Origin of the sequence: Cupriavidus sp. UME77 (assembly GCF_014170355.1) — a bacterium.
In the GTDB taxonomy this organism is placed as follows: Bacteria; Pseudomonadota; Gammaproteobacteria; order Burkholderiales; family Burkholderiaceae; genus Cupriavidus; species Cupriavidus basilensis.
Genome location: NZ_LZZU01000006.1, coordinates 173,014 through 229,992 on the forward strand (window position 1 = coordinate 173,014; position 56,979 = coordinate 229,992).

Sequence of the window (56,979 nt, forward strand, 5' to 3'; positions counted from 1 at the left end):
TGACGCGAAAGCTGTTCGACGAGATCGGCATCATGCTCATCGGGGGCGCTTCAGAAAACGGAAAATATTGCACGCTAAGCTGTCATGGCCTGCCAGATGCGGCCGATGGTTGGTGGCCATGCATTATCCACGTCACCAAATCAAGGCGTAGTACCCCAGATAGAACAGGGCAGTGCCTGCCAACAGCGAGAGCATTGTCCAAGCGAACCTCGCAGCAGTTGGCTGACGCGAGTACTTCCACCCCGCCGATGCCCAAGCCACAGCAGGGCCGGCCAAAAAAAGGACGATCGCGGCTTGGCCCCACCATGACACCGAACAATGCTCGATGTCCCAACAGCCGTGCCACTGCTCGATGAGCGGCCATGAGTATTTCTCTGCCAATTTCGCGGCTAGTAGAGCCGACTGCCTCATCGCTACCAGCGCCATGGCGATAAAAGCCACACACCAAGCGAGACGCGTCATGCGACTTCCCACAGCAGGATCTTTTTCGATTTGCCTAAATCCGAGTACCACGCCGACCCAAGCCCCACGGTAAAGCGCAGGAAGTTATTGAACCGGCCCTGTAGCGACGCGGCCATGAGTGTTTCGCCGTTCCACAGGTCGATGTGGTCGCCTGTCGGGGAAACTTCGTTGTCACGCTGCCAATAGTCCTTTTCCCCGCGCAGCGTTGCCAACCTGGTTTTGGCCGCCATCATCAGGGGAAAGTGAACGTGAATTCGGCGGAGCCTCCCGCGTAACCGGCCTTGACCTCGGCGTCGCCTCCGGTGCGGATGTACTGCGCCGACAGCGGGATCTTTGCTGTCCTGCCCGGTTTGTCGAGCGTCATCTCGTACTTCTTGGCCGCGCCCGGATCGCCATAGGAGATGCGCTCCCGGCTGCCATCCTCGCGCGTCATGATGATGCCGAACCCCTGGGCCAGGCTCTGCCCGCCCGGCGCGCTGAGCCGCAATACCGTCTTGTCCGCATTGGGCGGCGTGGCCTTGTCCCTGAAGCTGATCGTGGGCTTGGCGTTGGCCGCGCAATTGCTCAGGGCGATCTCGAAGTGCTTTGGCGGGGATGTGTCGTTGATCCTCTTGAACCGATCGATGGGAATACTCCCCAGATCGACCGGAATGATCTGATTGGCCACCACGTCGCATTTGTTCGGAATCGGGGGCGGAGGGCCGCCGCCAATGCCGACCATGCCCGTGCTGTCGTAGGTAACAGATTGATGGCATCCCGGGCCCAAGGTGGGCACCTGGAACGTGCTGCCCAGGCTTACCCCCAACGACTTCAGAAAATCCGCCGCATGGATCGTCACCTGGAGACCACCCGCAACATTGGTCACCTTGATCTCGCCCGGGGGGAGCGCATTCGGGTCCTTGGTCAGCACCAGGTACTGTTTGTAGCTGGCGATGGTGGACCCGGTCTTTATCCCCGTATTGGGCTGAAGCAACACGTTGATCTTCTCGACGGCAAGCGGGTCGGTCTCCTTGCGCAGGGTTCTGGCGACACCGTCCGACGATAGGGCTTCCCACTTGAAGCCGATGCCGTCAATATTCGTTGGCACAATGCCATCCGCACCGATGGGCGGCCCGAACCCCATTGCCCAGTGGGCGCCCGTGACCAGCTCGTGAGCGTCCACTGCCGGCGTCGAACCAAAGGTGAAGGATGTCGACAATGCGAACCGCCGTTCCATCAGGATCGTGCCGATGGCCGTACTGCTGGTCAGGGGATTGGTGACCGTCCACGGCTGGATCTCTTGCGGATTGGGGTTCGCGCAGTTGGTGGCCACGCGGTTCTCAAATTGTGCCTGGGCGCTGCCGCTCGCCAGCCCCAGCATCAGCACGGCAAAGAACAGGCGTGCCGATCGGCGCGCCCCCGTGCAATTCCCGGCTATCCGGCTGCCCGGCTGCCCGGCAATAGGCAATACACTCGTATTCATGCAGCTCTCCATCTCCCCACCCCTGTCTCCCCAGCCTTTCGAGGCGGCGTCAAAATCCACGGTGTGCGCCGCCAGCAACGCATATCCGTCCTTGTGTTCCATGGCGCGGTATTGAAATGCCCTTGCATGCCATGCCGAAACACAGCATGCAAGGGGCCTGCTAGGCAGGCAGGTCAGTGGACTGCTTCAGCACCTTATTGAGCGATGGTGCCGTAGTTGATGCCGGCCTGCGGCAGCAGGGCAGCATTGCCGGAAACCCGGTTGCCGTGCATGCTGCTGAAGTTCACACCGACCAGGCCACCATAGGTCTGGGAGTAGTTCGGCACGAAGCTGACCTTGCCGCTCGCCGTCGAGTAATTGACTTCGCCCTGATTCAGGCCAATCAGGCCGCCCATCGTCACATAGCTGCCACCGCTCACCGTGCCGGAAGCCGACGAGGCAGCGACCGCACCGTGGTTCTGGCCAACCAGGCCACCCACCACGCTGCGGCTTTCACCCTTGACGTTGCCGCTGGCCACGCCCGACACGATCGCGGTTCCATTGGTGGCGACGTTGGTGCCGACCAGGCCGCCGACAAAGCTGTTCGCACCGGCATAGACTTCGCCGCTCGCTTCCACCGCCAGCAGGTCGCCGCCGTTGTAGCCGACCAGGCCGCCGGTGTGGCTGTTGCTGCCGCCCGTGGTCTTGCCTCGCGCCACCGAACTCTGGATGGTGCCGCTGTAGTTGCTGCCGACCAGGCCGCCCACGCGGTTGTTGGTGCCGCCGATCACGGCGCCGGTGGCTTCCGCGCCGAAGATGGTGCCACCCTCGTTGCTGCCGGCCAGGCCGCCCACATCGATGCCGGAATAATCCGTGACGGTGCCACTGGTCTTGACATTGGTCAGGCTACCGTTCCTGTTCTGCCCGACCAGGCCGCCGATGGCCGCGGCACCGCTGCCGTTTACGCGGCCGCTGGTGTCGGCATCGGAAATCCGGCCGCCGCTGTCGTTGAGGCCAACCAGGCCACCGATCACGGCGTTGCCGGAAGCGCCTGTGTTACCGGCGGAGAAGACGCGCTCGATGACGCCACCGTTGTTGTAGCCCACCAGGCCGCCCACGTTCAGGCCGCCATAGGAAGTGCCGACGGTGCCCCGGCTGGACGAATCGGCGATATAGGCGTTAGGCCCGGCGTTCAGCCCGACCAGGCCGCCCACGCCGCCCATGGCCGTGCGCTGCATGTACCCCCCGATGGTGGCATTCGACGTGCTGCGTGTCACCTTGCCCGCGTTTTCACCGACCAGGCCGCCAATCGACTGGGTCAGGGCGCTGCCAGACAGGCAGGAAGCGTCCACCGAAGCGCGGTCGATGGAGCCGTCGATCAGGTTCTTCCCTACCAGGCCACCCATTGAATAGCCCCGCCCGGTGTTGTTAGTGAGGCGCACGCCGGTGGCGTTGACGTTGGAGATGGTGCCGGAGTTCTGACCGACCAGCGCGCCCATCGCAGCGGCGCCGGCATTGGACGACGTCGCGTTGACCGTCAACGCCGCCAGGCCGAGGTTGCTGATGCTGCCGGACGATGCCGAGAACAGGCCGGACAAAGGCCCGGTGCTGGTCACCGAGAGATTGTTCAGGGTGTTGCCCAGGCCGTCGAAGGTGCCGTAGAACGTGCCGTAGTCGCCGCCGATCGACTTCAAGCTGCCGCCGCTGATCTTGTTGCCCAGCACGTAGTAGCCGCCCAGATTGTCGTTGATGCCCTGCAACTGCGCGAGGTTCTGGATCACGTTATAGGAAAAGCCGTTCGACCTGAACGACGCTCCCGTCCCGGACAAGGTGACCACCGCGCCGCTGTTCAGGTTCAGCGAACGGCCATAGTTCAACTCCAGGCCGTTGCCGGCCCCGCTGAGCGTGACCTTGTTGTTCAGGTTGATATCCTTGGCGCTGCCCGCGGTCATGGCCACGCCGGCGTTGACCCCGGTGGCGCTCAGCGCTCCATTCACATTGACATCGCCAGCCGAGGCCATCGTCAGCTTGTTGCCGCTGTTCCAGCTGATCGGCGCGTTGACCGAAACACTGCCGACGGTGCTGGCCAGCTCGATATTGGTGGTGCCGAGGTTGCGCGAGAGCGTATCGCTGAACGCGGTATTTTCGCCACTGGCAGCGGTCTGGCCGACGTTGATATCCATCGCGCTGAGCTTCCAGGTGCCTGTCTGCCCGTTATTGGCCTGGGTGTTGACCTGGGTGGCCAACTGCACCTGCACATCCGCACCGCGGGTCTCGATGGTGCCGCCGTTGCCCGGGCCGGCCATCGCGCTGGCGTTCAGGCTGCCGGCCACGCGCACGACGCCGGCGCTGCCGCCGTCCAGCGTGATCTTGCCGGAATTGCCCTGCAAGGTCTTGGCCTCGATCATGCCGGTATTGTTCACCACCGCCTGCTGCAAGCTGCCCGCGGCACGGGCCGTCATCAGCACCTGGCCGCCGTCGGCCTTGAGCAGGCCGCCGTTTTGCACCAGCGAGCCCACCAGGCCGTCATTCACCTTCAGGCTGAGCAGGTTGCTGGCGTCGAAGCTCACGGTGAAGTCATTGCCGGCGCCTAGCGCCACCCGGCCCATCTGCGCCTGGATAAGGCCAGTGTTGTTCACCGTCCTGCCCAGCAGCGCCACGCTGCCGCCCGGGGCGGCGGTAATCCGGCCGGAATTGATGATCGATGCACCCGCGCCGCCGGCAAAGCGGTAGGTCCCGCTATTGAAATCCGCATTGCTGATGTCCTGCGTCGAGGCCACCAGGCCGCCCACGTTGACCTGGGCGGTCTGCCCGAACACCATCCCGTTGGGGTTGACCAGGAAGACGCGGCCATTGGCATCGATCTGGCCCTGGATGTTGCTGGCGTTCGCAGAGACCACGCGGTTGAGCGCGATCGAGTTGCTGTCGGGCTGGTTGAAGGAGACCTTCTCCCCCGCGTTAATGCTGAACCCATTCCAGTTGATGATCAGCTTGTCGCTCGACTGGTTGATCGACATGTCCCGGCCATTGTTGTAGGACGCGACATTGCCAGTGCCCGATACGATCACGTTGCCGGTCGGCAAGGCATGCGCCGGCGCAAGCGCCCCCAGCCCCAACAGTGCCACGGCGGCGGCAATCACGCGCCTGGCACCGCCAGACTTGCCGCGGCGGCGAGCCCCCTCGCTGGCGACGTTCCAGCATCCCTGGGCCTGATTCCAGACCAGTGCATAGCTTTTATTCATATTGACCTCTTTCCTTGTTATTGAGAAAGCTGCATTCATCCCGGCAGCACGGGTACTGCACCGACACGGTCCACGGCACGCTCAGAAGTACTGCGCGCCCTGAACCCAAAACCTGGGGCTGCGCACCGGCCCCCCGCTTGCATCGCGCTGGCCCACCGGCCAGGCCAGCGCCAGGCTGATCTGATGTCCCTGCCCGGCCCAGGCGCCACCGATGCCCGCCCCCGTCAACCGGCGCGTATTGCGCTCCCTGGTCCAGGGCTGCTTGTTGATGTCCACCACGCTCTTGTCCACGAAGGCGCTCAACTGCCAGCCAGGGGCCACCGCGTAGCGCAACTCCAGGCTGGCCTGCCAGCCCTGGTCGCCGCTGCCGGCGCCGAGCGCGTAGGCGCGCACGCCATAGGGCCCGCCCATGCCGAACTTCTCCGAGCCGTCCAGGTTGCCGGACGCCCATTGCGCATTGGCCTGGGCATAGAGCTGGAAGCGATTGCTCAGGCGCTGCAGGCGCGCCGCGCTCAGGTTCATCTTGCTGAAGCTGCCGCCGGTTCTCGCGCTGATCTGGTCGATGAACTCGGTGAGCGGATCGTCGATGCGAAGCCGTCCCGTGCTGTAACTCGCCGAGAACATGGTCTGGCCGCCGCCGAATACGTTGTCCTGGCCGTTGCCGTTCACGCCAGCGGTCCACAGCCCCACGCGCTTGCCGACGTTGGTTTCGAAGAGATCCATCTCGTCGCGCAGCCGCTTGTCGTCGTACTGCAGCTGGGCGCTCAGGTTGAAGGCGCGGCCGCGCAGCAGCGGCTGCGAGACGAAGACGCTGCGGATGCTGGCGCGGCCGTGCGCTTCCAGCACCGCGAAATCCTTGCCGAGGTGATAGCCCATATCCGAATACGACACGCCCACGCGCGTGGACCAGGGGCCGGCCGGCAACTGGTAGCCGGCGCGGTAGTAGCGCTGGCGCTTGTCGCTGCCAAGCACGCGCAGGCTCAGCTGGTCCCCAAGCCGCAACGGGTTGTTGAGGTAGAAACTGCCGCCCAGGCGGTACTCGCCGGTGTAGTAGCCGCCATAGTTGTCCGCCTCCAGACTGCCGCCGGCCAGCGGCCCGGGCTCCGCCTCGACCAGCAGGTCGGTGGTACCGGGCTCGGTGCCGGACTGCAAGGTGGCCTTGGCCTCGGCGCCGGGGATATCGTTGAGCAGCAGCAGGCTGCTTTCCAGTTCCGCGCTATGCACCGCCTCGCCGCTCCTGAGCCTCGACAGCGGCTGGCGCAGCACGCCGTCAAACGCGCGCGACTTGTTCTGCAGCACGATCCGCCCGTAACTGCCTTCCATCACTTCGAGCCGGACCATGCCGTCTTCGATATCCTGCGGCGGCAGGAAGGCGCGCGCCAGCAGGTAGCCATGCGCGTGGTAATACGCGGTGATGCGGTCCGCCGCCGCGCGCAGGCCTGCGAGGTCCTGCTCGCTGCCGTTCAGGTCGCCCAGCAAGGGCAGCAGTTGCGCCGAGTCGAACACCTTGTTCCCGTCGATGCGAAAGCCCTGCACCTTCAGGCGCACCCCCGGATCGGCGGAGGCGGCGGGCGCGGTGCGCTCACCCGCCTTGGGCAGGTCCAGCTCCAGACTGGACGGCGCAGGCAGTTCCGGGCGCACGGTCTCGAGATCGCGCATGGTCTGCCCGGCCCTGGGTATGCTGGGCACATTCGCCACGTTTGGCGCATTGGATACATTGGGCGCACCGGGCACCTGCGCATGCCCCGCGACCGGCAGCAGCAACATCAGGCCAACGCCGCAGGCTCGCAGCCCGAAGGCGCGGCGCGCGGCCCGGTCACCGACCGCCCGGCGGGCATGCGCATCGACATCGACATCGACATCGACAAAATTTTCACGACCAGCAGTCACTTGATTTCTTCCCATGGCAATCCATTCATTTCACGAGCGGCCCAATCGATGTGCATGCGCCGCTCTCAGCCCGATGGCGTTGGACTTCCTCATCGAGCCACCCATCGACCCGCGTCGAAACTACCTTTTGACGTTTGCATTGCCGACGATCAGCTCGCCGCTATCCCTGACGGCTTCGTAATGCACCACCGCCTCGTCCGAGGCGGCGCCCTTCAAGCCGGGCAGCGTGAACCGCGTGACGCCAAGCGGCGCAATGGTCTGGCCGTCCAGCTCCACCGAGGCGCCCCCGCGCCCGACTTCCATCCGCGCTAGCGACACGTGGTAAGGCGTAGGGTTGGTGGCTTCCAGGACGGCGCCGCCCGCCATGCCTTGCCTGCCGAACGCCCATGTCACCTGCCCGATGGCCTCGTCCGCAGTGCCAGGCAATCCCGCCGGCCGGAACAGCAGCTTCATGCGCGTGCGGTAAGACAGGCGCAGCAGACTGGCGCTGTCCCCGGCCAGCGGCGGCACCTCCAGAAAATTGATCCAGAACACCGACTCGCGATCCCCCGGCAGCGGCTCGCCGGTGTAGCGCAGCCGGAGCACCGTCTTGCGCCCCGGGTCCAGCCTGAGCAACGGCGGCGACAAGATGAAGGGCACGCTCAGCCGGGCCGGATCGGCATTGACCTCTCCCTGGTCCAGCCAGGCCTGGACCAGGATCGGGCTGTCGCCCGCATTGCGCAGCCTCACGCTCAGCTCCGACAGATCGGCGGGGTAGACGAAGCGGGTGCCGATGATCGACAACGCCGCCAGCGCCCCGGCCGGCGCCAGGCACAGCAGCAACGCCAGCATGGCTCCAGCGCCGCGCCACGGCCGCTCGCAACGCGGCCTGCGATCGCTTCTGCCCGGGATGATCGGATGGGTCATGCGGCTCAGCCTCCCCTCGTTCAGCATGCCGGCCGGATTGCCTGGCGCCGCCGTCTTGGCACCGCACAGTGGCCCGGCTCCGGGTTGCTTCGGCTTCACGGACGCGCGGCCAGCTCTTTGCTGCCCACGCCACCGGCCTGCAATGGAAGGCACGGCAGGTCCAGCATTTCGTAGCCGCTGCGTTTCCCCTGCACGCGCGCGGGGAGCGTGTAGTCGATCACGCAGCGCTCTTCCGGCTTCTTGCCCCATTCGACGCGGATCGAGCCGCGGTCTTTCTCGGCGCGCACCACCAGGCGGCTCCCCTGGCCCACGGCGCCGATCGCCATGCCGCCTTCGGCATCGATGGCGGTGGCAGCGAAGGGCAGCAGTTCGCCATTGGGCATGCGGCTATTGATGAGCACGGCGCGCGCCCTGCGGGTTTCGTAGGTGAGCATCACCACCGAGCCAGCGCGCGGCGCAACACTGCGCGAGGTCACCTTCAGTTCGACGTCGTCGGGGATGCCCTTGGGATCGACATCGATGCTGTTCAACTGATAAGGGATCAGGCTGGGCACGACCGCGTAGCCGCGCCGGTCCACGCTGGCGCCGCCGTAGCCGACCCGGGCGCCCTGGGCATCCGCCGCATGGACCACGCCGATGGTCTCGCCAAGGGTCTGTGCCATGGAAATGCCGCCCGGGTGAACGACCAGGCCGCCCTGCGCGCTGGCCGATGCCTGCCGATAGCCTTGACCCTGGCCAATGCTGGCACCCAGCGTGACGTCGGGCAGGCGCCAGTTGATGCTGGCGTTGCCCGAGGCGGCATTGCGCCGGTCGTCATAAGTGCCGGAGAGCGAGTACGAGCCCTTGCCCTGCTGGTCGATGATCCCCGAAACGCCGGAAGAAACCTGCGTGCCGGCACTGTCGTCGTGCGTGACGAAGCTGTTCAGGACGGGAGCGCCGCGGGCGGACTTTCCTAGTGGAATCGACAGGTTGAGGCTGACCAGCGTGCTGTTGCCGCTGCTCGCTCCCCCATACAAGGCCCCACCGCCCCCCGCGTTCTGCACGCGCTGCACGGACACGGAATAGGTGTTGCCGCGCCACTGGTTGCTATAGCCCAGCGTGAAACTGAGCGCCTGGCCACGTTGGTTCCAGTACTGGAGCGAAGAGCCGTTGAGGTAGACATTGCCGCCGCTCGCGCCGAGCTGCTGGCTGATATTGGCATCCACTCTGCTGCGCGTGCGCGCGAACGAATCGGCCGCCGCGCCGCGCTCGACGGCATCGTGCAGCATCAGCGCATCGCGCAGGCCAAGATAGCCGCGCGTGGAATAGCGGTACGCCAGCAGCGAGAAGCTGGTACCGCTGTTCGGCAAATTCTTGCTGTAAGAAATACGGAAGCTGGAGCCACGCAGGCTATCGCCGTTTGGCACGGTGGCCCTGGCCCACGTGACGTCGGCGCCAAAGCCACCGAAGCGCGTGTTGAGCGCCCCGCCCAGCAGCCCGGACACATAGTTGCTGGCGAAGGCCACACCACCGTAGCCGGTGACCATATTGTTGATGCCGTGTTGCAGTGTGCCCTGCAGGACGTACTGTCCACTGCCTTGCAGAGAGGGGTCGCTAGCCCTGCCCGCGGTCACGCTGTAGCGCGTGACGCCGGGCCGCAACAATTGCACGGTGGTGGCAAAGGGCACCAGGAAGGTACGCGCCTGCCCGTTGGCCTCTGTCACGGTCACCTGCAGGTCGCCGCCGTAGCTGGCAACCTGCAGGTCATTGATCTCGAACGGCCCCGGTGCCACGGTGGTCTCGTAGACCAGGAAGCCGCGCTGGTGGACCGAGACGCGGGCGTTCGAGGCGGCGGTACCGCGCACCACAGGTGCGTAGTAGCGCTGCGTCTCAGGCAGCATGCGGTCGTCGCTGAAGATCTGCGCGCCGCGGAAAGACACCGAATCGAACAGCTCGCCACTGGTCGAGCTCTCGCCGACCAGTACTTGCGAGCGCAGCTCGGGCAGATCGGTCTGGCCATAGATATAGCCACGCTGATAGCGCGCGCCAGTCGGCGCCGACCAGGTCACCGAGCCGTTGTGGCGCAATCGCAGCGGCCCGAGGTTTGCCCCGAGGTTCAGGCCCGCGTAGGCCTGGGTGGTGTTGCGTCCCTGGCTCTGCGTGGTGAAGATATTGGTGTTGTAGTTGAGCAGCAGCGCCGGAACGCCACTGTCCCAACGCTGCGGATCGACATAGTTCTTCGATGTGGTCAGCCGCAGATAGTATTGCGGCACGGAAACATAGATCGCCTGCTCCGCCTGGTCGAACTTGAGTTCGGCGCCGGGAACATAGTTGCCGATGTCGGCACAGACCAGGCCTTCCGGCATCGGGTTGGGGGGCCGTGCGGGATCCTGGCCGCGCGCGCTCTTGTTCAGATCGACACCTGCGCGAATGAGCAGATCGCGGTCGTAGCATGCCTGCGCGCTTTCCCGGCCCGCAACCTGCCGGAACTCGATATCCTCGGTGCCGCGCCATTGGCCATTGACATGCAGTTCGACGCGGTACTTGCCCGGTGCGACGATATCCAGCCGCTCGAAACGGCTGGTATCGATCGTCATGCCCTCGGCGCCCTGTGCCAGCATGTAGGAGTCGAATATCACCCGTTTTTCGTCCAGGGCGGACAGCAGCCGCGGCTCGGGCGCGGAACCGTTTTCATCGCTGCCGGCATTTCGCGTGCGCTCCGGGTCGCCGTCCTGCGCCTCATTGCCTTTCTGCGCCAGGGTTTCGCCAATCTGGGCCCCGAGATCCATGGGCTGGCGCGTCCCCGTGCCCTGCCCGCCCACAACGGTCGCCGCCGCCCAGGCGGTAGGCGACATCGCGATCGCCGCCACGGCGCCGATCAGGCGAGGCGCAAGGCGCCCCGGCCTGGAGATCGGCGACGCAGCCACACTGCCGGCACGAGTCGGGCCAGCGGGTTGAGCAAGGCGAACTGAAGATTGCATAGACCGACGAATTTGTCCTATCTGCGGATAGCTGGAGGCCGCCGCACAACAGACACAGTGAAAGGAATCGGGACAGGAGTGCTTAGCGGCTAATTTGCCAATGCCTTCTCTTCCGTGTACCGGCCACCGTAGTCATTGATGACTTCGTATCGGACCAGGGCACCGGGGTGATTTCCGGGCTTTGCTTCGGGCAGGACAAAGGTCTCCTTGCTGAGCGGGGCCACCATGCCACCACCCGCGGAGACAAACTTGCCCTCCAGCCTGGCGTCGACCCGGCCGAAGGAAACGTGGTAGGGCGTAGGGTTGCTGACCTCAACGGCAAGCTGCTTCGCCGTCTTTCCACCCGGCTCCTGGCGATCCACGGTGACCAGCCTCCAGGCAAGCTTGCCGGGAGCGGCATCGACGTCCGTCAGTTGCACAGGCCGGAAGAAGACCTTGATACGGCTGCGGAAGGCGAACAGGAGCGCATTCTCGGCGTCCTCCTTCTTCGAGGGCACCTCCAGCACATTGAGCCAGAACACCGTCTCGCGGTCGGCCGGCAGTGGTTCCTGCGTATAGACGATGCGCAGCACCGCGCCCTTGCTCGGCTCCACCCGGCCAACCGCCGGCGAGAGCATGAAGGGAACCCGGACTTTCTCGGGCGGCATGTCCGCCTGGCCATCGTCCAGCCAGTTCTGCACGAGAACAGGCTCGCTGCCGATGTTGTTCAGCCTGACGGTAACCTCGCGGGCATCGGACGGGAATACCAGTCGCGTACCCTGTATGACGATGGAAGCCTGCGCCACGCTGGCGCAGGCGGCGAGCGCCACGACACCGGCGGCAAGAAGTGAAGAGATGCGAGCGACCGACGTCATGGCATTCCTGGCAATTAAACCTGGCTCGATTTAGTAGTAGGCCATCGTGTAGCGGATGAACGAGTTACCCGCACCCGCCGTGACGGCGGCGGCGGTCTGGACATAGGCTGCGCTGTAGGTCAGCGTTGCGGTGTTGTCCGTGATCGTGGCCACCTGCGGGCTTGTCTGAGCCAGGTGCAGCGGGATCTTGCCGGTGGCCTTGTTGCCGTTGTCGCTGATCTCGATCTGCACGCCCTTCGCCGCTGCGGTGCCCTGCAGGATCAGGTTGCCGGTGGTGGGATCGATGTTGGCGGAGCCCGTATCAAAGGAGATGGAGGCCTTCGTTTTATCCTTGCAGGCCGTGCCGCCGCCCAGTACCAGGCTGAACGGTACTGCGGGGGATTTAACGCCAATGCCCGTGAAGATGATGGGATCCACGCGGCCCAGATCCACGGTGGTGCGATTGTTGGGCCCGGGCGGCTTGCCGTTGATGGTACAGGTGACGTCCGTGATGGAGCCGGTGAAGTCCAGCTGGCCGTCGAACGCATGCGACAACGAGGGAGCCATGGCGGCCATGACCACACAGCCGGCTGCGAGAGAACCGAGAATGGTACGTTTCCCGAGAATAGTACGCTTCATGTGATTTCCTTCTTCCGTTGGTAATTGGGGCAATGAATCAAACGAATAGATTCACCCCGGTTTAAATGCAGGTCCACAGGGGACCAATGCACCGGCTTCCGAATCGAACCGCACACTGCCTGACGCACTACACGCCAGATGCAGTCACGGAAAGAAACGCAATGGCACTGAGGCCACTCGACGGTGACCAAATCATAGATCGCATTAAAAAAAATAAACCCAAGAAAATTCTTGTTTTTCAGAGAAACAATTGGATAGCGCCGTCCAACGACGAGGGAGCCTGGAGAGCGGATATCCGTCGCGTTTCCATCGGAAGATGCGCCTCGGTGAAACAAGGCAAGTTCGGAGTCGACAGCTGATGGGCGGCTGGATAGCGGGGATGGGCGATCATGACCGGATGGTCATCGACTTGAACGAAACAAGAATCCGCACCATTGCGCAGATGCACGCCATACTCGAGGGCACCGAGACGCTGGCATGATCGGGGCAACCTTCGCGGCCGCCGCGGCGGCGTATCACTTCAACGCCGTGGACTGCGTAAGCCAGTGGGCACGAACCGGGATGCGGCTACGGTGGTCGTCAGCCTTGGAAGATGCCGAATCGGCTGTACCAGCCGAGACTCGATCTGACTGAGAGTCGGGCTGTTGAATTGTGAGGCGCGACTCAATGCGGGATCCGCTTCTCCCTGGCGAGTTCCAGCGAGTCGACCGTCGCACCCGTGGCACCCGTGGCATCCGTGGCATCCGTGGCATCAACCGATGCTAGCGCGGTAATCCGACCGATGTGGGACGGTCTCTGGAATGCCCGGGGCGCATCTCCCCAACCCTCCTGATCGGGGTACCCATGCGTTCAGTCTCCGAACGGGCCGGCATTGACGAAGGCGCCGCCCTGGTACCAGCCTGCTGGATCGTCGACAGGCAATGGCGGGGCCGATTCCACTTTGCTGCGAAACGGCTCGGAGCACTCCACCGGCGCAAAGCCCAGCCCCGCAGCGTGCCGATTGTCCCACCATGTTTCGCGATTGGCGGACGCGCCATAGACAATGGCGTAACCGATTTTCGGCACGAATATCGCACGGCAAATCAATTGCTCAAGGTCGTCATAGCCGAGCCAGGTCACCAGCATGCGGCGGTCCGCGGGCTCTGGATACGACGAACCGATACGCAAGCATACGGTCTCGATGCCGTAACGGTCGAAGTAAAAACGCGACAACTGCTCGCCGAACGCCTTGCTGACACCGTAGTAGCCATCCGGTCGCAACGGAACATTCGCGTCGAGCACTTCGCCCTGGCGGTAGTATCCAATCACATGGTTTGAGCTGGCAAACACTACCCGTCGCACGCCGTGACGGCGCGCCGCTTCGTAGATGTTGTAGGTGCCCTGGATATTGGCAGGGAGGATTTCTTCGAACGGACGCTCCACGGAAACCCCGCCCATGTGGACAATAGCGTCCACGCCTTCGACCAGCGCATGCACGGCGGCGCCATCCGCCAGATCGCATCGCATGACCTCCTCCTGCGCGAGGGCGGATCCGAGTTCGGCGATGTCGGATAGACGCACGATGTCGGCATAGCGCTTGAGTCGGCTGCGCAGGATTCTGCCAAGCTTGCCCCCAGCACCGGTCAGTAGAATACGGTGGCAATGCGTGGTGACACCCGCGAGTGGGTCGTCAGAGGAATGAGACATCATGGATCTCGATCAATGCGTTTTGAACATCGGACGGGTGTTCGTAAAGTCTAAATGCTCTGCGGTGACTCGCTCAACATTCGGATTCACGGATGCGTTCACCATACCCACTCTCATGAGGGATCTTAGAAAACGTGGCGAATGCCGATCATGCCGACAAACTGCCTGGACCCCGACGAAGGCGTTGCGTTCTGTGAATCGCCAACCGAGGCGACTGCGTCTGCGATGGACGTCTGCGCGGTGGCGCCGGAACCCACAGTACGCAGTGTCTTGCCATTGGCCTTCTGATACGCCTGAATCATGTAGAACACGGTACGCTTTGACAGCGCGTACGTCTGCTCCATCGAGAACTGGCTGTAACGCGCCGGGTCGCTCACGCCGTTTCGCGCCTTCTCGGCTGTGTAGCTAAAACCGGCCGCCACGGTGATCGCCGGCGTCAAGGCATAAGTGGAGATGATGCCGTAGTTGTTGAACACCGCTGCCTGCGTGAAAAAGGACGCCGCACCCGGCTTGTACTGAACGTTCGAATAGTTCAGGCCAACCATCAGCTTGCCGAAGGTATAGCGTGCAGCGGTGGCAATCAACTGTGCGCTCTGTGCTGACGCGTAACCGCTGTTGACCGGCGAGTTGTTGGCGAACGTCCCGATCGACTTGCTGGTCGGGATGTCCTTGAGGTGGATGTAGCCCGCGGACCAGGCGAACGCCTGATAGTCATAGCGTATCGCGGCGCTCAGGCTGCTGCCGCCGGAAATGTTGCCGGGCTGCTCGCCCATCCCGTACTGCACGCTTGCCTGCACGCCGCCGAACGTGGGCAGCGTGTAGGTCAGCGAGTTATTGAAGCGCAGCGTGGTGTCGAGCGCATCAACATCGCCGGGGTGCGCGCCGGTGGCACCGGTCAGCACGTTGGTCGGGCCCAGGGCCGCCACATACTGGAAGTAAGGCGTGTATTGGCGGCCGACGCTCAGCGTGCCGTAGCCCTTGTTGCCCAAGCCTACAAACGCCAACCGGTTGAACATATAGCCGGCCGCGCTCTGGGCGCCCGTGGCGGAGTTGAACCCGCTCTCCAGCCGGAACAGGGCTTGCGTACCGCCCCCCAGGTCTTCAGTGCCATACAGCCCGAACTTGCTGGCCAGCAGATTTCCCTGACTCATATATACGTTCGAATGACCGCCCTGATTGCTCGAATAGGCGAAGGCCGTATCGACAACGCCATACAGAGTGACAGAACTTTGCGCCGAAGCATGCGAGGAAACCCCGGCAGACAGCAGCGCAACGCATGCGCAGAGGGGCTTCACGGAAAAGGAGGGTCGAGTGGTTCTCATCTTTCTTGTCTCTTTGTCGGTTGTCTCCAACAGCAGGTATCCGCGCGTCGAACCGGATTTACCGTGGCTCGGCTTCGACGCGCCTGCAGCCGTGCGCAAGGGCTAGGCTTGCACTTGCAGGGTCAGTTGACGCCAGCCGCCTGCAACGGCCTCTTCAAGAATGCGAGCTTGCGGGGTCTGTACCTGTCGCGCTTCGCCCTCCGGCAGGAAAATCTCGACGGTATCCGGTTGTTGCGCGGGCATGCGCCCCGCACGCGTGATGAAGAGCGTGACGGTGTGTGCATCCGACGCCGTGCGGATGTTCCAACGGCCCTGCTCGCCATGGCGCCACGCTTCGGATTCGCCGTCGTCTTCAATGCAGCCACCACTCGCTTCGCCGCTGCCGCCAACGGGCACAACCAGGAAACCGCGCCGATCGGCACGCCGGTCGAAGCGTTGCTCGGCCACGTTGAGCGCGATCACCCCGCCCTCGCGGATCAGCATGACCGGCTGCTCCCAAGGAGCGGGTAGCGTGACGGCCTGCCCGCCGTCGAAAGCTTCACCGCTCCAGTAGGACACCCAGCGCGCGCCGGCCGGCAGGTAAACGTCACGCGATGTCCGGCCCTCGTCGACAACCGGCGCAACCAGTAGCGATGTGCCCAGCATCATGTCGTCGTTGTCGGCATAACACTGGCGATCAGCCGGGAACTCGGCGAACGTTGGACGCAATACCGGTTCGTAGGCATGCGTCGATTGCCACAGCAGCTCATAGAGGTACGGAATCAAGCGGTAACGCAGCTTGATCAGCGCCGAGATTTTCGCAGTCGCGTGCGGGTACATCCAGGGCTCGTTCACCGTGGCGTCGTCGTTCCACGAGTGGATGCTGAAGCGCGGCATGAAGACGCCGAACTGCACCCAGCGCACCAGCAACTCCGGGGATGGCGCCGGTCCGGCAAATCCGCCGATGTCGTGGCCGATATTCGAAACGCCCGACAGCGCAAGACCAAGCCCCATCTTGATGTTGTAGCGAAGGGTCTCCCACGACGTGTAGTTGTCTCCGGACCAGGTCTGCACGTAGCGATGCATGCCGACGCCACCAGCCCGGGACACCAGGAACGGCCGAACCGATGGCGCGTGCTCGCGCTGTGCATCGCGCGACGCCCGCATCATCAGCAAGGTTTGCAGGACCTTTTCCTCGCGCACCGGATAAGGCTTGCCGAACCCGTTCGCCATCGCATCCGGCGTCCAGATCTCGAATTCGTTGTTATCGTTCCAGGTGGCCGCGACACCATAGTCAAGCAGCGCATTCTTGACGCGCGATTTCCACCACGCAACCGTGTCCGTATTCGTAAAATCAAGATAGGCGCCGACTTCGTCCCAGAACTGCACCCAAGCCGGCTCACCGCTGGCGGCACGGACCAGCAGGCCGGCCTTCTCCACCTCGGCAAACTCGGGATGATCCCGCAGCAGGCAGGGCTTGATGTTCGCGCACAGCCGGATGCCATTCTTAAGATAGCCGTCGACAAATCCGCGTACATCCGGGAATTTGCTTTGGTTCCAGTTGAAGACATAGCGCTTGTCGCCGATCGATGTGTATCCGGACGACAGGTGAAACGAGTCGCACAAGATATCGTGTTCGCGGCAGCGCTCGACAAATTCCCCCATGCGCTCCTGCGCATCCGGTGCATCGGTATAGGTCATCGTCGAACCCGAATAGCCCAGTCCCCACTTTGGCATCCAGGCGGGCCGTCCGGTCAGCCATGTGAAACGGCGAACGGCGTCGAGCGGCGTGTCGGGCGATGCAATGAAGTAATAGTCGAGATCGCCGTGGTGCGCGACGAAATAGCGGTACGGGCCGTGGTAGTTGTCGAGTTCACGCCCGAGATCGAAGCTGCAGTCCGAATGCGTGTCGTAGAACAGGCCGAAACCTGTCGCACTGTCGGGTTGCCACGTCAGGTAGAACGGAATGTGCTTGTATAGCGGATCGGTTGTGCGTGCACTGTAGCCCATGGCGTCGATGTTGCGCATCTCGTAGCGCTGGCTCCCCCGGTTCAACGCACCCGCGCGCTCACCCAGGCCGAAGTACATCTCGCCCGGCTCGCGCCGCACGTAGTGATAGACCTGATCGTCCCAGAATCCGAAGTTGTACGCCTGGGTCGCACGGTCCGCCAGCGCGGGTTGCCAATGCCCGCCCCGCAGTATCTCCCACGTGCATCGGCCGCCGGCCAGCGCGACGGTCAAGCGAATCTTTTCGGTCTGCAGGCGCAGTGTGTCCGTATCAGCCTGCAGTTCGAACGACGGCAGCGTGAAGCCGCTCAGGTCACGCCGGTCGCGCCCTTCAAAGGGCGTATCGTCGCCGCCCGGCGCAATCGCCCAGGTGGCCGCACCACGCAGCTTTCCGTGCGGCAGCACCAGCACGCGGACGATGTCCTGTTCCAGCACGAAGAGTTCAATCGCAGCACCCGTCGTGCTGGTGAGGCAAAGGTGGTTGCCTTCGCGCGCCTGGAGTTCGAAGCGGGGAGGATGCAGCATAGACATCGGTTTCACCTCAATTGGATAAGGAGAGTTCTTGCTTGATCTGGCGCGCGGCACGTTCTTCCTGCGACTGGCCGCGGATCAGGAAAATCAGCAACGCAGCCCCGATCAGGTCGAAGGTGCCTAGCAAGGCGAACAGCGGGCCGTATCCGACCGTATCGGCCAGCGCGCCCACCATCAGCGAGAAGCTGAGTCCGCCGATCCACGCGGCCATACCGGCAAAGCCACTCGCGGTGCCCACCTCATCCGGGTCGAAGACATCGGCGCTGAGCGTATTGACCAAGGTCGAGATCATCTGGTGCGCGAAGCCGCCCACGCAGAACAGCGCAATCGCCTGATACGGAGACGCCACCAAGCCGATACAGGCCGGGCCGATCATCATGACCGCGCCCAGTACGACGCCGCACACGCGCGACCATACCAATGGCACACGGAAATACTTCATCAGGAACGGCGACAGGTAACCTCCCACCAGCCCGCCCAGGTCTGCCGCCAGGAACGGCAGCCAGGCATACAGTGCAATCTCCTTGAGCTCCATGTGCCGTGCGCTCGACAGATAGAGCGGAATCCAGAAGCTGAAGGTCTGCCAGGCTGGCTCGGCAAAGAAGCGCGGCAGCGCGATGGCCCAGAAGCGCCGCGACTTGAGCACCTCCTTGACCGGCCGCTTGCCACGCGTTGCCCCGGCCGAACTGTGCTGCCCGCCGATGATCTTGTTGCGCTCGGTTTCCGACAGCCGCGCATGATCGCGTGGCGACCGATAGAACGCATACCACAGCGCGGCCCAGAAAAAACCCATGGCTCCCGTCACCACAAAAGCGGCCTGCCATCCGTAGTGCAACGACAGGAAGATGACCAGCGGAGGCGCAAGCAATGCCCCCAGGGAGGTGCCAGCGTTGAAATAACCGACCGCGACGGATTTCTCTTTATCCGGAAACCACTCGGCGACCGCTTTCATGCCGGATGGAATGGCTGCCGCCTCGGTAAGCCCCATCAGGCCGCGAAAGGCCGCCAGTGAGAGCCAGCCCGTCGCCCAGCCGTGCAGGCAACCGGCAATCGACCAGAGCACAGCAAAAAGCGCGAAGCCGATGCGCAAGCCAATCAAGTCAACGATGAACCCGCAAACCGGCTGCATGAGCGTGTAGCCAATCTGAAAAGCGCCGACCACATATGAATACTGCTGCGTGCTCATGCTGAACTCGGCCTTCAACTGCGGCGCGAGTACACCAAGTGAGTTGCGCGCCAGGTAGTTCATGATTGTGCCAAGGCACACAAGCGCAATGATCCACCAGCGTAAGCCCTTAATCGTCTTCAATGTCGCCTCCTGATTTCTTCTTTCGAATCACTGCCAAACAGATTTCGGCCACTTCAAGGAATGCCGATTCGGCAATTGCCGGGACCAGAGACCAATCCCCTGCAACGCGCGAACCGTGGCCGCGGGCGCGCGCGAGGTTGAACAGCTACTGTCACGCCCCGCCACAGGAATGGCCTGGAGAGGGGCAATTCGGGATAGGTGGCGAATGGACTCAGAATAAATTCGCCGCATTGCATACACATCAGATCACAAGTCATCGTATAAGATGAAGCGAAGACATAGCTCACACGCCAATCAAGAACATCTCTCGCAACCCCTGTTGCCACTGGCAGCACGCCAATGATCGACGCCACATCTTGATCGCCCGCGATGCGCGCAGGAGAACGACTCCATACAGAACGCGGCACATGCGCTCCGACAGGAAGCCTCATTGATCTTGCTATCGTTATCTGTCGTCATACGACAAATGACGCAATACACTTAACTTCTTTAGCCCCGGTCGAGCACCTTGCCCCTTACAGCGCGATCTGGAGATGGTGACGCTGGAGTCCAGTGACACTGAGGCCTCTCGGCGATGACCAAATCATAATTCGCACGAAACAAAATAAACCTAAGAAAATTCTTGTTTTCCTGAAAAACAGTTGAACCAACGCTTGGATACTTCAAGCCATATCGACATACGGAGGTCGAAGCACCGCCTCGACGACATGCGGCCGGCGACTGATGAAATTTGGGCACAGCGGGCTGCAAGCATGTGCGGACTATTTCCCGCCAACGAGGCGATCGAGTGAGTGCGCCCTGCCGGGCGCACCATAAAAAAAACCGCAGCACCAGGCTGCGGTTTTTTTGCACCGGGGCCAAAGCCCCGGCCAGGCGAGTGCTGTCGCCCGATCAGATCTCTTCGTACAGCGGCAGCGTCAGGAACTCGGCAAAGTCCTCCGACGTGGACATCTGCTCGAAGATCTCGCCGGCGCGGTCATACGTCGTGGTGTCGCCACCGACGAAAGCCTTGACCTTGGCCAGCTCTTCCGGGATCAGCGCGCGCACCATCTCGGCGGTCACCTTGCGGCCGTCTTCCAGCTTGCCCTTCGGCGAGCGGATCCACTGCCACACTTGGGAGCGCGAGATTTCGGCGGTGGCGGCGTCTTCCATCAGGTTGTGGATGGGCACGCAGCCGTTGCCGGCCAGCCAGGAGCCGAGGTAGTGAATGCCAACGTTGATGTTCATGCGCAGGCCGGCCTCGGTGATCGGGGTTTCCGGCTGGAAGTCCAGCAGGTCCTTGGCCGCCACGTTGACGTCGTCGCGCTGCTTGTCGAACTGGTTGGGCTTGTCGCCCAGCACTGCCACGAATTCCTTCATGGCCGGCTCGACCAGGCCCGGGTGAGCCACCCAGCCGCCGTCGTAGCCGTCGGTGGCGTCGCGCTTCTTGTCGTTGATGATGCCTTGCATGGCAACGGCGTTCTTCTCCGGATCGTTCTTGATCGGGATCAGTGCGCTCATGCCGCCGATGGCGGGCGCGCCGCGCTTGTGGCAGGTCTTGAGCAGCAGCAGCGCGTACGAGCGCATGAACGGCGCGGTCATGGTGACCTTGGCGCGGTCGGCCAGGCAGAAGTTCTTGTCGACCTTGAACTTCTTGATGCACGAGAAGATGTAGTCCCAGCGGCCAGCGTTCAGGCCGGCGCTGTGCTCGCGCAGCTCGTACAGGATTTCTTCCATCTCGAAGGCGGCCAGGATCGTTTCGATCAGCACGGTTGCCTTGACGGTGCCTTGCGGCAGGCCGATTTCGTTCTGGGCCATGACGAAGACGTCGTTCCACAGGCGCGCTTCGAGGTGGCTTTCCATCTTCGGCAGGTAGAAGAAGGGGCCGGCGCCGCGTGCGATCTGTTCCTTGGCGTTATGGAACAGGAACAGCGCGAAGTCGAAGATGCCGCCGGAGACGCGCTGGCCGTCGATGGTGACGTGCTTCTCGTCCAGGTGCCAGCCGCGCGGGCGCACTTGCAGCGTGGCGATCTTGTCGTTCAGCTTGTAGTGCTTGCCGTTGGAATCCAGCGTGAGGGTGCGGCGCACGGCGGCCTTGAGGTTGACCTGGCCCTGCAACTGGTTGTGCCAGTTGGGGGTGTTGGAGTCCTCGAAGTCGGTCATGTAGCTGTCCGCGCCGGAGTTGAACGCGTTGATGACCATCTTGGCTTCGACCGGGCCGGTGATTTCCACGCGGCGGCAATGCAGTGCCGGCGGCACCGGCGCGACCTTCCAGTCGCCTTCGCGCACGCTCTTGGTCTGCGCAAGGAAGTCGGGCAGCTCGCCGGCGTCCAGGCGCTTGGTGCGCTCGACGCGGGCTGCCAGCAGTTCCTGGCGGCGCGGCTCGAAGGCGCGGTGCAGTTTGTCCACCAGGGCCAGGGCCGCCGGCGTGAGGATGTCTTCGTAGGCCGGCAGGATTTCGCCGGTAATCTTCATGCCCGCAGGCAGCGTGATGGCCATCAGTGTTCTCCTGTGATCGATGGTTGATTAAAAGTGCCCGCCGTCAAACCGCCGCACCTTGGGTGCGGACGAATTCGAGCAGGTCATTCATGTCGTGCCCGGTGCCGGAAGGGCTCACATCGAGCCGCTCCGCCGGATGACCGGCACGATTGATCCAGAACGTGGTGTAGCCATACCAGGTGGCGCCGCAAGCGTCCCAGCCATTGGACGAGACGAAGAGGATCTCCCCCGCCGGCACGCCAAACGCCTTGGGGCCCAGCGCGTAGGCCTCGGGCGCGGTCTTGTACATGCGCACCGCGTCGACCGACAGCACGTGGTCGAACAGCCCGTGCATGCCGGCACTCTTGACCGAGATATCCAGCATCTGCGGATTGCCGTTGGAAAGAATGCCCAGCGGCAGCCCGGCTGCCCGCAGGCGCTTGAGCGCGCCGAGGTTTTCCGGGAAGGCCGACAAGCACGCGTACTCCTTGAGCAGTTGCGCCTCCAGGGCCGGGTCCAGCACCAGTTGCAGGCGCTCGGCCGCATAGCGCAGCGCATCCACCGTCAGCGCCCAGAACGGCTTGTAGTAGGCGCCGTCGGGCGCGGCCATCGAGCGGATGCGGGTGTAGTCGATCTGACGCTCGCGCCACAGCAGCGCCAGCGCCTCGCCCTTGCCCGGAAACAATTGCTCCGCGCGCGCGGTGACGGAATACACGTCGAACAGCGTGCCATAGGCATCGAAGACGACGGCGCGGATCTTTTGCATGAGCTGGAGCGGTTCCTTTGGACAAACCCGGCAGGCCAGCGCCACTGCGTGGGCCTGTACACCAATGAATGCATAGCATTGTAGGGAGACGTTGCAGTGCGGCAAAGTCGGTCGGGGTCACTTGATCTTTTACTTTTACACCACTAATCTTCGCTAACGCTGTAAAGATAAGGCACCAAATCCACCCCATTGCCTCACCCGCCCCTTGTTTTGGGCGGCATGAGGCACAAAACTGGCGAGCTTCGTGGATCATTTCAAACAATTGGAGACGTTCGTCTCGGTAGCCGCGCGGGGCAGCCTTTCGGCGGCCGCGGCGGCTGAAGGCGTGGCGCCGGCCATCATCGGCCGGCGCATCGATGCGCTGGAAGAGCGGCTGGGCGTCAAGCTGCTGCTGCGCACCACGCGCAAGATCAGCCTGACCTTCGAAGGCTCGGCCTTCCTGGAAGACTGCCAGCGCATCCTCAACGACCTGCACAACGCCGAGGCCAGCGTCTCGGCGGGCGGCGTCAAGGCCAGCGGCCATCTGCGCGTGACCGCGCCGGCGGGATACGGGCGCAAGCACGTGGCGCCGCTGGTGCCGTTGTTCATCGAATCGCACCCGGATGTGACCATCACGCTGGACCTGTCGGACCGCGTGGTGGATCTCGTCAACGAGGGCTTCGACTGCGCCATCCGCCTGGGCGACCTGCCCGACTCCAGCCTGGTGTCGATCCGCCTGGCGGAGAACCGGCGCGTGGTGGTGGCGTCCCCCGACTACCTGGCGCGCCATGGCGTACCCGCCCTGCCCGAGGATCTCACCCGTCACAACTGTTTGGCGTTCGGCGCCAGCGCCAACGTGCAGCGCGGCTGGGCCTTCCAGCAGGAAGGCCGCGCGGTCACGGTCAAGGTGGGCGGCACCATGGAATGCACCGATGGCGCGGTGCTGCACGCGTGGTGCCTGCATGGCCACGGGTTGGCATGGCGCTCCTGGTGGGAAGTCGGGCAGGAAATCGCTAGCGGCCGGCTGGTCACGGTGCTCGACGAGTTCCAGGCGCCACCAATCGGCATCCACGCTGTCTTTCCGCAGCGCAAACACCTGCCGCTGCGGGTACGGCTGTTCATCGACCACCTGAAGAACACCTATGGGAACCCGGCCTACTGGCGCCGCGCGGAACAGGCATCCGCCGCCGGCAAGCCGCAACTGGCGGTCAATTCCTAGTTCGATTTGATTTAGGGCAATGCCGCATGCGCCACCCCTGCCTACAATAAAAGCTGACAGGTGCCGTGCGGCCTGCCTCCGTCCGAAGGTAAATCCGGTCCATTCGCCCCAAAGGAGTCCAGCATGTTCAAGCACATCCTGCTACCCACCGACGGTTCGGAACTGTCCAAGAAGGCCATCGACGGCGCGCTGGAGCTGGCCAAGACAATCAACGCGCGGGTCACCGCCTATGTCTGCCTGGAGGAGTATCCCTACACGCCGTTCAGCGAGATCGTGGTGGAGGCGCCACAAGCCTTCAGGGACCGCATCGAAAGCCAGGCCAAGCTGTACCTGAAGGAAGTGGAAACCGCCGCCCGGGCCGACGGCATCAGCTTTGACGCCGACATGTCCACCTTTGCGGTGCCCTACCTGGGCATCATCGACGCGGCCGAGCGCCATGGCTGCGACGTGATCTTCATGGCCTCGCACGGCAGGCGCGGCTTGTCGGGCCTGCTGCTGGGCAGCGAAACCCAGAAGGTGCTGACGCACACCGACATCCCGGTGATCGTGTATCGGTGAGCGCGCCCTGGCGACGAACGACGAACGATAAACGACAAAAAGGCTGGCCGCCCCGAACAGGGCAGCCAGCCTTCTTGCTTGCCCGGCCCGCCTATGCGGCAAGGCCGGCCCGGATCAGCTGCTCTTCTTGATACGGTCTTCGATGTGCTTGGCGCGGTCGTCCGAGCCCGGGTGCGACGAGAACATGCTGGACTTGCCGCCATCGAGCTTGGCCAGCTTCTGGAACGCCGTGACCAGGCCACGGGTATTGGCCTTGTTCTTGGTCAGCACGTCGAACGAGTAGTCGTCGGCGGCGCTTTCCTGCGTTTGCGAGAATTGCGCGTTGATCAGCTGCTCGCCCATTTCGCCCAGCTGCGAGGCCGACAGCGCGGCCACGGTGCCGCCGGCGGCGGCCAGCGCGCCGCGCGCCGCCATGGCGGTGTACGCCACCTGCATCTTGTTCTTGGTGTGCCCCAGCGCCACGTGGCCCAGCTCATGCCCCACCACGCCGCGCACTTCGTCGTCGGTCATCATGTCCATCAGGCCGCTGTACACGCGCACGCAGCCGTTGGCCATGGCCCAGGCGTTGACGTCCTTGGTCAGGTAGACCTTGGCGTTGACGTTGGGCAGGCCGCTTGACTGCAGGCCCGCCATGATCTTGGTCAGGCGCTTGTTGTAAGTGCTGCCAGGGGCTGCAATCTTGTTGGCCTTGTCGAGCTCGGCGCAAGACTGGTCGGACATGGCCTTGACGTCGCCGTCACTCAGCGAGGCCGCCTTGAGCAGCGAGGTGCCGGCGCCCATCATGCCGTCGACATTGGTGCCGGCGCAGCCGGCCAAGGCAGCGCAGAGCGCGACGATAGCGGCCAGGGAAAGTTTGTGCTTCATGTTTGTTGCCTTCTTGGGATCGACACCGGCCGGGTTGCTCGCCAGTGACTTGAATGGAGATGTGCCGGCGGCTGGCCAGCGACCTGCGGTGTGGCTCTACTTACACACGGGCAGCATCATATCGCCAAAAACGTCCCAATCCACCAATAAATGACTTATTTGCCACAGACACAATTTTTAACATTTTTTTGCAGGCCGGCCCCAAAAAGCAAAAAACCGCGCCGTCCCTGAGAGGGAGACGGCGCGGCGCCTAATTGAGGGGCGTGATGGTCGCACGCCCTTCAAGATGACCGGCTATCAGGCCAGTCAGCCATTCCGCTTTTCGATCTCGCGATCTGAAGCCTCAGGCTACTTTTTTGTCGAAGAATTGTTCGTCTTCGGTCGAACCCTTGAGGGCGGTCGTGGACGACTGGCCGCCTTCGATGGTCTGGGTCACGGCGTCGAAATAACCGGTGCCGACTTCGCGCTGGTGCTTGACGGCGGTGAAGCCCTTCTCGGCGGCCTTGAACTCGTTTTCCTGCAGTTCGACGAATGCGCTCATATGGTTGCGGGCATAGCCGTAGGCCAGGTTGAACATCGAGTAGTTCAGCGAGTGGAAGCCGGCCAGCGTGATGAACTGGAACTTGTAGCCCATGGCGCCCAGTTCCTTCTGGAACTTGGCGATGGTAGCGTCGTCGAGGTTCTTCTTCCAGTTGAACGACGGCGAGCAGTTGTAGGCCAGCAGCTTGCCCGGGAACTTGGCGTGAACCGCTTCGGCAAACTTCTTGGCGAATTCCAGGTCAGGCTTGCCGGTTTCGCACCACACCAGGTCGGCCACTTCGGCGTAGGCCAGGGCACGGGAGATCGATTGCTCGATGCCCGGCTTGACGCGGTAGAAGCCTTCCACCGTGCGCTCACCGGTGCAGAACGGGCGATCGCGCTCGTCCACGTCGGAGGTCAGCAGGTCGGCGGCTTCGGCATCGGTACGGGCGATCACCAGGGTCGGCACGCCGGACACGTCAGCGGCCAGGCGTGCGGCGGTCAGCTTGGCAACGGCTTCACGCGTCGGCACCAGCACCTTGCCACCCATGTGGCCGCACTTCTTGACCGAAGCCAGCTGGTCTTCGAAGTGAACGCCGGCAGCGCCTGCGTCGATCATCGACTTCATCAGTTCGAAGGCATTGAGCACGCCGCCGAAACCGGCTTCGGCATCAGCCACGATCGGCGCGAAGAAATCGGTATCGCCCTTGCCTTCGCTCCACTGGATCTGGTCGGCGCGCTGGAAGGTGTTGTTGATGCGGCGCACCACTTGCGGCACCGAATTGGCCGGGTACAGCGACTGGTCGGGGTACATTTCGCCGGCCAGGTTGGCGTCGCCTGCGACTTGCCAGCCCGACAGGTAGATGGCCTTGAGACCAGCCTTGACCTGTTGCATGGCCTGGTTGCCGGTCAGCGCGCCCAGCGTGTTGACGAACGGCTCGGTGTTCAGCAGGTGCCACAGCTTCTCGGCGCCGCGGCGGGCCAAGGTGTGCTCGATCTGCACGGAGCCGCGCAGGCGCACGACGTCGTCGGCGGTGTAATGACGCGCGACGCCCTTCCAGCGGGGATTGGTATCCCACTCTTTTTGCAGGTTCTTTGCTTCGGTTTCGCGGGACATTTCACTCTCCTAGAGTTTAGAGCGGGGATGGCATTGGAAACTGGCGACAGGCTGGGCGGCCCGTGGTGCCGACTTGCCGACCGGGGCACTTTCGGGGGCGGCTGCGGCGCTGATCCGCTGGCCTCGCCACCCCTGTTTTTTGCCGTGCGGGTCATGTGTCTTATATAAGAGTGTAGGGAAATACCCCGCGTCGCAACAGCTCAGAATGCAGTCCCTGCTTAGTTTTTTTCCTTTTTATAATCAATTACTTATATGTTATTTTTCATGATGTGGCAAGCAATCCTTCATCATGAGAAATGCCCGTTGTGCTACGCATCACCATTTTTTGCCGCGCAAAACAACTTTCCGCATTATGAAATTCCGGGATTTGGCGGCATCCGTGCCTGGCGCAATGCCAGCGGCTCCGGGCCACCATCGATATGCCTGGCCAGGTCGCGCACCATCGCCGCCATGCCGGCGGGGTCCGCCAGCGGCAGCCAGTGCCGCGCGCTGACCTCCCGGCGCCACCAGCGCTCGACCCAGCGCGACAGATCCTCGGACAGCGCCGGCCTGACGTAGCGATCCAGCAGCGGCACGATCACCTGCACCGGCGCGTGCGCATGGCGCTCGCCCGGTGAAAGCAGGCGCGGCAGCATATTGGCGCGGTACAGCGCCAGCCCGTGACGGCCGTCCGCCGCCTGGGTGGGATTGGGATCGGCCTCGATGCGCTCGGTCCGTTTCAGGTAAAGCGGCCAGGCGCGGCCCATCCAGAGCCGCCAGCTTAGCTCGGGCAGCCACGGCAGGTGGAAGATATAGATGTACCAGGACGAGGCCATCTGCCGCAGCGAGCGCGAAAGCGCCGTGAACGACAGACACCGGCTTCCCCGCATCCAGTGGCCGACATGGTCCAGGCAAGGCCCGGAGCACGACGTGAATGAAGCGATGCGGCCGCGCAGGCGTGGCTCGGTGACAAACTCCCAGCACTGGATCGAGCCCCAGTCATGGCCGACCAGGTGGACGGGCGCATCGGGAGAAACGGCGTCGATGACCGCGCTGAAGTCTTCCGCCAGGCGCTCCAGGCGATAGGCCGCCACGCCTTTGGGCGCCGAAGAGCCACCGGCGCCGCGCACATCGTAGGCAACTACGTAATAGTCATTGGCCAGCAGAGGCGCCACGCCATGCCAGACCGCGCTGTTGTCCGGATAGCCGTGCACCAGCACCATGGCCGGGTGCGAGGGATCGCCCCAGGTCTTGACGGCAAGCCGCACGCCGCCGGACTGGACGAATCGCTGGTTGGGAAGAGAGTGAGGAGCGTGCATGCTTAACCATGACATCGGACGATGGAATGGTTGCCGATGCTACGCCAAGACCGGCCGCGCGGCGAGCGCGCGGCATGCCGTTTCAAACGCAAGCGGGTTAGCGGGTTAGCGGGCGCGCCGGTAGGCCACCCAGTCGCCGGATGCAATACGCGGCAGGCCCGCGACCGCGTCCTCGCCCACCGGGTAAAGCAGGCAGCTGATGGCTTGATCGCCAACCGCCACCACGCGCTCCTCGCGCACGAACAACGAGGCCTGGCCCGGATAGACCTCCTCGATCTCGTCGAGCACCGGCACCAGCGCGGCATCGACCTCGTACAAGTCGCCGACCACGCCGGGCGCGGCGGTGTCCAGCACCAGCCCGGGATACGTGCCGAAATCATAGAGCCGCCCCGCCACGGTCGCGCTGCCGATCAGGCGCGGCGCGGCAATGCCGTGCTTGCGCGCGGCCGCGTTGAGGTCGTTGACTTCGCCCGCGCGCAGCGTGCCATAGACAAAGACCACCGGCATGCTCAGCCCTCCAGCCTGGTGTCCGCCACCAGCACACCATCGGCGTCGGCATAGATCCAGTTGCCGGGCCGCACCACGGCGCCGGGCATTTGCACCGTGACCTCGCGCTCGCCCACATTGCGCTTCTGGCTCTTTTGCGGATGCAGGGCCAGAGCGCGCACGCCGATGTCGCACACCGCAAGCTCCCCGCTGTCACGCACGCAGCCATTGACGAGGATGCCGACCCAGCCGTTCTTCTCGGCCAGCACGCCAAGGTTGCCGCCCACCAGCGCGCAGCGCAGCGAGCCGCCGCCATCGACCACCAGCACGCGGCCGTTGCCCGGCGATTCAACCGCCTCGCGCACCAGCGAATTGTCCTCGAACACCTTGAGCGTGGCCGCCGGGCCAGAGAACGCGGCGCGCTTGCCAAAATGCTGGAATACCGGCGACAGCACGCGCAGCGAGCCGTCGGCCAGGCGCGCCTCATTGGCGTCGCACAGGTCAGTGGTAGCAAAGCTCATGAAGGACTCCCGAATCGGAAAGTGGAAATTGGATGAGGCGCGCTTACGTGCGTCAGTCCGTGTCAGCCGGCGGCCGCCCGCTTGCCCGCCACCTCGCGGCGGGAGCGGTTGCCGTTGCCAACCGTGACGGCGGTGAAGATCGCCAGCATCTGGAAGGCGCCGATCATGAAGAACACCCAGCTCGGCCAGTGCGCATCCATCAGCATGCCGAAGAACAGCGGCCCGCTGGCCAGGCCGATATCCAGGCCAGAGTAGACCACGCCATAAACCCGGCCCGTGGCGCCGGCAGGCGCCGCAGCGCGCACCAGCAGGTCGCGCGAAGGCCCGGCCGTGCCCGCGCCAAAGCCGATCACGCCCATCAGCACCGGCACCATCACGGCCGGCAGCACGCCCAGCCCCACCAAGATCGCGACCAAGCCCGACAGCGTGAAGCTCATTGCGATCAGGCGGTCGTGGTTGCTGGTGCGTCCCGCGGCAAAGCCGCCCACGATCATGCCGCCCGCGCTGCACAACATATAGACGGTGTACGACGCCGTGGCGAGCGTCAGCGGCATGCCGTAGAGCTGGGTCAGCGCGGTCGGCGCGAAGCTCTGGATGCCGGAGAATGAAAAGGTGGTAACGAGGAAGAAGGCCCAGCAGATCCACACTTGGGGCAGCTTCAGGAACGCCAGCATGCTGCCGCCCGCCTTGGCCGCCGCGGTGGCCGCCCTGGGCGCCGCGCCGGCGCCAGCGCGGGGATCCAGCACATGCCGAAAGGCCAGCAGCACGGCCAGCACGCCAAAGGCCACCGCCGAGGCGCTGGCGAGCGCGGTGCGCCAGCTGCCGAGCTCGGCAATGGTCACCAGGAAGATCGGCGCCGCGGCCCAGCCGAGGTTGCCCGAAATGCCATGCACCGAGAACGCATGCCCCAGCCGCGGCTGGGAAACATGCTTGTTGAGCAAGGTGAAATCGGCGGGATGGAACACGCCGTTGCCCATCCCGGCCACGCCCGCGCCCAGCAGCAGCATCGCGTAGCTCGGGCTGACGGACAGCAGCAAGGCCGCCGCGCCCAGCAGCCCGAGGCCGCCAAACAGCACCGGGGTCGCGCCAAAGCGGTCCACCACGAAACCCGACGCGGTCTGCACCACGGCCGACACGGCAAAGAACACCGTCATCAGCAAGCCCAGCTCCGCATAGCTCAGGCCGAACTCGGCCTTGATCCACGGGAACAGGGGCGCCAGCAGCAGGTGAAAGAAATGGGAAACGCCGTGGGCCAGGCCGACCAGGCCGATGACCTGGGCGTCGTGGCGCAGCGGATTGCGAACGGGATCGAGGGTGGCGGCAGTCATCGGGCGGCTATCTGGCTGGGCTTGGCATGGCGCGCCGGCCATGCTGCCAGGCTCAAGAGGCGCGCTGCGAATACCGCATCATAGAGTAAAACAACCCGTGGCAGGGGTGCCCTGCGCGTTACATCTGTTTAAACAGATAGGCATACTGACGCGCCACCGGCAAGGTTTCAGAACGATTGCGCAGCTTGAGCGCGAGCCGCCCCAGCGACTGGTTCACGGCACTGGCCACGCAGTCGATATTGACCACCGTGCCGCGATGGATCTGCCAGAAGCGCTCGGGGTCGAGCTGCTGCGACAGCTCGCGCAGGCTGGTGCGGATCAACGCCTCGCCGCTGGCGGACACCACGTTGACGTACTTGTCCGTCGCCTCCAGGTAGATCACCTCATCCACCGGAATGATGCGGATCTCCTGGCCGACCAGCGCCTTGATAAAGCGCAGGTAGCCATGTTGCGGCGCGCCCGCCGGCGCGTGCTGCCCGGGCCCGCCGCCTGGCTCCATGGTCTCCAGGCGCGCCAGCAACTGCGCCAGGCGATCGGTATCGAGGGCGGCGCCGCCCTCCTCGCTCGCCTGCGCCTGGGCCGCCAGCCTCGCCTTGAGGCGGTGCACCGTGGCCTCCAGCCGCTCGGGTTGCACTGGCTTGAGCACGTAATCGACTGCCTCGCGCTCGAAGGCTTCCAGCGCGAACTGGTCGTACGCCGTGACGAACACCACCAGCGGCGGCGGATCGAACTCCATCAGCTCGCGCGCCACGTCCATGCCGCTCATGCCTGGCATGCGGATATCGAGAAACGCGACCTGGGGCTGGTGCTGGCGGGCCGCCTCCAGCGCGGACACGCCGTCATGGACCACGCTGACGATCTGCGCCTCGGGCCAGAGGCTGGACAATTCGGCATGCAAGGCGCGCGCGAGCAGCGGCTCGTCGTCGGCGATCAACAGGGTCGGGGCCATGGAAACGGAGGTAATGGAAACGGAGGTAATGGGTCGATGCAGTCTAAGCAGTCGAAGTAGTCGAAGCGGCTAAGCAGCGAGGTGCATCAAGAATGGGAAATGCCTTGCGTCGCAGTGCTCACAGGGGGGATGGCGCGCGCGCCGGCAGCCTTGCCCGCAGGCACCGGCATCGGTGCGAGGGCGGCGGCAGGCGCCGCCGTGCGCACAACGGGCAACGTCAGCCGGACGATCACGCCCCGTGGCGTGTTCTCCTCCATCTGCATGCTGGCCGCCGCCCCGAAAATCCGCGCCAGCCGCTCGCGCACATGGGTCAGCCCGAGGCCCGAGCCCTTGGTCACGGCATGTCCGAAACCTACCCCGGTATCGGTGATGACAACCTGCACGGCGTTGTCGCCCTGCGCCCGGGCCGACAGCACGATCCTGCCGCCATGCATGCAGGGCTCGATGCCGTGGCTGACCGCGTTCTCCACCAGCGGCTGGATCAGCATGGGCGGGATCTCGACCTCCGCCAGCTCGGGCGGAAGCTCGATCTCATAGGCCAGGCGCGTGCCGAAACGCAGCGCCTGGATGTCCAGGTAGCTGCGCAGCAACTCGAACTCCTGGCGCAGCGTGCATTGCTCGGCGCGCGTGTGGGACAGCGACATGCGCAGGAAGCCGATCAGCCGCTGCAGCAGGCGTCTTGCGGCCTGCTGGTCGGTGGCAATCAGGCAATCCAGGTTAGCCAGGGAGTTGAACAGGAAATGCGGCTCGATCTGCGCCTGCAGGGCCATCAGCTGCGCGCGCACCAGCTGCTTTTCGGCCTCTTCGCGCTGCAGCGCGTCGAGCGCGGCCTGCCGCTCGAGATGGGCGAGCTTCTCGCGCGACCAGTAGAAGTAGATCATGCTGGCCGACGCAAGCATGCCCACTACCAGGCACATGCGCAGCATATCGGTAGCTTCCTCGAAGGACTTCGCCGGCTCGTTCAGTACCACGCGCGTGGTCCAGCTGCCCATGATCACGCCCAGCGGCACGGCAACGGCGGTCAGGCACAGGAAGGGCCAGCGCCTGGGTCGATCATTCCACCAGATCAATACGCGGGCGATGTCGATCAGCAGCCAGATCGACAGGCCGATAAGCTGACTGTAGACGAAGTTGTGCCACAGCGAGCCGCCCGTGCGGAAACCGTAGTTCAGGCTGACGGCGATGATGGTGTTCGCGCACAGCACGAACACCAGGTCGCGCGCGAGGATCGAGATCCTGGAGGGAATGGCGGCGGGGCAGCGATCCAGCGCTTTCATAGGGGCAAAGGTCGAGGATGACTGATCGATGACTGATCGTTATTGTAAAGGCCGATCACCGGCGCTGACAGCTGTCGCCCGGCTCGCATGTACGCTGCGGCACGTTGGCGTCATCATCCCCGGGATTGGCACCGTGGCCGTGCAACGCGGCCCACCACTGCCCCGACAGGACATAGCGCGGAAATGTGATCCATTGCTCGGCCAGGATGCGCCGGGCGATATCGAGCGGGCCAGCAAACGGCTCGGGCCTGAGCGCCTCGAGCCGGTGCCCCCGCCCTTGCAGCATCATCGACAAGGCCATGCACAGCACGCCGAGCCCTACCGCAGGCACCGATAGCGACAGCACGCCATAGACGAACAGCACATTGCCGGCCATGAACATCGGCACCGCGACAATGTGCAGCAGCAGGCTGCGAGGGTGATTGTGATTGCGGGCGTAGCCGCGCCATTGCCAGCTCAGCAGCCCTTGCGGGCGCGCGCTCATGGCTTCGGGCCGCGCTGGTCGACGCGCCGCCAGGCCAGGCGGCGCACAAGCACGATGGCGCCCAGGGCGATCAGCAGCACAGGCCAGCCATCCCGCACCAGGTAGGCCGGCAGCAGGCCGCCGTTTTGCGCGAGAAACACCGCGCCCAATGCAATCAGGATGATCGGGGCGATCAGCCCCTTGCCGCCACGGCCTTGTTTCATCTCGCTCTCCTCTCGTGCGGACCCGCGCACCGTCGATATTGCGGCGCATCAAGCCATGTGACGGTATCAGCGTATTCCGCCACGGACAGTTGTGACTTTACGCGGACACCTGCCGGGACGAAAGTGGCGTGCGACGAATGGAGAACGGATGGCGCGAAACGCGAGGATGCGGCGCGATCGGCACCGGGGCACTCAGGCCCCGCAAGCCCGGGCCGTCAAGCCTCGACCACCTGCCCACCCGCTGGCTCGGACAGCGCGCTGCTGACCGTGTCGCGCGAGAGGTGCGGCGCGAACATGTTGATGAAGGCGTGCGCGTAGCCGCGCAGGTAGGCGCCGCGGCGCACGGCCACGCTGGTGGTGTTGGGCTCGAACAGATGGTCGGCAGCAATCCGCACCAGCCCGGCGTCCTTGCGTTCGTCGTAGGCCATCGAGGCGATGATGCCCACGCCCAGCTCCAGCTCCGCGTAGGTCTTGATGACGTCCGCGTCCATCGCGGTCAGCACGATCTCCGGCTGCAGGCCGGCGGCGGCAAAGGCGCCATCGATCTTGCGGCGCCCGGTGAAGCCGGCATCGTAGGTAATGATCGGGAAGCCGGCGATGTCTTCCAGCGTCGGCTCCGGCAGCTGCGTCAGCGGGTGATCCGGCGAAACCACCAGCACGTGGCGCCAGGTATAGGCCTCGAACGAGGTCAGCCCGGCCTCGCTGGCCACCGCCTCGGTGGCGATGCCGATATCGGCCTGGCCACTCAGCACCAGCTCCACGATGTGCGCGGGCGAGGCTTCCTGCAGCGCCAGCGTCACATGGGGGTAGGCGCGGCGGAAACTCTGCACCACCTTGGGCAAGGCATAGCGCGCCTGGGTGTGGGTGGTGGCCACCGTCAGGCGGCCGGTATGGCGCCCGGCGAATTCATCGCCCGCCTGGCGCAGGTTCTCGGCCTCGAGCAGCAGGCGCTCGACGATCCGCACGATTTCGCGCCCGGGCTCGGTCAGCCCGGTCAGGCGCTTGCCGTAGCGCTCGAAGATCTCGACGCCGAGCTCTTCCTCCAGTTCGCGGATCTGGCGCGAGACGCCGGGCTGCGAGGTGTAGAGCGCATTGGCCACCTCGGTCAGGTTGAATTGGCGGCGCACCGCCTCGCGGATGGAACGCAGTTGCTGGAAGTTCATTGTGCGGCTCCTGCCGGCGTGCTCCTGGCGCTAGCCGGGGCGGATGAATGGGGTTGGACGAAGACACGCAGCCGGCGCGGCCGCACGGCGAGCAGTTCGCCCTCGCGGAAGCCCTGGTGGCGGAAGCGCTCGAGCGGCAGCGCCACCTCGATGACTTCCTGGGTGTCTTCACGTTCCAGTTCGAGCTGGGCCACGGGGCCCAGGGTGAGCGCGCGGCGCAGCGTCACGGCAATGCCATCGGTGCCGGGCGAATAGCGCTCGAGGTCGAGATCGTGCGGGCGGACATAGGCCACGGCGTCGCCGGCGGTCTCATGGCCGCTGCCGATCACCGGCAGGATCGAGTCACCGGTATGCAGCAGCCCGCCCCGCTCCCCAACCTCAAGCCGGCCGTGGAACAGGTTGACGTTGCCCAGAAAACCGAACACGAACGGCGTGGCCGGATGGTTGTAGACCGCCTCCGGCGTGCCCGCCTGCTCCACGTGGCCGCGGTTCATCAGCACCACCTGGTCGGCCACTTCGAGCGCCTCTTCCTGGTCGTGGGTGACGAACACGCTGGTGACATGGAGCTCGTCGTGCAGGCGGCGCAGCCAGCGGCGCAGTTCCTTGCGCACCTTGGCGTCGAGCGCGCCAAACGGCTCGTCGAGCAGCAGCACGCGCGGCTCCACCGCCAGCGCGCGAGCCAGCGCAATACGCTGGCGCTGCCCGCCGGACAACTGCGGCGGATAGCGCTCGGCCAGCCAGTCGAGCTGCACCAGTTCCAGCAGCGCGCGCACCTTGTCGCGGATCTGCGCCTCGCTGGGACGCTCGGCACGCGGCTTGACGCGCAGGCCGAAGGCCACGTTCTCGAACACCGTCATGTGCTTGAACAGCGCGTAATGCTGAAACACAAAACCGACCTGGCGCTGGCGCACATGCTGATGCGAGGCATCGCGCCCTTCCAGCAGGATCTGGCCGGCGTCCGCGCGCTCCAGGCCAGCGATGATGCGCAGCAGCGTGGTCTTGCCGCAGCCCGAGGGCCCCAGCAACGCCGTCAGCTGGCCTTCGTCGAAATCGAGGGTGACGTCGTCGAGCGCAACGAAATTGCCGAAGCGTTTCTGCACATTCTTGACCTGGATGCTCATGATGCCTGTCCTTGCAATTTGCCAGCGCTCGGGTTCTCCGGCGCAAAGTTCTCATCTTCCCTGTGCTCGCGGCTGGCGCGGTACTCCACCAGCGTCTTGATGCCGAGTGTGACCAGGGCCAGCAGCGTGAGCAGCGACGCCACCGCAAAGGCGGCCGCGAAGTTGTATTCGTTGTAGAGAATCTCCACGTGCAGCGGCATGGTGTTGGTCAAACCGCGGATATGGCCCGACACCACCGAGACCGCGCCGAACTCGCCCATCGCCCGCGCATTGCACAGGATCACGCCATACAGCAGGCCCCAGCGGATGTTGGGCAGCGTGATGCGGCGAAAGGTCTGCCAGCCCGAAGCGCCCAGCAGGATGGCGGCCTCTTCCTCCTCGCTGCCCTGCGCCTGCATCAGCGGAATCAACTCGCGCGCCACGAAGGGAAAGGTGACGAAGATGGTGGCCAGCACGATGCCCGGCACCGCGAACATGATCTTGATGTCGTGCGCCTCCAGCCACGGCCCCAGCCAGCCCTGCGCGCCGAACAGCAGCACGTAGACCAGGCCGGAGATCACCGGCGACACCGAGAACGGCAGGTCGATCAGCGTGGTCAGCAGGCTCTTGCCGCGGAAATCGAACTTGGCGATGGCCCAGGACGCCGCCACGCCAAACACCACATTGAGCGGCACCGCGATGGCGGCCACCAGCAAGGTGAGCTGGATCGCGGCCACGGCATCGGGCTCCACCAGCGAATCGAAATAAGTCTGCACGCCTTTGCGCAGCGCTTCATAAAACACCGAAGCCAGCGGGATGAACAGGAACAGCGCGAGGAACAGCACCGCGACCGCGATCAGGGTGTAGCGCACCCACGGCGCTTCGCCCGTGGCATCCCGGAAACGCGTGGCGGCGGGGGCGGCACGGCCGCCCAGGCCCTTGGTAACGACGCCAGCCATTTCAGTTCTCCTTGTCCGGCGAGACGGACGCACGCACTGCCTGGTGGTGACGGCGCGTCCACGCTTGCAGCAGGTTGATCAACAGCAGCAGCGCGAAGGAGATCACCAGCATCACCACCGCCACCGCGGTAGCGCCCGCGTAGTCGTATTGCTCCAGCTTGGAATAGATCATCAGCGGCGCGATCTCGGACACCATCGGCATGTTGCCGGAGATGAATACCACCGAGCCGTACTCGCCGGTGCCTCGTGCGAACGACAGCGCAAACCCGGTCAGCAGCGCCGGCAGGATGGTCGGCAGGATCACCCGGACAAAGGTCTGCAGGCGCGTGGCGCCCAGGCTGGCCGCGGCTTCTTCCAGCTCTTGCTCCGCGTCTTCGAGCACCGGCTGCACCGTGCGCACCACGAACGGCAGCCCGATAAAGGTCAGCGCCACCACCACGCCCAGCGGGGTGAAGGCCACCTTGATGCCCAGCGGCTCCAGGTAGCGGCCGATCCAGCCGTTGCCGGCGAACAGCGCCGTCAGCGCAATGCCGGCCACCGCGGTGGGCAGGGCAAAGGGCAGATCGACCAGCGCATCGACCAGGCGCTTGCCGGGAAAGCGGTAGCGCACCAGCACCCAGGCCACGATCAGCCCGAACACCGTGTTCACGATGGCGGCGATCAGCGAGGCGCCGAAGCTCAGCTGCAGGGAAGCGACCACCCGGGGCGAGCTCACCGCTGCCCAGAAGGCCTCCCAGGTCATGGTGAAGGTCTTGAGGAAGGTGGCCGACAGCGGGATCAGGACGATCAGCGTCAGGTAGAACAGCGTGAAGCCCAGAGAGAGGCCAAAGCCTGGCAGCACGGTAAAGCGCTGCTTGCCTGGCTTGGGCGGCGCGCTGTTGCGCGCTCGGGGGGCATCCGGCCTCGCCGGGGGCGGATTGTCCGCCAGGGAAATCGAGGGTGGCATGTTGTCTCGTCTGTGCCGTCAGTGTCGTATCCACCTCCGGAGCATGGCTTCCAAGCGGAATTCGCCGGAAACCGAAGCAGCGGGGGCAGCTTCTTTATGACGCCGGCGCATAACACACCGGCCTACGAGACAAATTCTGCAGATGCCGCCTTATAAACAGAACGAATCTTTACGTATGTTCTTAGGCGTTTTAGATATAAGGGAACGTGGACGACACTTCCAGCCCGCCTTCCCAAGGCCCGGCGCGGTCGCCGGACGGACCGGCGCTGCCGTCCGCCTCGATCCGCTGGATCAAGGTATCGAGCAAGGCGAGCCCTTCGGGCCACTGGTCAAGCCCGGAATCGGCGTTGATGTGACCCAGCATGCCCGCGTCATGAAGCTCGCTGCCCCACAGCGTGCCCCAGCTGAACGCGGTGCGCTGCTGCATCCAGGGATCGTTGCGGCTGGCCACCAGGATGGTGGGAAACGGCAGCCGGTACGCGGGCAGCAGCCCGGCCACGCCAAACTTGTCGGGGTCTGCCGGCGCCACCAGCACCGCGCCCGCGATGCCCTCCGGGTCGAGCGCTGCCTGGCGCAAGGTGGCCAGGCAGCCAAAGCTGTGCGCCACCAGGATGGCCCCGCGCGGGGCCACACGCTGCGCCCGCATGATGCTTTCCGACACGCGCTCGGCCCACAGCGGCAGGCTCGGGCGCGACCAGTCGTGCTGCTCCACGCGCTGCCAGTCCGGGAAGCGCTGCTCCCAACGGCTCTGCCAGTGGCCCGGGCCACTGCCATGCAACCCCGGCACCGTCAGGATCTGCAAGCCCTTGGGCACCTTTAACCGTACGTCGGCGGGTCGCGCGCTTGCGCCCGCCTGGCCGCCGCGCTGCTCCCGCGCGGCAGGCCTCTTCGTCTGCGTCATATCGGCTCCTTGGTCAACGCCATCGGGACGCCGCCGGATCCGCTCCGGGGCACCCCGCCCTTGAACTCCTGAATGCCAGCCTCGCCGGGCACTTCATGCAGGTGGCGCGCGCTGACCGCCTCGCCGGTGAAGCTGCCCTGCCCCAGCACGATGCCAGCTGCCTGCAGCCGCTCGGCGTTCTCGGCGTTCTCCAGCCGGCGCCCGATCAGCGTCACGCCGGCGCTGTCGGCGCTAGCCTGCAGCCCTGCCAGCTGGCGGTCGGTCCAATTGCGGCGCATGTCCAGCTTGAGCCAGTCGGGCAACGCGTGCGCCATCAGCGCGCCGGCTTCCGCTGGGTCCGATGCCTGCAGGCTTACCGCAAAGCCGTTGCGGCGGTAGTTGCCCACCACATGCAGCAACAGCGGCAGGTCGTCGTTGGCGCTGGCCGGCACCTGGATCACGAACCTGTCCAGCGGCAGGCCGAGCGACTGCAGCGCGCGCCGGAAGGCCGCGCCGTGATCGTCGGCCACGGCGGCCAGCAACCGGTTGTGCACGTTGAGCACCAGCTTGCGATCGCCATCGGCCGCGAAATAATTGATGGCATGCACCAGGCGCGAGAGCCGGTCGAGCGAGACCAGCGAGGCATCGTCCGCCGCCATCGCAAACAGCTTCCATGCAGTCAGGCCGACGCCGTCGCCGGCGTAGGTGCGCAGCGTGCCTTCGTGCGCCACCACGTCGCGGCTGGACAGGGTGATGAGAGGCTCGAACGCGCTGGTCAGTGAGCAGTTATAGAACTGGCCCTGCACCTGCCCACGCTCGTCTCGCCACAGCTGGCGATCGTTCTGCGGGCGGCGCGGCAGCCCTTCGAGGTAGTGGGTGAGCGCCGTCGGTGCCGCGCCTGCTTCGTTCGCGCTTGCCATTGCGATTTCCTTTGCGTTGCGCTTGCGCCTCGGGCGAGGCTTCAAAGCTTGGCCAGGGATACCTCGGTAGCCTTGACCAGGGCAACGACTTCGCTGCCGATGGTAAGGCCGAGATCCTTGACCGAGCGGGTGGTGATGACCGAGGTGACGATGCCGGCCGGCGTCTCGACGTCGACCTCCGAGACCACAGGGCCTTCGATGATGGCGGCAACCTTGCCGCGGAACTGGTTACGTACGTTGATCGCCTGAATGCTCATGATAGAAGTTCCTTTGCGTGAGTGAAAATGAGAAATGCGTAAAACTTTGGTTCAGCGGATGGACCCCGCGCGGGTGAGTGACGTTGCCCGCTCACCTATGGCTGCCACCCCTTGCGCGGGTTGCGCCGGCTTCGCTCGAGGCTGGCCGCGCGGCCTTTGTTTCATACTTGTTTGCTGCTTCCCTGGCGTGCCTGCCTGCGTCGTTGCTCGCGCCCTAGATTGCCCAGCGCACTGAATCGAACGTGCGCGCCACCGACCAGTCCACTGCAGGCAACAATGCTTGCCCGTGCTGGCTCTCATCGACAGCCGGCGTGCCCTCACGCCGCATCACCCGGCGCAGCACCGCGTCCTCCAGTTGCGCGAACGCCGCCGAGCCGCGCTGGCGCGGACGCGGCAGCGCCACCCTCTGGTCCAGCGCGATGCGGCCGTCTTCGATCAGCACCACGCGGTCGGCCAGCGCTACCGCTTCCGATACATCGTGGGTGACCAGCAGCGCCGTGAAACCCAGGCGCTGCCACAAGGCTTCGATCAAGCCCTGCATCTCGATGCGGGTCAGCGCATCCAGCGCGCCCAGCGGCTCGTCCAGCAGCAGCAAGCGCGGGTGATGCACCAGCGCGCGCGCCAATGCCACACGCTGGCGCTGCCCGCCCGACAGGCGCGCCGGCCACTCGCCCGCGCGCTCGGCCAGGCCGACCTGGCCCAGCACCCTGGCCGCATCGGCCAGCCGCGCGCGCGGCAGCCCCAGCGCCACGTTGTCCAGCACCGTCTTCCACGGCAGCAGGCGAGCGTCCTGGAACATCACCCGGACCGCCTCGCGCTGCTTGTTGCCAGGCGCGCCGTCCAGCGTCACGCCACCGCCGTCGCTGTCTTCCAGGCCGCCCACCAGCCGCAGCAAGGTGCTCTTGCCGCAACCGCTGCGGCCCACGATGGCGAGGAACTCGCCGGGCGCGGCCTGCAGGTCGATGCCATGCAGCACCTCGCGCCCGCCGTAGCGCTTGACCACCTGCTGCACGCGCAGCGCGAGGCCTTTGCCATCCTGGCCTGCGGGCACATCGGCCAGCGCGGCTTGCTCGATCGGGTTGCTTTGCATATCGGGTTCTCCTTGGCCGGCGGCGCTCAGTGCGCCTGGTAACCGGGGTGCCAGCGCAGCCAGAAGCGCTCCAGCCCGCGTGACAGCAGATCCGCCAGCTTGCCCAGCAGCGCGTAGAGCAGGATGCCCACCAGCACTACGTCGGTCTGCAGGAACTCGCGCGCATTCATGGTCATGTAGCCGATGCCCGACTGCGCCGAGATGGTCTCGGCCACGATCAGGATTACCCACATCAGGCCGAGCGAGAAACGCACGCCGACCAGGATGTTGGGCAAGGCGCCCGGCAGGATCACCTCGCGGTAAAGGCGCCAGCCCGACAGGCCGTAGCTCTTTGCCATCTCGATCAGCCCGGGGTCCACCGCGCGGATGCCGTGGTAAGTGTTCAGGTAGATCGGGAAAAACACGCCTAGCGAAACCAGGAACAGCTTGGCGGTCTCGTCGATGCCGAACCACAGGATCACCAGCGGGATCAGCGCCAGCGGCGGAATGTTGCGCACCATCTGCAAGGTGCTGTCGAGCAGGGTCGCGGCCGGCCGGAAGGTGCCCGTCAACAGGCCCAGCGCCAGCCCGAAGCCGCCGCCGATGGTGAAGCCGAGCACCGCACGCCAGGTACTGACCCACACGTGGCGCCACAGCTCGCCGGTCACGGACAGGCCCCAGGCGGCCTTCACCACGTCGAGCGGCGCCGGCAGGATGCGGTTGGACAGCCAGCCCAGCTGCGAGGCCAGTTGCCACGCCGCCACCAGCAGCACCGGCACGATCCAGGGCGCGGCCGAGCGGGCGGCATGGCGCAGCCAGTCAGGGTTGCGCGCGGGCAGGGTCAAGGGAGCGGACATGATTACCTCCTAGCCGCGCGCCGCGCGCGGCACGATGCCGGTTGCCATGACTTCGCCGAAAGGGCCCCACAGCACCTTGCCCTGCAGCTTGTCGCGCACCGAGCGCGGCAGCAGCGGAAAGACCAGCTCGGCGAAGCGATAGGCTTCTTCCAGATGCGGGTAGCCGGACAGCACGAAGGTATCGATGCCCAGCGCCGCGTATTCGTTGATGCGTGCCGCCACGATGTGCGGGTCGCCCACCAGCGCCGTGCCCGCGCCGCTGCGCACCAGGCCCACGCCGGCCCACAGGTTGGGGCTGATCTCCAGCTCCGCGCGGCTGCGTGCGCCGCCACCGGCATGCAGCGCGGCCATGCGACGCTGCCCTTCGGAATCCATCTTGCCGATCACCGCCTGCGCGCGCGCCACCGTCGCATCGTCGAGCTTGCTGATCAACTGGTCGGCCGCGGCCCACGCCTCGTCCTCGGTCTCGCGCACGATCACGTGCAGGCGGATGCCGAACTTCACGCTACGCCCATGGCGCGCCGCGCGCTGGCGCACGTCGGCGAGTTTCCTGGCGACCTCCGCCGGCGGCTCGCCCCAGGTCAGGTAGGTATCCACCTGCTCGGCCGCGAGCTCGTGCGCGGCGGCCGAGGAGCCACCGAAGTACACCGGCGGATGCGGGCGCTGCAGCGGCGGGAACAACACCTTCGCGCCCTTGACCTTGAGATGCTTGCCCTCATAGTCGAGCTCGGCGCTTTCATGGCTGGCCGCCAGCACTTCACGCCAGATACGGATGAACTCGGCCGAGGCTTCGTAGCGCTCGGCATGGTCCAGGAACAGGCCATCGCCCTCCAGCTCTGACACATCGCCGCCCGTCACCAGGTTCACCAGCAGGCGGCCGCCCGACAGGCGGTCGAATGTCGCCGCCATGCGCGCGGCCAGCGTGGGCGCCATCAGCCCGGGGCGCACCGCCACCAGGAAGCGCAGCCGGGAGGTGACCGCGGCCAGCGTAGAGGCCACCACCCACGGATCCTCGCAGGAGCGGCCGGTGGGAATCAGCACGCCTTCGTAGCCAAGCGTATCGGCTGCGGTGGCGATCTGCTTCAGGTAATCGATATTGACCTCGCGCGCCCCTTCGGAGGTGCCGAGGTAGCGGCTGTCGCCGTGCGTGGGGATAAACCAGAAGACCTGCATGTCCGTGCCTCTTCAGCTCTGTTTGTGGATCGTGGCCGTCCGGCCTTCGGCTGCCGCATTCACACCGATCACCAGCAAGGCAGCGCCCAGTGCGCCGGTGACTAGCGCCACCAGCAGTACATGCATGGCTGGGCGCGGCGGGGCGCCGGCTCGGATCGGCGTCGGCGTCGGCGTCGGCGTCGGCATCGAAATAGGAACAGGAATAGGGATAGGAAGCGGGGATAAGGCACGGAAGCCGGCGGGCGCCCGCCCGCCGCCGGCTACGTCTTACTTCTTGCCAGGCAGGTAGACCTGGTCGAACGAGCCACCGTCGGCGAAGTGCGCCTTCTGCGCTTTCTGCCAGCCGCCAAAGGCCTCATCGATGGTGAACAGCTTGACCTTGGGGAAGTTGCTCGCATACTTGGCGGCAATCTTCTCCGAGATCGGGCGGTAGTAATTCTTGGCCGCGATTTCCTGGCCCTCGTCGGTGTACAGGAACTGCAGGTAGGCTTCGGCCACCTTGCGCGTGCCCTTCTTGTCCACCACCTTGTCCACCACCGCCACCGGCGGCTCGGCCAGGATGGAGATCGACGGCGCGACGATGTCGAACTTGTCCGGGCCCAGTTCCTTGATCGCCAGGATGGCCTCGTTTTCCCAGGCAATCAGCACATCGCCCAGGCCGCGCTCGACGAAGGTGGTGGTGGCGCCGCGGGCGCCGGAATCCAGCACCGGCACATTCTTCAGCAACTGGCCGACGAACTCCTTGGCCTTTTGCTCGTTGCCGCCCGGCTGGCGCAGTGCGTAGCCCCAGGCCGCCAGGTAGTTCCAGCGCGCGCCGCCCGAGGTCTTCGGGTTAGGCGTGATCACCTGCACGCCCGGCTTGACCAGGTCGTTCCAGTCCTTGATGCCCTTGGGGTTGCCCTTGCGCACCAGGAACACGATGGTCGAGGTATAGGGCGACGCATTGTGCGGCAGGCGCTTTTGCCAATCGGGCTTGAGCAAGCCCTTCTCGGCGATGGCGTCGATGTCATAGCCCAGCGCCAGCGTGACCACATCCGCATCCAGCCCATCGATCACCGAACGCGCCTGCTTGCCCGAGCCGCCATGCGACTGGCGGATGGTCAGCGTGTCGCCGCCCTTGGCCTTCCATGCCTTGGCGAAGGCGGCATTCACGTCCACATACAGCTCCCGCGTGGGATCGTACGAAACGTTCAGGAGGGCGGTGTTGGCCCAGGCGGTCTGGGTGGAACCGATGACGGCCAGTGCCGCGAGTCCGATGGCCAGCTTGCGAATCATGTGTCTTGCTCCCGTATTCTCGTCGTGAAATGGCGCATTCGCGCCGCGTTTCATGGCCTTCCTTGTGTGGGAAGGCTTGCGTCAGGGATGAAGACTACCGAGGGGCCTATCTGAAAGGAACGAATGGTTTCGCCGATCCTTGCACGTTTTCCGCATAAGATCCGACGGAAATATGAACATGCCGGAGGGGGTGGTAGCGCGGCTAGCAGAGGCAAGAAACTTGCAGCGGCCAGCGCAAGATATGCATCAAACGACACATCGCGCAGGTGAGGCAAGTTCTTGAGCCAACTGCTAGCATGTCCGACATGCAGCGGCATCCCGGGGCGGCCAGCACACCAGCCTGCATCGACGCTGACCGCCCCGGCTCACCACCTCGACATTGCCGTCAGCGGCCAGCGCTGCTGACGCGGGCCGGCCACTGTCCATCGGCGATCAGCGCGCGAACCGTTTCCATCAGCAGATCCAGCACCGCGGAGACCGCGATCGACAGTGGCATGGTGGCGGAGCGGCACAGATAGACCGGGCGTGACATGCTCGGATGGGTGATCCGCGCCGCGGACAGCAAGCCATTGTGCAACTCCTCGCAGACCGATGCGTAGGAGAGGATCGTGCACCCCACGCCTGCGGCGGCGAGATTGATGAGTTGCGGTATGGCATTCACCTCCGCCAGCACGCAGAGCGCGACCTGGTGAGCGCGCAGATACCCATCGATCAGCGCGCGCAGGCCATGCTCGCCGGCGGGCAGGATCATGGGGAAGCGTTCCAGGTCCTTGAACCGCACGGTCTTCGTCAGATCGGCTCCGCTCTTGCGGGCATCGGCGAACTGCCCCGGGGGCGCCAGCAAGACAAGATCCTCGTCGACCATGTGCTCGAACAGCAGGCCGGAGCCAGCGTCCGCCTGGAAGGTCAGGCCAATATCGACGCGCCCGCTCAGCAGATGGTCCGGGATGTAACCGGTGCTGAGCTCGACCACCTGCAACTGGACCTTGGGCCAGCGCCGGATGGCTTCGCGCACCAGCGGCACGGTCAGGATCTTTGCCATGGATTGCGGCAGGCCGATCGCGACCCTGCCCGCGGGATCGGTTACCAGGTCACGCACGTCCTCGCAGGCGACGTCGAGCCGCTTGAGGATATCCCTGGCGTGGCTCTCGAACCTCAGCCCGGCGGCAGTCAGGACGACGCCCTTGTGGCTGCGCATGAAGAGGGCCACGCCAAGATCCTGCTCGATGTGCTTGATCTGGAGACTCAGCGCCGGTTGCGCGAGATGCATGTTCTCCGCGGCCCGGGAGATCGATCCCGCCGACACTACCGCCAGAAAGCACCTGAGTCCACGTATATCGATCGACATAAGCAAGTCTCACGCAAGTGACACCACGGCGCCTGCCGGGCGGCTGCACGATGGCAGCAAGGTCCAGCTGGGTATAGCATAAAAATATACTACATATCAAAAATCTATCTTGGACATATAGCGGTACCGAAGCCCATAGTGATGCCAGCTTCCGCGCAACGCACGCGGATGCCAAGACAGATAATCCACGGAGACTCAATGGGACTCAGCCGCCGTACTTTCCTGACGGGCGCAGCCGCATCCTTGCTCGCCCCGCCACTCCATGCTGAGCAATGGCCGTCGCGGCCGATCAAGCTGGTCGTCCCGTTCGCGGCGGGTGGCCCCGGTGACTTCGTGGCGCGCCTGATTGCCATACCGCTGGGCAACCGGCTCGGCCAGCCCGTGGTGATCGAGAACAAGCCCGGCGCCGGCGGCAATCTCGGCACGCAGAACGTGCTCGATGCCAACGCCGATGGTTATACGCTGCTGCTGAACACGGTCGGCATGCATGCCGTCAACCCGCTGCTGTTTCCCGACTTGCGATTTCGCCCGCAACGCGACCTGGTGGCCATCGGCGTGGTTGCGACGGTGCCGAACGTGCTGGTGGTGCATCCAAGCAAGCTGGGTATCAGCTCCCTGGCGGAACTGGTCCGCGCCGGCAAACAGCGGCCGGACAATCTCACCTATGCCACCTTCGGCGCGGGAAGCTCCCCGCATATCTATGGCGCGCTGCTGCAGAAGGCCGCAGGCTTCACCGCGGTGGCCGTGCCCTACAAGGGCAGCGCGCCGGCAAGCACGGATGTCATGGCCGGGAATGTGGATTTCCTCTTCGACAGCATGACCACCTCCATCGGCCAGATACAGGGCGGCAAGCTCAAAGCCCTGGCGATCACTTCCGCTGCGCGTTCGCCCTTGCTGCCGGATGTGCCGACGCTGCAGGAAGCCGGCTATCCGGCGCTGGACCTGAAGTTCTGGCTCTCGTTGCAGGCTTCCGCGAAGACGCCGCCCGCCATCGTCGAGACACTGCGCCAGGCGGTGGCGCAAAGCGCGGGCGATCCAGGCTATGGCCGTGCGCTGATTGCGCGGGGAGCCGAGCCGTTCCACATGGCGCCCGCCGACGTGCAGGCCTATGTGAATCGCGATACCGCCCGGTGGACGGCCCTGGCCCGCTCCATCGATATCAAGCCCGAGTAGCCGCCCCGACTCACCCGGCATCCCATTGCCACAACACGACGCCGGACCTGCGCCCGCGCTCGGGGCGGCGTCCGCCGATCCCGCCGTTGATCCGTTTTGGAGACACATCCATGATTGCATTGCAGGGCATTCGCGTCCTCGACTTGAGCAAGGTGCTCGCCGGCCCCTTGTGCGGGCAGTATCTGGGCGAACTTGGCGCCGAAGTCATCAAGGTCGAGCCGGTTGGCAGCGGCGACGATACGCGTGCCTGGCTGCCGCAGGATCGCGGGCAGTCCGCCACCTTTCTCGCTGTCAATCACAACAAGCGCAGCATCGCCGTTGACCTCAAGACCAGCGAGGGCAAGCAGATCGTCCAGACGCTGGCGGCCAAGGCGGACGTCGTGCTGCAAGGCTTCGGCAGTGGCGCCGCAGCCAGGCTCGGTGTTGACTACGACACGCTGTCCGCGTTGAACCCGGCCCTGGTCTATTGCGAGATCTCCGGCTACGGACGCACGGGCCCTCTGGGCCAGGAGCCCGGCTACGACGTCATGCTGCAGGCATTCAGCGGCATGATCAGCACGATGGGCCAGGCCGGCGGCCAGCATGCGCGCGCCAGCTTTTCGCCGGTGGACCTGGGCACCGGCATGCATGCGTTCAGTGGCATCCTGGCGGCGCTGATCGAGCGGCAGAAGACCGGCCGCGGCATGCACCTGGAGGTGTCCCTGCTGGATACGGCGATGGGCTTCATGGGCTATCTCGCACAGAACTATTGGCTAAGCGGCAAGGTGCCGCGGGCCATGGGCACCGCGCATCCGGCCATGGCACCCTACCAGGTGTTCGACGCAGCCGACGGGCCGGTGATGATCGGCGTCGGCAACGACGCGCAGTGGCGGCGCTTCTGCCCGGTCGCCGGGTTGCAGGATGTGGCCGACGCACCGCGCTTCGCCACCAATGCGGCCCGTGTCGCGCACTTCACCGAAACCGTCGAGATGGTCCAGGCGCGTATTCGGACCCAGCCGGTTGCCTACTGGCTCGACGCGTTGCGCAAGGCTGGCGTGGCCTGCTCGCCGATCCACACGCTGGAGCAAGCATTGGCACATCCGCAAGTGGCCGAGCGCGCGCTGATTGCCGAGTCCGAGCATCCGGTGCTGGGCAAGGTGAGGAATATGGGCTTGCCCGTGCGCTTTCGCGGCGGCCGTCGGCAAGCGCGCCGCGCGCCGCCTTTGCTGGGCCAGCACACCGACGAGATCTTGTTGCAGTCGGGCTATACGCCCGAGTCCATTGAACGATTCAAGGCGCGTGGCGTGATTGCCAGCGCCGATGCCGGCAAGACCGGCGGCCTTTGCACGGCCGCATGACATCAGGAGTCACCATGCCCTCAGTCAATTCAGTCAGATATGAAGTGCGCGACAGGGTCGCGGAAATCCTTCTCGATAGCGCGCCGGTCAATGCCCTGAACGAGGCGATGATCGACGAAATGCTGGCGGCGCTGCGGCGCGCGGCACAGGACGATTCGGTCAGGGCCGTCATCCTGGGCAGTGCCCTGCCCCGGCGCTTTTGCGCCGGGCTGCGGCTGGATGCGCTGCATGGGGCGCCGCCGGCCCGGATCTATGGCCTGGTCGACAAGCTGTACAACGCACTGTGCGACGCGCAGTTCAACCTGGGCAAGCCGTCCATTGCCGCCGTATGCGGCACCGCCCGCGGCGGCGGCATGACGCTCGCGATCTCCTGCGACATGATCGTCGCCGCCGACACGGCCACCTTCGGCTATCCGGAAATCGACGTCGGGCTGACGCCCGCCATCCACTACACGCACCTGCCGCGTGTGATTGGCCGTCACCGGGCCTTCGACCTGCTATTCACCGGACGCGCGTTCGACGCCGCCGAAGCCATGTCCCTCGGACTGGTCAGCCGCGTGGTGCCCGAGCAGGACGTCATGCGCGAGGCCAGAGCGCTTGCCCAGACCTTGTGCGCGAAATCGCCTGTCGTCGTCAGGATGGGACGCAAGGCCTTCATGCGCGCCAATGACAACGATTACCGGCGCGGCGTCGCCGCGGCGGTGGAGAGCTTTGGCAATGTGGTGGCGACGGACGATGCGAAGGAAGGCATCGCCGCGTTCGTGGAAAAGCGCAAGCCATCCTGGCAAGCCTGATCTTGCCGGCTTCAACAATCGACCTCAACGAAAGCGGAGCAAACGCATGCGATTCCTGAACACCCTGCGCCGGAGCGCCCCCGTCCTCCTCGCGCTGCTCGCGGCGCAGCCGGGTGGCGCCAGCGCGAAGGAGGCATGGCCCGCCCAGGCCGTGAGGCTGGTGGTGCCCTATGCTGCCGGCGGACCGACCGATGCCTTTGCGCGCGTGCTGGCTGAGCAATGGGGCAAGCAGCTGGGCGAGCCGATGATCGTGGAAAACCGCACGGGCGCCGGCACGGTGGTTGGCACCGACTATGTGGCCAAGGCCAAGCCGGATGGCTATGTGGTGCTGTTGACGACCGTGGCGCACGCGGTCAACGAGAGTATCGTGCCCCGTCTGCCCTACCGCACCACGCAAGACTTCGCGCCTGTCGGGCTGGCGGCCAAGGCGCCCCTGGTCCTGCTGGTGAACAAGAACTTCCCAGCCAGGAATCTCCCCGAATTCCTGGCGTACGTCAAAGCGCATCCTGGGCAGGTCAACTATGGTTCCGCCGGCAATGGCAGCGCACCTCATGTCGCGACCGAGCTGCTGAACCTCAAAGCCGCGCTGAAGACCACGCACATCCCATATCGCGGCACCGGGCCCGCCATGACCGACCTGATCGGCGGGCAGATCGGCTTCATGATCGACAGCGCACCGACGGGCCTCGCGCAAGTCCGCGCGGGAACAGTGCGGCTGATTGCCACGTCGATGCAATCGCGCCTTGCACAGACACCGGACACGCCGGCCATCGCCGAAGCGGTTCCCGGCTACGAAGCCTATACGTGGAATGGCGCCTTCGTCCCCGCGGGAACGCCGGCAGCGGTGATCACCGCGCTGAACGGTGCGTTGCGCCGTGCGCTTGCCGACCCCGGCCTGAAGAAGCGTGCCTTCGAGATGGGCCTGGTTCTCGAGTCCGATCCAACGCCGCAGGCGCTCGCCGCGCACGTGGGCAATGAGATCGCCAAATGGCGAACCGTCGCGCAGGCGGCCGATATCAAGGAGCAGTGAAGCATGACCCGACCCGACTTTGCGAGCACGTTCGACCCCAGCCAGCACCGCATGTGCGCACAGCGGTATTTCGAGGATTTCACCGTTGGCGAGCGCTTCGTACTGCCATCGCGCACCATGACCGATGCCATGTTTGCCGCCTTCCAACTCGCCAGCGGCGATAACCATCCCGTGCACTACGACGTGGAATACTGCCGCGCGCACGGCATGCCGCAACTGCTCGCCCATGGCTTCCAGGTCGTGATCCAGACGGCCGCCGGCGCCGGGCTCTTTCCGCATATGGTCGAGGACTCGTTGAAGGGGTTCATCGACCAGAGCAGCCGCTTCCTGCATCCCGTCTTTGCCGGCGATACCCTCTACAGCACGCTGGAAGTCAGCGAACTCGCGCCGAACCGCAGCACCGGCGTGCTGACCATGCGTTCCACTGTGCATAACCAGTCCGCGAGGCTCGTGATGGAAGGCACACAGCGCTACCTGCTGAAGAAGCGCCAGCCGGACTAGGTTCCTGCCGCAACCTGGAGTCCAGGGCCAGCGGTGCTCTCCTTGCGGCACCAGGGGAGGCTAGCCACACCTGCCGCGCACCCCCTGGGCCGCCGTGGCTACCCGGCGATACAATTGCGCCGGTCTTGCTCACCCATCACACCGACACGGGATTGTGCTGCCCTTGCCTGCCGCCTTTGGCGTGGCGCAGCGCCGGCAACATCTCGGAAGGTTCCGGCCGGTGCGTGTAGTCAGGATTGACCTCGGCATACAGGATGGTCCCATCCTGCCCGATCACGTAGCGCGCCGGCATCGGCAGCGTCCAGCTCGCGTCGCCGTTGAAGGCCGGCAGGTCGTTCTTCAGTTGCTTGTACAGATCCACCAGATAGTCCGGCAGTGCGAAGCGCAAGCCAAACGCCGCAGCCACGTCGTTATGCGTGTCGCTGAGGATGGGAAAGCTGAGCTTGTTGGTGCGCACGGACTTGCGGCTATTGACCGCGTTCTGCGGCGAAATGGCCACCACGCTGGCGCCGGCTTCCCTGAACGCCGGCACGGCCTCTTCCAGCGCCTGCAGCTCCATATTGCAATACGGGCACCACACCCCGCGGTAGAAGCTGACGATGAGAGGCCCTTGCGTTAGCAGCTCCTCCGAGGAAACCGGCGCGCCCTCCGGGTCCGTCAGCGTGAAGACGGGCGCCTTGTCCCCCGCCTTCAGTGCGCGGCCTGCTTGTCCCGAGGCAATCAGTTGAGCGGTGGCCCGCTCCATGATGGGATGGATATCCGGCGGTGCGAAATACGGCGCCTTGCCGGCCTTGAAATCCGCCTTGAAGGCGTCGAGTTTTTGCTGCAGTGACATGATGACTACTCCATCCGATCCAAGTAAGCTGCTCGATGCGAAGGTGCACGTTGCTGGAATCATGTTCGGTCAAGCCGCTTCACGGCGGTAGGCGAGCCGCGGGAATATGATTCATTCTTTCCGGGCATAACCCGGCGACAATCCTATGAGAGCAAGCGCATCGTGGACAGGATGACTGCCATGGAAACACTGGTTGCCGTCGTCGAGGCAGGCTCTTTCTCGGGCGCCGCGCGGCTGCTGAAGGTCGGGCAGCCCGCCGTATCGAAGTCGGTCGCACAACTGGAAGAACAGCTCGGTGTGCGGCTGCTCGTGCGGTCCACCCGCGGCCTGTCGCCGACCGAAGCAGGAAAGAGTTTCTACGAGCACGCCAAGCGCGCGATCGAGCAAGCGGATGCGGCGGAGCATGCGGCCAGGGGCTCGGGCGCCAGTCTCTCCGGCCGCCTGCGCGTGACCGCGGCCGTCACCTTCGCACGGCTGCATATCGTCCCGCACCTCAAAGCCTTCCTGGCCGAGCATCCGCAACTGGTGGTGGACGTGCTGCTGGAGGACGGCAATATCGACCTGCTCGAGCATGGCGTGGATGTCGCCCTGCGCATGGGCGCGCTGCGAGATTCGGCCATGACCGCCAGGAAGATCGCGCAAAGCCGGCGGGTCGTGGTCGGCACGCCGCGCTACTTCGCCGCTGCCGGCGAGCCAAAGGCGCCCGCCGACTTGCTCGCGCATGAGGCCATCGTCTACGACCGCGAGGGCGGCGGCGATGCCTGGGCATTTCGCCGGGGCGCCGCCGAGGTATCCGTCGAGGTGTCCGGTCGCTTGCGAGTCACGGCGGCCGAGGGCGTGCGCGCCGCGGTGCTCGCGGATATCGGTGTGGCGATCGGCTCCGAATGGATGTTCGCGCCGGAACTGGCCAGCGGCGAAGTCAGGCAGGTGCTCGCCGAATGGACGCTGGCACCGGTCGACCTCTGGGCGGTATTTCCGACCGGCCGCATGGCCAGCGCGAAGGTCAAGGCTTTTGTCGCGTTCGTGGAAGCGGCACTGCGCCGCGACATCGCCTAGCGAAGAGAAGAAACTAGTCCGCGTGAAATGCCGGCAGGACGTCGGCGCCCAGAAAAAAGCCCGCCCCACTTGCGTGGCGCGGGCCAAGTTTCCGTATTCTGGAAACGGGTAGACAAGTCATGAAGAGCGCCCCCGCATCTCCATGACGGAAATCATATTAGCGGGCAGCACCATTCTGGTTCTTGACCCATGTCAAATGGGCGTCCGGTTTGTGCGAAGGTAGTGTGAAGGTAGTGCGAAGGTGGCTCGGCGGTTGTATGGCGCTTGTACGGATTTGCCAGCATCAAGCCAGGTCATCCAGCTTGACCGCAAAGCCGCGCTGCACGCCGGGACGCGCAAACAGGGCGTCGTACCAGCGCCTGACATTCGGAAACTGCTCCAGCGAGACCTGATGGCGCTCGTGGCGCCAGGCCCAGCCCAGGATCGCGAAATCCGCCACGGACAGGTCGCCGGCCACATATTCCACTTCCGCCAGGCGCCGGTCCAGCACGCCGTAAAGGCGCCGCGTTTCTTCCGAATAGCGCTTGAGCCCATAGTGCCGGTCAGCCTCCGCCTCGACCGTGCGGAAGTGATGTACCTGGCCCGGCATGGGCCCAAAGCCGCCCATCTGCCACATCAGCCACTCCAGCACCGGCACGCGGTCGCGCAAGCTCGCGGGCAGGAACTTGCCGGTCTTCTCGGCCAGGTAAAGCAGGATCGCGCCGGATTCGAAGACGCTGATCGGCTGTCCATCGGGGCCATCCGCATCGACGATGGCCGGAATCCGGTTGTTGGGGCTGATGCGCAGGAAATCCGGCTGGTGCTGCTCGCCCTTGGTGATATTGACGGTCTTGACGGCATAAGGCAGCGCCATTTCCTCGAGCGCGACGCTGATCTTGCGTCCGTTCGGCGTGTTCCAGGTGTGCAGGATGATAGTCATGGAAATCGGTTCGCGATTGGTCGCGATTGGTTCGTGATGAGGGGATCCAGGCTCAGCTCAAGGGCGCTGCAACGTATTGGCGGAAGCCGGCGCGCTCGCCCATGCGCGCATACCAGCGTTCGAGATTGGGCAGCGCGGGACGCTCGATCTGAGCGCCCAGGCCGAACCAGCGGCGCGCGTAGGCGCCCAGCACCAGGTCGGCCAGCGTGAAGACGCCGCCTTCCATATAGTCGCGGCCTTCCAGGTGCTGGTCGAGCAAGCGCCACAGCCCTGCCACCACGCGGACTTCGGCAGTCAGGCGAGCCATATCGCGTTCGGCGGCGGGCGTGCGCACAAAGCCCCAGAAGACCGGCCGTTCCGCCGGCTGCAAGGTCGACAGCGCCCAGTCCAGCCAGCGGTCCACGCTGGCGCGCACCTTAGGCCCGGCCGGGTACAGCGCACCTGCCTTGCCGTATTCCATGGCGAGGTAGCGCAGGATGGAATTCGACTCCCACAGCACAAAATCGCCGTCGATGATCGTCGGGACACGCCCGTTGGGATTCATGGCGAGATAGTCGGGCTCGTTGTTGCCGCCGAACTGCATACCCGCGTCGATCCGCCGGAACGGCAAGCCAAGCTCTTCGCAACCCCACAGTACCTTTTGCACATTGACCGAATTCGCACGGCCCCAGATCGTCAGCATTCGATGTATTCCCGTTGAAGATTCCCGCGTTTCGCGCAATCGTCAACGATACACCAAGGCGCGGACCGGGGCTCGGGCGTGGCGCCCGCTCAAGCCCTGGCCGTTCGCGATCGCCGCGTGGCTTTCCCGGCCGAAAGCGCGGCGATGACGTTGGCCACCATGGGGTTCTCCCGCGTGGTCGACCACGCCATGGCGGTGGTCACCACGTTCACGGATTCCCTCAGCGGCCGGACCGCGACATTGTCCGGCGCGGCCTTTTTCAAGGATGCGGGAACGAGCGCGCCAGGCGCTGGCGCTACGCTGCAAGCCAGCCCTCCCCACGAAGCGTCAGAACGACCTCGGCATGCCAAGGATGTGCTCCCCGACATAGGACAGGATCAGGTTGGTCGAGATCGGCGCGACCTGGTACAGGCGGGTTTCGCGGAACTTGCGCTCCACGTCGTACTCCGCGGCAAAGCCAAACCCGCCGTGATACTGCAGGCAGGCGTTGGCGGCCTCCCAGGAGGCATCCGCGGCCAGCAGCTTGGCCATGTTGGCTTCGGCGCCGCAGGGCTGGTGCTCGTCGAACAGCTTGGCAGCCTTGAAGCGCATCAGGCTCGCGGCCTCCACATTGACGAACGCCCTTGCGATGGGGAATTGCACGCCCTGGTTCTGGCCGATGGGCCGGCCGAACACAACGCGCTCGTTGACGTACCTGGTCACCTTGTCGATAAACCAGTAGCCGTCGCCGACGCACTCCGCGGCAATCAGCGTGCGCTCGGCGTTCAGGCCATCCAGGATGTACTTGAAGCCCTTGCCCTCCTCGCCGATCAGGTTCTCCACCGGGATCTCCAGGTTGTCGAAGAAGAGCTCGTTGGTCTCATGATTGACCATGCTGAGGATCGGCTGCACCGTCAGGCCCTTGCCGATCGCTTCGCGCAGGTCGACGAGGAAGATGGACATGCCTTCCGACTTCTTCTTGCACTGCGCCAGCGGCGTGGTCCGCGCCAGCAGGATCATGAGATCCGAGTGCTGCACGCGCGAGATCCAGACCTTCTGGCCGTTGACGACATACTTGTCGCCCTTGCGCACCGCGGTGGTCTTGATCTTGGTGGTATCCGTCCCGGTGCTCGGCTCGGTAACCGCCATGGATTGCAGGCGCAGCGCGCCGCTTGCGATCTTTGGCAGGTACTCGCGCTTTTGCTGCGCCGAGCCATGGCGCAGCAGCGTGCCCATGTTGTACATCTGCCCGTGGCAGGCGCCCGAGTTGCCGCCGGCACGGTTGATCTCTTCCATGATGACCGAGGCTTGCGTGAGGCTCAGCCCCGAGCCGCCGTATTCCTCGGGGATCAGGGCCGCCAGCCAGCCGGCGGCGGTCAGCGCATTGACGAATGCCTCGGGATAGCCCCGGGCCTCGTCGATCTTGCGGAAATATTCCGACGAGAACTGCCCGCACAGGTCGCGGATGGCTTCGCGGATTTCCTGGTGTTCATCGACCTTGTTCAGCACGAGATGTCTCCGTGAGTGTTCTTCTTTGCCTGGCTCGGCTGGATCTGGATGCGCCTGGCTTAGCCCAGCTCGGCGGTGGCGGTCATGGCGAGGGCGCCGCCCGCCTGGCGAATCCACAGCGCGACCGTCTTGCCGTCCTCGCTGAGTTTGCCGCAGGCCTCGAAACGCTGGGGCACGTGGGTCGGCCGCACACCCTTGAAGGAAAAACTGCCGACGCTGGCCTGCGGCAGGTTCCTGCGTACCAGGTCAAGGAGCAGCACGGCCAGCAACGGGCCGTGGACGATCAGGTCCGGGTAGTGCTCGACCGTGGTCACGTAGTCGTGGTCGTAGTGGATCCGGTGGCCATTGAAGGTCAGCGCGGAAAAACGGAACAGCAGCACCGGGTCGGGCAGGATTTCGCGGGACCAGTCTTCGTCCGTGCGCGCGGCGATCGGGTCCGGCGCGGCCGCGCCCGGGGCGGCTTGCTCACGGTAGACAATGTCGTGCTCTTCCGTCACCGCTAGGCCCTGCGGCCCCGAATATCGATGCTCCACGGTCACAAAGGCCAGCGAGCCGGTGCGGCCCGCCTTGGCGCTCACGTCCAGGATGGTGGACGTTTTCGACACGGCGTCGCCCAGGCGCAGCGGCTGGTGAAATCGCAGGCGCCCGCCGGCCCACATGCGGCGCGGCAGCGGCACGGGCGGCAGGAACCCGCCCCGGTTGGCGTGGCCGTCGATCCCCAGCTCGGACTGCCGGTGCAGCGGCAAGAAATAGAGCCAGTGCCAGAGCGGGGGCAAGGCATCGCCGTGCACGGGCGGCGCGTCTTCGCGGTCCAGGGTCGCGCTAAGCGCCTTGACGGGAAACGCGGTGATGTCGTCCTGGGACTCGGTTGACTTACCGATCCACGCCTTCAGGTTGGCAGTGTCCATCGATCACTCTGTGGTTAGGTTCTGGTCAGTGGTTGATGCGGATCATGCCGGCGCGCGGCCCGCGCGCTCGAGCAGGCTCACGGCGCGCGCAATGACGGGCGCGTCGATCATCTCGCCGTCGAGCTGGAATGCGCCCGGGCCTGACCTTGCCTGCTCGACCACTCGCGCGGCCCAGGCAAGCTGCGCTTCGGTTGGCCGGTAGGCGGCGTTGACCTCGCCCACCTGAGCGGGGTGAATGCAGAGCTTTGCCCCGAAGCCCAGGCGCCGCCCGCGTTCGGCAGCGTTGCGCAGCGCCTCGGCATCGGAGATGGCAACCGTCACCCCGTCCACCGGCGGCGCAATGCCCGCGACCCGCGACGCGAGGACTAGCATGGAGCGGAAAAACAGCAGCTCCTGGTCGTCGCCCTCGATGCCCAGCTCGGTGCGAAAATCCACGGTCCCGAAGATCAGGCGGTCGACGCCCGGCGCACCGGCCACCTCGTTGACGTTGGCCATGCCCCTGGCCGTCTCGATCAGCGGGAGCACCTGCACGCCGGGTCGAAGGTGCCTGGCCACCAGCGCGACATCCGCCGCGCTTTCCGCCTTGGGCAGCACGATGCCCGTCACGCCCTTCTCGCGGCAAAGGCGCACGTCATCCTCAAACCATTCGGTCTGCGTGGCGTTGATCCGCACCATGCCGCAGCCGCCATCGGCGAGGTACGCCTCCAGCAGCCCCCTTGCCCGGCACTTGTCCTCGTCGGACACCGCGTCCTCGAGATCGAGGATGACCGCGTCCGCGCCCGATGCGTTGGCTTTGGCGAAACGCTCGGGACGATTGGCGGGCACGAAGAGATAGGAACGGGCGATAGCGGCGGCGGCCATGGGGTCTTTATCCGGGATGGAGGGCATAGGGTCAGATTGCGCCTTCGGCACTGAGCCGAGCCACGTCGTCCGCGGAGTAGCCAAGTTCGAGCAGGATGCTCTCGCTATGCTGGCCGAGCGCGGGAATCGCGTCCATCCGCGGCTCGAACGACTGCGGCGTGCCGGGCGGCAGCAGCGCCGGAATGACGCCCACGGGCGACGGCACGGAAGTCCAGC

Annotated in this window: 51 protein-coding genes and 1 pseudogene (2 of these 52 cut by a window edge); 9 read left to right on the forward strand and 43 right to left on the reverse strand. The window is 64.9% G+C overall.

Annotated elements, in window-relative coordinates; all coding sequences use genetic code 11:
• A pseudogene (locus A9975_RS02555) lies at positions 1 to 38 on the forward strand (transposase); its annotated part reaches 293 nt to the left of the window's first position; the annotation flags it as partial.
• 420 nt (positions 39 to 458) lie between these two features.
• Here the strand turns inward: A9975_RS02555 and A9975_RS02560 are convergent.
• The 14 genes from A9975_RS02560 to A9975_RS02625 form a co-directional block, all read right to left on the reverse strand.
• The gene (locus A9975_RS02560) at positions 459 to 695 is read right to left on the reverse strand and encodes a hypothetical protein (RefSeq protein WP_183031253.1); all 237 of its coding nucleotides are present in this window, start codon (positions 693 to 695) and stop codon (positions 459 to 461) included.
• A complete protein-coding gene (locus A9975_RS02565) occupies positions 695 to 2,026 on the reverse strand; it encodes a fimbrial protein (protein WP_255503020.1) in 1,332 nt (443 codons plus the stop codon). The genes A9975_RS02560 and A9975_RS02565 overlap by 1 nt, the downstream gene beginning before the upstream one ends.
• Before the next feature lie 92 nt (positions 2,027 to 2,118).
• Positions 2,119 to 5,145 carry a filamentous hemagglutinin N-terminal domain-containing protein gene (locus A9975_RS02570; RefSeq protein WP_183031254.1) on the reverse strand — a complete coding sequence of 1,009 codons (3,027 nt, stop codon included), beginning with the start codon at positions 5,143 to 5,145 and terminating at the stop codon, positions 2,119 to 2,121.
• 81 nt (positions 5,146 to 5,226) lie between these two features.
• Positions 5,227 to 7,035, reverse strand: coding sequence for a ShlB/FhaC/HecB family hemolysin secretion/activation protein (locus A9975_RS02575; RefSeq protein WP_370563735.1), 1,809 nt, complete (start codon positions 7,033 to 7,035; stop codon positions 5,227 to 5,229).
• Positions 7,036 to 7,155: 120 nt separating this feature from the next.
• Positions 7,156 to 7,941, reverse strand: a complete 786-nt coding sequence (locus A9975_RS02580; RefSeq protein ID WP_255503021.1) for a fimbria/pilus periplasmic chaperone — start codon at positions 7,939 to 7,941, stop codon at positions 7,156 to 7,158.
• Between the two features lie 95 nt (positions 7,942 to 8,036).
• Positions 8,037 to 10,775 carry a fimbria/pilus outer membrane usher protein gene (locus A9975_RS02585; protein ID WP_183031256.1) on the reverse strand — a complete coding sequence of 913 codons (2,739 nt, stop codon included), beginning with the start codon at positions 10,773 to 10,775 and terminating at the stop codon, positions 8,037 to 8,039.
• 215 nt (positions 10,776 to 10,990) lie between these two features.
• Positions 10,991 to 11,755: a molecular chaperone gene (locus A9975_RS02590; RefSeq protein WP_183031258.1), complete on the reverse strand. Its 765-nt coding sequence runs from the start codon at positions 11,753 to 11,755 to the stop codon at positions 10,991 to 10,993.
• A gap of 30 nt (positions 11,756 to 11,785) precedes the next feature.
• A complete protein-coding gene (locus tag A9975_RS02595) occupies positions 11,786 to 12,373 on the reverse strand; it encodes a fimbrial protein (protein ID WP_183031260.1) in 588 nt (195 codons plus the stop codon).
• Between the two features lie 849 nt (positions 12,374 to 13,222).
• Positions 13,223 to 14,062, reverse strand: coding sequence for an NAD-dependent epimerase/dehydratase family protein (locus A9975_RS02600; protein ID WP_370563738.1), 840 nt, complete (start codon positions 14,060 to 14,062; stop codon positions 13,223 to 13,225).
• A 122-nt stretch (positions 14,063 to 14,184) separates the two neighbouring features.
• Positions 14,185 to 15,381 carry a porin gene (locus tag A9975_RS02605; protein ID WP_183031351.1) on the reverse strand — a complete coding sequence of 399 codons (1,197 nt, stop codon included), beginning with the start codon at positions 15,379 to 15,381 and terminating at the stop codon, positions 14,185 to 14,187.
• A gap of 102 nt (positions 15,382 to 15,483) precedes the next feature.
• Positions 15,484 to 17,898, reverse strand: a complete 2,415-nt coding sequence (locus tag A9975_RS02610; RefSeq protein WP_183031261.1) for a TIM-barrel domain-containing protein — start codon at positions 17,896 to 17,898, stop codon at positions 15,484 to 15,486.
• Positions 17,899 to 17,908: 10 nt separating this feature from the next.
• Positions 17,909 to 19,207: an MFS transporter gene (locus tag A9975_RS02615; RefSeq protein ID WP_183031263.1), complete on the reverse strand. Its 1,299-nt coding sequence runs from the start codon at positions 19,205 to 19,207 to the stop codon at positions 17,909 to 17,911.
• Between the two features lie 891 nt (positions 19,208 to 20,098).
• On the reverse strand, positions 20,099 to 21,685 hold the full coding sequence (gene aceB, locus A9975_RS02620) for a malate synthase A (RefSeq protein ID WP_183031265.1): 1,587 nt from the start codon (positions 21,683 to 21,685) through the stop codon (positions 20,099 to 20,101).
• Positions 21,686 to 21,728: 43 nt separating this feature from the next.
• Entirely contained in the window at positions 21,729 to 22,430 is a 702-nt protein-coding gene (locus tag A9975_RS02625; protein ID WP_174427332.1) for a haloacid dehalogenase type II, read from the reverse strand.
• Between the two features lie 244 nt (positions 22,431 to 22,674).
• Between A9975_RS02625 and A9975_RS02630 the strand changes: the two genes are divergently transcribed.
• Positions 22,675 to 23,628, forward strand: a complete 954-nt coding sequence (locus tag A9975_RS02630) for a LysR family transcriptional regulator (RefSeq protein ID WP_150983570.1) — start codon at positions 22,675 to 22,677, stop codon at positions 23,626 to 23,628.
• A 123-nt stretch (positions 23,629 to 23,751) separates the two neighbouring features.
• Positions 23,752 to 24,186, forward strand: coding sequence for a universal stress protein (locus tag A9975_RS02635; RefSeq protein ID WP_006161942.1), 435 nt, complete (start codon positions 23,752 to 23,754; stop codon positions 24,184 to 24,186).
• Positions 24,187 to 24,300: 114 nt separating this feature from the next.
• Here A9975_RS02635 and A9975_RS02640 read toward each other — a convergent pair whose 3' ends face one another.
• The 22 genes from A9975_RS02640 to A9975_RS02745 form a co-directional block, all read right to left on the reverse strand.
• Entirely contained in the window at positions 24,301 to 25,050 is a 750-nt protein-coding gene (locus tag A9975_RS02640; protein WP_183031266.1) for a M48 family metalloprotease, read from the reverse strand.
• A gap of 343 nt (positions 25,051 to 25,393) precedes the next feature.
• Positions 25,394 to 26,686 (reverse strand): isocitrate lyase, encoded by a 1,293-nt coding sequence (gene aceA, locus A9975_RS02645; protein WP_174427329.1) that lies wholly within the window; start codon positions 26,684 to 26,686, stop codon positions 25,394 to 25,396.
• A 350-nt stretch (positions 26,687 to 27,036) separates the two neighbouring features.
• Positions 27,037 to 27,984, reverse strand: coding sequence for an alpha/beta fold hydrolase (locus A9975_RS02650; RefSeq protein WP_255503022.1), 948 nt, complete (start codon positions 27,982 to 27,984; stop codon positions 27,037 to 27,039).
• 105 nt (positions 27,985 to 28,089) lie between these two features.
• Positions 28,090 to 28,491 (reverse strand): gamma-glutamylcyclotransferase, encoded by a 402-nt coding sequence (locus A9975_RS02655; protein ID WP_183031268.1) that lies wholly within the window; start codon positions 28,489 to 28,491, stop codon positions 28,090 to 28,092.
• A 2-nt stretch (positions 28,492 to 28,493) separates the two neighbouring features.
• A complete protein-coding gene (gene rraA / locus A9975_RS02660) occupies positions 28,494 to 28,991 on the reverse strand; it encodes a ribonuclease E activity regulator RraA (protein WP_183031269.1) in 498 nt (165 codons plus the stop codon).
• Between the two features lie 62 nt (positions 28,992 to 29,053).
• The gene (locus tag A9975_RS02665; protein WP_183031270.1) at positions 29,054 to 30,319 is read right to left on the reverse strand and encodes an MFS transporter; all 1,266 of its coding nucleotides are present in this window, start codon (positions 30,317 to 30,319) and stop codon (positions 29,054 to 29,056) included.
• A 118-nt stretch (positions 30,320 to 30,437) separates the two neighbouring features.
• Positions 30,438 to 31,268 (reverse strand): LytTR family DNA-binding domain-containing protein, encoded by an 831-nt coding sequence (locus tag A9975_RS02670; RefSeq protein ID WP_150983576.1) that lies wholly within the window; start codon positions 31,266 to 31,268, stop codon positions 30,438 to 30,440.
• Positions 31,269 to 31,354: 86 nt separating this feature from the next.
• Entirely contained in the window at positions 31,355 to 32,545 is a 1,191-nt protein-coding gene (locus A9975_RS02675; RefSeq protein ID WP_183031271.1) for a sensor histidine kinase, read from the reverse strand.
• Between the two features lie 55 nt (positions 32,546 to 32,600).
• Positions 32,601 to 33,029: a terminase gene (locus A9975_RS02680; RefSeq protein WP_183031272.1), complete on the reverse strand. Its 429-nt coding sequence runs from the start codon at positions 33,027 to 33,029 to the stop codon at positions 32,601 to 32,603.
• The gene (locus A9975_RS02685; RefSeq protein WP_150983578.1) at positions 33,026 to 33,232 is read right to left on the reverse strand and encodes a LiaI-LiaF-like domain-containing protein; all 207 of its coding nucleotides are present in this window, start codon (positions 33,230 to 33,232) and stop codon (positions 33,026 to 33,028) included. The genes A9975_RS02680 and A9975_RS02685 overlap by 4 nt, the downstream gene beginning before the upstream one ends.
• A 215-nt stretch (positions 33,233 to 33,447) precedes the next feature.
• A complete protein-coding gene (locus tag A9975_RS02690; protein ID WP_183031273.1) occupies positions 33,448 to 34,395 on the reverse strand; it encodes a CysB family HTH-type transcriptional regulator in 948 nt (315 codons plus the stop codon).
• Positions 34,392 to 35,516: a sulfate/molybdate ABC transporter ATP-binding protein gene (locus tag A9975_RS02695; RefSeq protein ID WP_150983580.1), complete on the reverse strand. Its 1,125-nt coding sequence runs from the start codon at positions 35,514 to 35,516 to the stop codon at positions 34,392 to 34,394. The genes A9975_RS02690 and A9975_RS02695 overlap by 4 nt, the downstream gene beginning before the upstream one ends.
• Positions 35,513 to 36,454, reverse strand: a complete 942-nt coding sequence (cysW, locus tag A9975_RS02700) for a sulfate ABC transporter permease subunit CysW (RefSeq protein ID WP_183031274.1) — start codon at positions 36,452 to 36,454, stop codon at positions 35,513 to 35,515. The genes A9975_RS02695 and cysW overlap by 4 nt, the downstream gene beginning before the upstream one ends.
• Before the next feature lies 1 nt (position 36,455).
• Entirely contained in the window at positions 36,456 to 37,400 is a 945-nt protein-coding gene (gene cysT, locus A9975_RS02705) for a sulfate ABC transporter permease subunit CysT (protein WP_183031275.1), read from the reverse strand.
• A 190-nt stretch (positions 37,401 to 37,590) separates the two neighbouring features.
• Positions 37,591 to 38,301, reverse strand: a complete 711-nt coding sequence (locus tag A9975_RS02710; protein WP_255503023.1) for an alpha/beta hydrolase — start codon at positions 38,299 to 38,301, stop codon at positions 37,591 to 37,593.
• Entirely contained in the window at positions 38,298 to 39,200 is a 903-nt protein-coding gene (locus tag A9975_RS02715; protein ID WP_183031276.1) for an EAL domain-containing protein, read from the reverse strand. The genes A9975_RS02710 and A9975_RS02715 overlap by 4 nt, the downstream gene beginning before the upstream one ends.
• A gap of 41 nt (positions 39,201 to 39,241) precedes the next feature.
• Positions 39,242 to 39,457, reverse strand: coding sequence for a molybdopterin-binding protein (locus tag A9975_RS02720; protein WP_006161487.1), 216 nt, complete (start codon positions 39,455 to 39,457; stop codon positions 39,242 to 39,244).
• Positions 39,458 to 39,671: 214 nt separating this feature from the next.
• The gene (locus A9975_RS02725; RefSeq protein WP_183031277.1) at positions 39,672 to 40,547 is read right to left on the reverse strand and encodes an ATP-binding cassette domain-containing protein; all 876 of its coding nucleotides are present in this window, start codon (positions 40,545 to 40,547) and stop codon (positions 39,672 to 39,674) included.
• Positions 40,548 to 40,573: 26 nt separating this feature from the next.
• A complete protein-coding gene (gene ssuC / locus A9975_RS02730) occupies positions 40,574 to 41,383 on the reverse strand; it encodes an aliphatic sulfonate ABC transporter permease SsuC (protein WP_043347110.1) in 810 nt (269 codons plus the stop codon).
• Positions 41,384 to 41,392: 9 nt separating this feature from the next.
• Positions 41,393 to 42,556, reverse strand: coding sequence for an FMNH2-dependent alkanesulfonate monooxygenase (gene ssuD, locus A9975_RS02735; protein ID WP_183031278.1), 1,164 nt, complete (start codon positions 42,554 to 42,556; stop codon positions 41,393 to 41,395).
• A 267-nt stretch (positions 42,557 to 42,823) separates the two neighbouring features.
• Positions 42,824 to 43,831, reverse strand: a complete 1,008-nt coding sequence (locus A9975_RS02740; RefSeq protein WP_183031279.1) for a sulfate ABC transporter substrate-binding protein — start codon at positions 43,829 to 43,831, stop codon at positions 42,824 to 42,826.
• Positions 43,832 to 44,216: 385 nt separating this feature from the next.
• Positions 44,217 to 45,179 carry a LysR family transcriptional regulator gene (locus A9975_RS02745; protein ID WP_183031280.1) on the reverse strand — a complete coding sequence of 321 codons (963 nt, stop codon included), beginning with the start codon at positions 45,177 to 45,179 and terminating at the stop codon, positions 44,217 to 44,219.
• Between the two features lie 198 nt (positions 45,180 to 45,377).
• On the opposite strand from A9975_RS02745, the gene A9975_RS02750 reads away from it, so the two are divergent.
• The 5 genes from A9975_RS02750 (at position 45,378) to A9975_RS02770 (ending at position 50,014) form a co-directional block, all read left to right on the forward strand.
• Positions 45,378 to 46,352, forward strand: coding sequence for a tripartite tricarboxylate transporter substrate binding protein (locus tag A9975_RS02750; protein WP_183031281.1), 975 nt, complete (start codon positions 45,378 to 45,380; stop codon positions 46,350 to 46,352).
• 110 nt (positions 46,353 to 46,462) lie between these two features.
• Entirely contained in the window at positions 46,463 to 47,689 is a 1,227-nt protein-coding gene (locus tag A9975_RS02755) for a CaiB/BaiF CoA-transferase family protein (RefSeq protein WP_183031282.1), read from the forward strand.
• Positions 47,690 to 47,703: 14 nt separating this feature from the next.
• Complete coding sequence (locus tag A9975_RS02760) at positions 47,704 to 48,483, forward strand: enoyl-CoA hydratase/isomerase family protein (protein ID WP_183031283.1); 780 nt, start codon at positions 47,704 to 47,706, stop codon at positions 48,481 to 48,483.
• 46 nt (positions 48,484 to 48,529) lie between these two features.
• The gene (locus tag A9975_RS02765) at positions 48,530 to 49,513 is read left to right on the forward strand and encodes a tripartite tricarboxylate transporter substrate binding protein (protein WP_183031284.1); all 984 of its coding nucleotides are present in this window, start codon (positions 48,530 to 48,532) and stop codon (positions 49,511 to 49,513) included.
• 3 nt (positions 49,514 to 49,516) lie between these two features.
• Positions 49,517 to 50,014: a MaoC family dehydratase gene (locus A9975_RS02770; protein WP_183031285.1), complete on the forward strand. Its 498-nt coding sequence runs from the start codon at positions 49,517 to 49,519 to the stop codon at positions 50,012 to 50,014.
• Between the two features lie 136 nt (positions 50,015 to 50,150).
• Here the strand turns inward: A9975_RS02770 and A9975_RS02775 are convergent, their stop codons facing one another.
• Positions 50,151 to 50,849: a peroxiredoxin-like family protein gene (locus A9975_RS02775; protein ID WP_183031286.1), complete on the reverse strand. Its 699-nt coding sequence runs from the start codon at positions 50,847 to 50,849 to the stop codon at positions 50,151 to 50,153.
• A gap of 162 nt (positions 50,850 to 51,011) precedes the next feature.
• Here A9975_RS02775 and A9975_RS02780 point away from each other — a divergent pair, with 162 nt between their 5' ends.
• A complete protein-coding gene (locus A9975_RS02780) occupies positions 51,012 to 51,905 on the forward strand; it encodes a LysR family transcriptional regulator (RefSeq protein WP_183031287.1) in 894 nt (297 codons plus the stop codon).
• 283 nt (positions 51,906 to 52,188) lie between these two features.
• Here A9975_RS02780 and A9975_RS02785 read toward each other — a convergent pair whose 3' ends face one another.
• The 6 genes from A9975_RS02785 to A9975_RS02810 form a co-directional block, all read right to left on the reverse strand.
• Complete coding sequence (locus A9975_RS02785) at positions 52,189 to 52,824, reverse strand: glutathione S-transferase family protein (protein WP_183031288.1); 636 nt, start codon at positions 52,822 to 52,824, stop codon at positions 52,189 to 52,191.
• Positions 52,825 to 52,876: 52 nt separating this feature from the next.
• On the reverse strand, positions 52,877 to 53,506 hold the full coding sequence (locus A9975_RS02790) for a glutathione S-transferase family protein (RefSeq protein WP_183031289.1): 630 nt from the start codon (positions 53,504 to 53,506) through the stop codon (positions 52,877 to 52,879).
• A 327-nt stretch (positions 53,507 to 53,833) separates the two neighbouring features.
• Positions 53,834 to 54,994, reverse strand: coding sequence for an acyl-CoA dehydrogenase family protein (locus tag A9975_RS02795; protein WP_370563750.1), 1,161 nt, complete (start codon positions 54,992 to 54,994; stop codon positions 53,834 to 53,836).
• Between the two features lie 59 nt (positions 54,995 to 55,053).
• On the reverse strand, positions 55,054 to 55,902 hold the full coding sequence (locus tag A9975_RS02800; protein ID WP_183031290.1) for a MaoC family dehydratase N-terminal domain-containing protein: 849 nt from the start codon (positions 55,900 to 55,902) through the stop codon (positions 55,054 to 55,056).
• Between the two features lie 42 nt (positions 55,903 to 55,944).
• On the reverse strand, positions 55,945 to 56,763 hold the full coding sequence (locus A9975_RS02805) for a CoA ester lyase (protein ID WP_183031291.1): 819 nt from the start codon (positions 56,761 to 56,763) through the stop codon (positions 55,945 to 55,947).
• A gap of 31 nt (positions 56,764 to 56,794) precedes the next feature.
• Positions 56,795 to 56,979 carry the end of a CaiB/BaiF CoA-transferase family protein gene (locus A9975_RS02810; protein ID WP_183031354.1) on the reverse strand. 994 nt of this gene lie beyond the right edge of the window, so the window shows 185 of its 1,179 coding nt (coding positions 995–1,179); its start codon lies beyond the right edge, outside the window; its stop codon occupies positions 56,795 to 56,797.

Excerpts from the sequence above, each read along its gene's own strand:
- A9975_RS02790 (WP_183031289.1), bottom strand. The coding sequence starts at position 53,506 with ATGCTGACGATCTGGGGCCGTGCGAATTCGGTCAATGTGCAAAAGGTA.
- ssuC (WP_043347110.1), bottom strand. The coding sequence starts at position 41,383 with ATGTCCGCTCCCTTGACCCTGCCCGCGCGCAACCCTGACTGGCTGCGC.
- A9975_RS02745 (WP_183031280.1), bottom strand. The coding sequence starts at position 45,179 with ATGTCGATCGATATACGTGGACTCAGGTGCTTTCTGGCGGTAGTGTCG.
- ssuD (WP_183031278.1), bottom strand. The coding sequence starts at position 42,556 with ATGCAGGTCTTCTGGTTTATCCCCACGCACGGCGACAGCCGCTACCTC.
- A9975_RS02560 (WP_183031253.1), bottom strand. The coding sequence starts at position 695 with ATGATGGCGGCCAAAACCAGGTTGGCAACGCTGCGCGGGGAAAAGGAC.
- aceA (WP_174427329.1), bottom strand. The coding sequence starts at position 26,686 with ATGTCCCGCGAAACCGAAGCAAAGAACCTGCAAAAAGAGTGGGATACC.
- A9975_RS02785 (WP_183031288.1), bottom strand. The coding sequence starts at position 52,824 with ATGACTATCATCCTGCACACCTGGAACACGCCGAACGGACGCAAGATC.
- A9975_RS02625 (WP_174427332.1), bottom strand. The coding sequence starts at position 22,430 with ATGCAAAAGATCCGCGCCGTCGTCTTCGATGCCTATGGCACGCTGTTC.
- A9975_RS02585 (WP_183031256.1), bottom strand. The coding sequence starts at position 10,775 with ATGTCGCCTACCGCCTGGGCGGCGGCGACCGTTGTGGGCGGGCAGGGC.
- A9975_RS02720 (WP_006161487.1), bottom strand. The coding sequence starts at position 39,457 with ATGAGCATTCAGGCGATCAACGTACGTAACCAGTTCCGCGGCAAGGTT.
- A9975_RS02670 (WP_150983576.1), bottom strand. The coding sequence starts at position 31,268 with ATGGCCCCGACCCTGTTGATCGCCGACGACGAGCCGCTGCTCGCGCGC.
- A9975_RS02675 (WP_183031271.1), bottom strand. The coding sequence starts at position 32,545 with ATGAAAGCGCTGGATCGCTGCCCCGCCGCCATTCCCTCCAGGATCTCG.
- aceB (WP_183031265.1), bottom strand. The coding sequence starts at position 21,685 with ATGGCCATCACGCTGCCTGCGGGCATGAAGATTACCGGCGAAATCCTG.
- A9975_RS02600 (WP_370563738.1), bottom strand. The coding sequence starts at position 14,062 with ATGATGTCTCATTCCTCTGACGACCCACTCGCGGGTGTCACCACGCAT.
- A9975_RS02655 (WP_183031268.1), bottom strand. The coding sequence starts at position 28,491 with ATGCCGGTGGTCTTTGTCTATGGCACGCTGCGCGCGGGCGAAGTCAAC.
- A9975_RS02760 (WP_183031283.1), top strand. The coding sequence starts at position 47,704 with ATGCCCTCAGTCAATTCAGTCAGATATGAAGTGCGCGACAGGGTCGCG.
- A9975_RS02680 (WP_183031272.1), bottom strand. The coding sequence starts at position 33,029 with ATGAGCGCGCGCCCGCAAGGGCTGCTGAGCTGGCAATGGCGCGGCTAC.
- A9975_RS02690 (WP_183031273.1), bottom strand. The coding sequence starts at position 34,395 with ATGAACTTCCAGCAACTGCGTTCCATCCGCGAGGCGGTGCGCCGCCAA.
- A9975_RS02805 (WP_183031291.1), bottom strand. The coding sequence starts at position 56,763 with ATGGCCGCCGCCGCTATCGCCCGTTCCTATCTCTTCGTGCCCGCCAAT.
- A9975_RS02610 (WP_183031261.1), bottom strand. The coding sequence starts at position 17,898 with ATGTCTATGCTGCATCCTCCCCGCTTCGAACTCCAGGCGCGCGAAGGC.
- A9975_RS02685 (WP_150983578.1), bottom strand. The coding sequence starts at position 33,232 with ATGAAACAAGGCCGTGGCGGCAAGGGGCTGATCGCCCCGATCATCCTG.
- cysT (WP_183031275.1), bottom strand. The coding sequence starts at position 37,400 with ATGCCACCCTCGATTTCCCTGGCGGACAATCCGCCCCCGGCGAGGCCG.
- A9975_RS02710 (WP_255503023.1), bottom strand. The coding sequence starts at position 38,301 with ATGACGCAGACGAAGAGGCCTGCCGCGCGGGAGCAGCGCGGCGGCCAG.
- A9975_RS02665 (WP_183031270.1), bottom strand. The coding sequence starts at position 30,319 with ATGACTGCCGCCACCCTCGATCCCGTTCGCAATCCGCTGCGCCACGAC.
- A9975_RS02715 (WP_183031276.1), bottom strand. The coding sequence starts at position 39,200 with ATGGCAAGCGCGAACGAAGCAGGCGCGGCACCGACGGCGCTCACCCAC.
- A9975_RS02590 (WP_183031258.1), bottom strand. The coding sequence starts at position 11,755 with ATGACGTCGGTCGCTCGCATCTCTTCACTTCTTGCCGCCGGTGTCGTG.
- cysW (WP_183031274.1), bottom strand. The coding sequence starts at position 36,454 with ATGGCTGGCGTCGTTACCAAGGGCCTGGGCGGCCGTGCCGCCCCCGCC.
- rraA (WP_183031269.1), bottom strand. The coding sequence starts at position 28,991 with ATGAGCTTTGCTACCACTGACCTGTGCGACGCCAATGAGGCGCGCCTG.
- A9975_RS02595 (WP_183031260.1), bottom strand. The coding sequence starts at position 12,373 with ATGAAGCGTACTATTCTCGGGAAACGTACCATTCTCGGTTCTCTCGCA.
- A9975_RS02635 (WP_006161942.1), top strand. The coding sequence starts at position 23,752 with ATGTTCAAGCACATCCTGCTACCCACCGACGGTTCGGAACTGTCCAAG.
- A9975_RS02740 (WP_183031279.1), bottom strand. The coding sequence starts at position 43,831 with ATGATTCGCAAGCTGGCCATCGGACTCGCGGCACTGGCCGTCATCGGT.
- A9975_RS02755 (WP_183031282.1), top strand. The coding sequence starts at position 46,463 with ATGATTGCATTGCAGGGCATTCGCGTCCTCGACTTGAGCAAGGTGCTC.
- A9975_RS02605 (WP_183031351.1), bottom strand. The coding sequence starts at position 15,381 with ATGAGAACCACTCGACCCTCCTTTTCCGTGAAGCCCCTCTGCGCATGC.
- A9975_RS02570 (WP_183031254.1), bottom strand. The coding sequence starts at position 5,145 with ATGAATAAAAGCTATGCACTGGTCTGGAATCAGGCCCAGGGATGCTGG.
- A9975_RS02775 (WP_183031286.1), bottom strand. The coding sequence starts at position 50,849 with ATGTCACTGCAGCAAAAACTCGACGCCTTCAAGGCGGATTTCAAGGCC.
- A9975_RS02640 (WP_183031266.1), bottom strand. The coding sequence starts at position 25,050 with ATGAAGCACAAACTTTCCCTGGCCGCTATCGTCGCGCTCTGCGCTGCC.
- A9975_RS02765 (WP_183031284.1), top strand. The coding sequence starts at position 48,530 with ATGCGATTCCTGAACACCCTGCGCCGGAGCGCCCCCGTCCTCCTCGCG.
- A9975_RS02695 (WP_150983580.1), bottom strand. The coding sequence starts at position 35,516 with ATGAGCATCCAGGTCAAGAATGTGCAGAAACGCTTCGGCAATTTCGTT.
- A9975_RS02770 (WP_183031285.1), top strand. The coding sequence starts at position 49,517 with ATGACCCGACCCGACTTTGCGAGCACGTTCGACCCCAGCCAGCACCGC.
- A9975_RS02580 (WP_255503021.1), bottom strand. The coding sequence starts at position 7,941 with ATGACCCATCCGATCATCCCGGGCAGAAGCGATCGCAGGCCGCGTTGC.
- A9975_RS02750 (WP_183031281.1), top strand. The coding sequence starts at position 45,378 with ATGGGACTCAGCCGCCGTACTTTCCTGACGGGCGCAGCCGCATCCTTG.
- A9975_RS02565 (WP_255503020.1), bottom strand. The coding sequence starts at position 2,026 with ATGGAACACAAGGACGGATATGCGTTGCTGGCGGCGCACACCGTGGAT.
- A9975_RS02650 (WP_255503022.1), bottom strand. The coding sequence starts at position 27,984 with ATGCACGCTCCTCACTCTCTTCCCAACCAGCGATTCGTCCAGTCCGGC.
- A9975_RS02800 (WP_183031290.1), bottom strand. The coding sequence starts at position 55,902 with ATGGACACTGCCAACCTGAAGGCGTGGATCGGTAAGTCAACCGAGTCC.
- A9975_RS02725 (WP_183031277.1), bottom strand. The coding sequence starts at position 40,547 with ATGCAAAGCAACCCGATCGAGCAAGCCGCGCTGGCCGATGTGCCCGCA.